Source organism: Arcticibacter pallidicorallinus (assembly GCF_003002875.1).
In the GTDB taxonomy this organism is placed as follows: Bacteria; Bacteroidota; Bacteroidia; order Sphingobacteriales; family Sphingobacteriaceae; genus Arcticibacter; species Arcticibacter pallidicorallinus.
Genome location: NZ_PVTH01000003.1, coordinates 346,029 through 403,699 on the forward strand (window position 1 = coordinate 346,029; position 57,671 = coordinate 403,699).

A 57,671-nucleotide genomic window follows, 5' to 3' on the forward strand; every position below is an offset into this window, starting at 1 on the left:
GCATCAGTCGGCACAAAACTTAATGAAGCAGCAGGATAAAAATAGGAGTTGTTCTTAGATGGTAAAGTAGATGATTGATCCACACGACCAGAAAGTTCGAAGAACAAGTATGAGTTGTAATCCATAGACAACTGTCCGTAATAACCTAGCAACCGTCTTGTTGTATTGCTTTCATAGGATTGATTAAATACGGAACCATTACTTACATTGTCAAATCCTGGAATTGTCAGCGACTCTGCTAACACGCCCGATTGTTGAAACTTTCTCTGGTTGATATTTTGACCCAATAATACTGTCGCGTTTAATCCTGAAGTGAAAATATCACTCTTTTTCGCTGTTACTAAAAGGTCACCGTTCAGTTCTGCCCTGAATCTTAGATCTTCATCTAATTGACCCTGAGGAGCTCTTGCTGCGCCGATTCGTTGAATCTGCTTACGTCTGTCTGTATACGTATCTGCAGTAATACGATAACTAACATTTAACCAATCAGCAAAATCGTACCCGATACTCAAATTACCGAAAGCTCTATCTACATTGCTAGTAAGGAATTCATTTTCTAAACTCCACAATGGATGATTCTGACCGCTGGTTGAATAAAAAATGCTCCTTCCTAACTCATCTTTGTAAGGCATTCCCATCAAGTCATAGCTTCTCGGGATTCTGTTAATCTGCCCGAAAGCACTACCGCCGTTACCCGTTGTCGAGTTTCTTTGAGAAGTCTTCACATAGGTAATAGTACCACCTAGTTTGATCCCGTTATTAAGTTTGGAATTTCCACCAATCTGAACGTTATGTCTGTTAAAATCACTCTCTTTAACAATACCGTTATGCAACGTGCTTGACAAAGCCACCGTGAAATTACGGTCTTGATCACCCGATGCGAGGTTTAAAGAGTTTTGGTACATTTTACCTGTCTGGAAAAAATCTTTCAGGTTATTTGGATATGCCTGATATGGAACACTTTCCCCCCACGATGTCGTTACATTCTCGTATCCCGGAGTTCCAAACGCAGGTCCCCAAGAGTTTGTCGAATTGTTAACAAAGTTATTATTCGCTCCCTGTCCATAGCTGTTTTGTAGCTTCGGTAAGTAGCTAACGTTCTGAAGATTTACTGAAGAACTAAATGTTACTTCTGTTTTCCCTCCAAGTGCCTTACCTGACTTTGTTGTAATGACAATAACACCAGCTGAAGCTCTCGATCCGTACAGAACAGATGCTGCCGGGCCCTTCAAAATATTTATTGATTCTATGCTTTCCGGATTGATATCGTTCAACCTGTTTGAAGGAGTTGAACCAAATAGCGTCGTCTGGCTGTTATCAGTGTCATTACTGAAAATAATCCCGTCGACCACTATCAACGGCTGATTGCTACCATTGAAAGACGTTATACCTCTAATGTTAATATTAGTAGAGGCTCCTGGCGCACCAGAAGAACTTCCGATGTTCACACCTGAAACTTTTCCCTGAAGCGTATTTAATACGTTTGATTCAGCACGCTGAGATATTTCGTCACCTTTAACGGTCTGAACAGCATATCCCAAAGATCTTGAATCCCGCTCAATACCGAGGGCAGTAACAACTACCTCGTTTAATTGATTATCGTCTAGGGCCAAAGAAACAATAAGATTGGATTTGTTTCCCACTACGATTTCTTGAGAAGCATAACCAATGTAAGTAAACACCAATACGGAATTGTTCGCAGGCACCTTTAGGGAAAACTGCCCATTGGCTCCCGTTTGAGTTCCTACTGTAGTTCCCTTAACTCGAACACTAACTCCCGGTAGGGGAAAGCCATCGTCCTTTCCATTGACTGTACCCGTAACGGTACGTTCCTGCGCCATTACACTAGTGCATAAGAGCAACAAGACGAACAATTTTGATAGAATTTTCTTCATATACTTTCTTTAACTAATGATTGAAACATAAAAATGGTGAGTTTATTTCACTTTTCAAACTTATTTGCTCAAAACTTTAATGCTTTAATAAAAGATTAAAGGAAAGCTATAATTATTTCATTTGAAAAGTGCCCTTATAGCTGGATCCGCCAACAATTTATTCCCTAAAACTAAAAAAGGGCCGCCTTTCGGCGACCCTTTTTTTATTGATTGAAGTTTGGATACTCTTCGATCTTATTGGATTTTATTAACGAGTTCCTCCAGCCCACCAGACCGCTTCAGTATATACATACTGTCCGTTGCCAAATAACGCTTGGATGTTCGGATTTGTGGTTGTGTCATCGTTACCATAGGTAAATCTCAATGGAAACTCTTTGGTGTTCTTTAAAACAATCAGGTTTTCTCCCAGACCCTTTAATCTTCTAATATCGTTGTATGCTTCTACAGACTCTCCTGACGCTCCGAAGAACGCAAGATACTTCTGATTCATTATTTCCTTCAATGGATTTGCAGTCAACAATGGCGCTACGCTCGTATCAAAATAACTTCCTGCCTCTGTAGGAGTTATCGCTTCGGTAGTCTCCTCTAAACCGCCATAAGTAGCAACAGTTGGCGCTTTAAACGCAGCTGCTACAGACACCTCTGTATTAGCAATTGCCGCTACAACCGCATCCTTAACAACAGGCGCGACTACCGAAGTTGCTGCACCTTGTCTTGCCAGAGCTTCTGCCTTCAAAAACAAGATCTCATGATAACTAAGCAACAAAGTCGGTGCTGTCTGAGAGAACATGAACGCGGAGGTATGATAATAATACTGCTGCTCCTCATTTGCACCATTAGGCGCCATTAGCTCGTAATCTTCAGTACCCGGTTTTACGTCCGCTAACTGTACCCAATCAGCACCTACAAATGAACGACGAAGTCTTGGATCGTTGCGCTCAATGAACTTATCAACCAAACTACGGCTAGCCGCTAAACCGTCACGGCTCCACTGGAAGTCAAACGTTGGGTTTAAATTGTTAGCGTCGTATATTCCAAACGCTGCCTGATCTCCCGCAGATGCAAAAGATAGATTCGCGTTATCAATTACACTCTGCAGATCAGCCTGAGCATTTGTTGAACGTTTAAGCAAACGCATAGTATAACGAGCCTTTAATCCGTAAGCGAACTTAAGCCATTTCGCTTTGTTACCCCCGTATAAAAGGTCATACTGAGCAGGACCGCCTGAGGCATGACTGTCTGTTTTCTGCAAATCAACAATCGCGTTATCCAGATACGACATGATCGCCTGATAAATAACCTCTTGTTTATCTACTTTTGGAGAGAAGCTGATTCTGTAGTCGCCAGCCTCAGTCCACGGTGCATCACCATACAGATCCGTGATCAATGCCAAATTATACGCCGCCAGAACTTCTCCCATTCCTTTTGTAACATAATTTCCAGCTTGTGGACCGCCTTCCGAACACTTTTCAATAATGAGTTTCGCATCCTTCAGAGAAGTATAAAGAGAACCCCATGTATTGTTATATGTGGACGCCGAGCTAGGTTGAGCTGTACGCATCTCAGCATAAAATAACTGGTTGTGAGTTCCAACCTCATGCTCCACATATGCAGACGCATATGTATTTCCTTCGCCACCCTGGTTTGAAAATGCCGTTCTTGTAATAACGTCGGCAAGGATAAATTTCGCCTGTGCATCAACCGAGTGATTAACATCTTTGTTGATGTCGTCCATGATATCCTCTGAACAACTACTGAATACCAATGGCACGGTAGCCATCAGAATCCATGAATATTTTTTTAAGTCTTGAATAACTTTCATGTGATTATTTTAAAATCTAACGTTTATACCTAAACCGTAACTAGATGTTCCAGGAAGTGAAAAGCGTTCAAATGCACCTGTCATATTCGTATTTCCCTGAGATGCTTCCGGATCAAGTCCAGGAAGTTTAGACCATACCAATATATTTCTTGCAAACGCATTTAAATTGACATTCAATCCTTTTCTTGCCAGTACCGGATAACCAAGTGAAATTTCTCTAAGCTTAACAAACGAAGCATCGTAAATCATAGATTCAGAGATGTTATTAAGATTCAGGAAGTAGGCCTGAGCGTCCTCGCCCTTGATCATAATATCGTTTGGAGCATACGTCGGGTTTCCTTGCGCATCAGTTCCGGTAACCTTTACAGCATCTTCCGGGAACATAAACGTAGTACCTGGCTTACGAAGATCAGCAGAATACTGGCTCACACCATACATATCCATCAAACCAGCAGTACCGCTATACATTTGTCCACCGTTCTTCCAGTCTAATACAGCACCAATTCTAAATTTGTATAGTTCGAAAGAGGTATTGAAGCCTAATTGGAAGTCAGGAGCAACGCGACCGATAACAGTCTCCTCGCCTACCTGAGGCATACCTTTCGCATCAACAACAATCTGACCTGCGTCATTTCTTAAGTAGCTGATACCGTATATCGTCGGGAATTTCTCTCCAATACTTGCACGTACCTGTGGCTCAACAAAACCACCAAGGAAAATACTGCTTACTCCAGTAGCTAGTTCATCTACGTAGTTGTCGATCTTAGTGAAGTTGAAACCGAAATCCCACTTGAAGTTTTCTCTATCAATCGGCTTAACTCCAACTGTTAACTCGTGCGCGTTGGTATGGATAGATCCACCGTTGGTAACAATCGCTGATGAGCCAGTCGATCCAGCCAAAGGAACAGAGAATATCTGATCCTTCACATTCTGTCTCGAGAAGGTATATCCTAAAGTAACCTTTCCATTCAAAAATCCAAGGTCTGTACCAATTTCGTATGACTGTGTATTCTGTGGCTTCAGGTTAGGATCATATACTGTAGCATTAGGAGTATATGCGACAACACTTCCTATCGGATACAAGATTGGCGTTCCAGAAGAGAAACCTCCACCATATACCGGTGTAGAGAAGTAAGAATCAAAATAATCTCCAGCCTGACCTACTTCAGCATAAGAAACACGTACCTTACCATAGGTCAGGAAGTTGTTTTTAAGTGGATTAAGCTCGGTGAATATCCATCCCAATGAAGCAGAAGGATAGAAGAATGACCTGTTGTTTCTTGGCATCGAAGATACTACGTCGTTTCTTCCGGTAAGATTCAGATATAACATATCCTTAAATCCTAAAGACACGTTTGCGAATGTACCAACAGTACGTTTCTTTCTGTACTCTTCCTGTGCGTTATAGTTCGATGCGTTATCCATATGGTTCCAACCTGAAAAGTTGAAGTTTGCACCATAAGCATAATCGTACTTAGTTGCTCTGTCAATATATTCATTACCCACTAATGCATCAAAAACCAAGTCATCATTGATATTCCAGCTATACATGGCTGTAGCCAATGAGTTGAATTCATTAACATTATAACTATACTGGTAGATTTCGCCCAGAGCGTTTGCATGACCATAACCCCATACATCAGAGTAATTGGTCGTATAAGAGTCTACACCCAGTTGGTATTTAAAAGTAAGTTTCTGATTGTCAGTACCTAGATCTGTAAAGTATTGCAAATAGGTATTACCAAAAAACCGGTTGTTTCGCTCTGTAAATTTATTATTGTCAACAGCCCAGTAAGCTGCATCAAATCCACTTGTTCCGCGATAAGTATTCTGCGTGTATGGATCGCCTGCAATGTGCGAAGGAATACCCTTCAGGTCATAACTTGGCGATGCTCCGTAAACTGTAGCTAAAACCCCATTATTCGCAGAAGACTGCTTTCTGATTTTTGACGAAACGAAATTTCCGGAGAATCCTGTTGTCCAGTTATCATGAAGCTTTGCTTCTCCGGCCAACTTAGCGTTGTAACGATTAAGTCCGGTTGAAGGAATAATACCACTTGAATTCGTATTACCTAAAGTGAAAGCATAGTTCCCTTTATCAAAAGCGTTTGCCACGTTTACTGCGTTACTGAAAGTAGCACCGGTTTTAAGAAAATCTTTGGTGTTATTATACGCTTGTGGTGTCGCCCATGGATCCAATCCAGCCAAAGCTCGTTGTCTTACATAATACTGACCTTTATAGGCATCACTACCATTAGTGTACGCGTTGTTTGTATTACCACCATACGTTGGGTCATTAGCTAGTTCATCGATCAGCGGTCCCCATGATAATGACTGAGTTGGATTATAGCCACCATTCGTACCCTGAGCATATTCCTTTTGGAAATCAGGTATAACGGTTACTTCATCAAACGATGTCGTTGAATTAACAGATATTTGAGGTTTTCCTGTTGCCCCTTTTCCTTTTTTGGTTGTGATAACGATTACACCATTTGACGCACGCATACCGTACAGAGCAGAAGCTGCCTGTCCTTTTAATATATTTATGCTCTCGATGTCATTCGGATCAATATCTACTCCCCGGTTGGCAAAGTCAGTACCTGTAACTGAATTTTCAGTGCTCATATCAATTGCCGAGCTGATTGGCATACCGTCCACTACATAAAGCGGAGTATTATTACCTGTAAAAGAACGGGATCCTCTAATGGTTATCTTGGAAGATGCACCCGGCATTCCTGATGATGGGGCGATTTCAACTCCCGAAACCTTTCCCTGCATGGCAGTTGCCAGGTTAGTTCCAGCTCCTTGTGTCAGCGACTCACCGCTTACATTTTGAGTTGCATAACCTAAAGCCTTTTTTTCTCTTGAAATACCAAGAGCTGTAACAACGACTTCTCCTAACTGCGTAGCATCAGAAGACATGCTGATATTTACAACTGATCTTGATCCGACAGAAACTTCCTGTGTAGAATAACCAATGTAAGTTAATACCAACACCGCATTGTTTCCCGGAACCTGAATGGAAAATTGGCCGCTAGCTCCTGATTGAGTTCCGATAGTCGTGCCTTTTACTCTGACACTAACTCCCGGAAGGGGCAGCCCATCATCCTTTCCTTTAATAGTACCTGTTACGGTACGATCTTGCGCAATTACGCTAGTGCATAACAGCAACAAGATGAACAAACTTGATAGAATTTGCTTCATTGTTCTCTTTAAATTAATGATTAAGTCATAAAAATCGTTAGTTTTTTCCACTAATCAAATTTTTAATGATTTAATTTTCAATTTATCACGCGTTTAAGCAAAATTTTTAATAATTCCTCAATTTCATGGGCGTTCTGAGCTAGAAATTTTCCGCCCGGGCTTTAGAAACCATTAACCGGATATGATAGCGAAATAAAAATATTTAAAAAAATATACTACTATGTATTGCATAGTAGTATATAAAACATATATCTTTGTGATATGATAGTAGAGAATACGCAAACCCAGATGAGGAAAGGTATCTTAGAGTACTGCATCCTCTCTATTATATCAAGGGGTGAGATCTACGCCTCCGATATAATAAATGAGCTTAAGCAAGCGAAAATGCTGGTCGTAGAAGGAACTCTTTATCCACTGCTAACCCGATTGAAAAACAACGGGCTCCTGAGCTATAACTGGATCGAGTCGACTTCCGGACCACCCAGAAAATACTATCAGCTTACCGAAGCTGGCCGGGATGTTTTAAGCAAGCTGGATCTAACGTGGGAAGAACTACGATATGCAGTAAACGTGTCCATGCAGGGCCGACCAAATCAAAATAACGAAACCTCAAACGCCTAATCCCATGAATAAGACCATTATCATTAATATAAACGGTATCGTTTTCCATATAGAGGAAGACGCTTACGAAATCCTCCGGTCATATATGACCGAGGTAAAACGCCACTTTGCTTACTCAACCGACAACGAAGAAATTGTTCAGGATATAGAAAATCGCCTGGCCGAAATGTTCACTGAACGCCTTACAGAACAAAGTAAACAAGTGATTGTGCAACAGGATGTTGTCGATATCACTGCGAGAATGGGCAATGTGAACGATTTCGATGTTGAGTTTGACGATCAACCCTTCAATGAAATGCGTACTGCACACCGCTCTCTTTTCCGGGATCCGGAAGATCGCATGATTGGGGGGGTATGTTCCGGACTGGGGCATTACTTTGATATCGAGGCAAAATGGGTAAGACTTATCGCAGTTCTTGCTACCATCTTATGGGGAACAGGACTGATTGTCTATCTCATTCTATGGATGGTTACACCAAGAGCTAAAACCAGAGCCGACAGGATGGCTATGAAGGGGGAACCCATCAACTTGCAAAATTTTAAACGGAATTTGGATGAAGAAATTGATGCGCTTCAGCAAAACCTAAACCAGGCTGGAACTCAGCTAAGACCCGGATTGAATGCTACTGAAGATTTTCTAAGGGAAGCTGGCGACAGAACAGGAACCTTCCTTACAAAGGTTCTTGGAATCATTTTTAAAATTGTCGGTGCTTTTGTAATATTCGTCTGCTGCAGTTTGTTATTCAGCTCATTGTTGGGATTACTTTTCATCATGGGATTCTTCGACGGACATGAGCTGGACACCTTCCCCTTTAATGTCATTAATCCCGATTATCAGTCGCCCATCTATTTTAGTGCCGCGATATTAATCGTCATTCCGCTAATCGCACTTATCTTGTTTGCTCTCCGGGTACTGTTTAACAGGAAAATAACCGGAAAGACGACATCGTTTGCGCTGCTGATCATCTGGATTACTGGCTTGGGTATAGCAGTCTTCTATGGTGCTAAGGTCGGGTCTGAGTTCAAGTCAGAAGCCAGGTACGAACAACAATCGCTTATGAAAGCCTATCCCGTCTACCATATTAAACTCAATAAACAGCGGTTCTTCTCGAAGAATGATAGCCTCAACTACAACGTTACGTTTAACGGCAGAAATGGAAAGGTAAAGATGGCCAGCGATATTGGTGAAATTAAACTGTATGTCGAAAGAAGCGATGATAGTACAGCATTCATTGTCAGGGATTTCTCGGCTCGTGGTCGCGATTTCGAGTCTGCGCTTAGAAACGCTCAGAAGAGTGGCTACGAATTCGTTCAAGCCGATTCTATCCTTACACTCGACAAATACCTCCACTTTCCACCTCAACAAGCTTACCGGGATCAGGAAGTAAAGGTTACTTTGAAAGTTCCTTTAAATACCCGGCTAATCTTTGATGGGGAAATAAACTCGATCATACGAGACATAAATCTTCGTGATTGCCTGCCCGAAGACAGTGAGTGGGAAACACCTTCGGAATGGATTATGACGACTACGGGCCTCAAGTGCGTCAATGACTCATCTAACGAAGGGATTCGATAGAATAAGCGCACTCCAACTGGTCTACGGATAGTCGTCCAGTCAAGACCGCGCTTATATACAGCCGTTAATAGCCACTCATTTTGCCGTGATAAGTCCGACCTGGGAATAGTAAGGTCGGACTTATCCCTGGCTTTCATCCGTACATATAGCTCTTCATATAAAGAAGTACTAAGCTCAGCCTAAGCGAGGCTTGACTGCTTTTGAGGTACGGAATTTTAAAAAATCCATAAAATTTTGTCGATTTTGGCGAAAAAATCGTCACAGGTTTTCTGCCGCGGTACCTTGTTCTCCAAATCAAACAAGGTTATGGCAAAAGTAGACAAGAAAGGAATCGTTCGCGGCAAGGCAGGTTCCGTTGTATATCGCGGGTACCGCGAAATGAACATCATCCAGGGGAAACCCCGCAAATTCGAACAGACCAGTGCCAGCATCCAGGCCTCCACGGAGTTTGGTCTCTCCAGTACGACGGCGGCAGTGATCAGGCAGGCCTTCGAGCCGGCCTACGTGCACCGGGACGGCGAGGCGGTGAGCCGCAGCACGCAGCTGGTGTACCGGGGTCTTCGGGATAGCCTCACAGGAAGCGTTGGTCAGCGTGACCTGCATGATGCGGACCTGGAGAGCCTCATCGGGATGGACTTTAATATCAAAAGCCGGATGAGCGAAGTATTGCAGGTTAGCCAGCGGGTGGAGCGGGATGAGGAAGGTCGCCTAAGCGTTTTCATGGGGGCCTTAAACGCCAAAACCGACCTGAAGGTACCGCTAAGCATCAGTAAACCAGTGAGCAAGTACCGCCTCCGTTTCAGTCTGATCGGCTTCAACTTCCGGAAGGAGTACTATGAATATCTGGAAGTGAAAGATGTGGAGTTTCGCTGGCAGGGAAAGCTGGAAGCCCAGGAAATCCGCTTTGAAACCCGGCCGGAAGCCGATCAGCTGCTGATGCTCAGCGTATCGCTTTTGGCTTATAGTGAAACCCGGATGGAAGAAGGCTATGTATTGCTCAACAGCAAGGAGTTCAGTCCCTGTTCGATCATCGCTGCTTTCCACGCGGAAGAACCGGGAGAATATCCTGCGGGTCCTGTGAATATGGAGCTCAACGAGGCGCAGCAAGTAAGAGGAGCATCCATTAATAACATGTGTTATGAAGGTAACCGGCTGCTGCGGGAGCAGGAACGAAGGAACGAGAAAATGACAACGACGGCGATAATAACCACGAAGAAACGACCGAAAGAAGAGGAAAGCAAGGTGCATTTCCAAGCGGGGAAGCGGGTGTCGTTTTCTTCTAAACCGCAGATTATTTCTTCAAGAGGGCATAAACAACAAGAGGCTATATCCTTAGCAGATACAGCCCCTTGTTTATTAAGTGATAACTATTAGTCAACAGTTGTTACACGGATCATGTTGGTTTTACCCTTTTTCTCGATCGGCATTGCAGCTGTATTGATGATCACATCACCTGGCATAATCATTTTTTCTTCTTTCAAGATACGATTCACATCACTGATAGACTGATCAGTAGACTCTGATTTATCGTAATAAAATCCTCTTACACCCCATAGCAAGCTGAGAGTACCTAAAAGTCCTTTGTTGTTAGTAAAAATATAGGTCCCTGCTTTCGGGCGGTGACTTGATATTTCAAAAGCGGTATAGCCTGAAGAAGTCATGGCTACGATACCTCTTGCATTGGTCTTCGCAGATAGATAAACGGCAGAACCGCAAACTGCATTAGACATATAACGAGGAGAACTTTCGTCTAATTTCTTAGGTGTCTGGTACGGATAAGCTGTTTCTTCAATATTCTTGATGATCTTACTCATGGTCTCAATAACGATGATTGGGAATTCACCCACTGAAGTTTCACCGCTTAGCATCACTGCGTCAGCTCCGTCAAGCACAGAGTTCGCTACGTCATTTACCTCTGCACGGGTAGGGCGAGGTGTAGTGATCATACTTTCTAACATCTGTGTCGCTACGATAACCGGCTTAGAGGCCTGCAGACACTTTGCTGCGATCATCTTTTGAAGAACCGGGACCTGCTCCATTGGCATCTCAACACCCAGGTCACCACGGGCAACCATTACTCCATCGGTAGCAGCAATAATCGCATCGATATTTTCGATAGCCTCTGGCTTCTCGATCTTCGCAATAACCCTTGCAGTTTTTCCGCTCCTGTTGATGATGCGCTTCAGGTCGATGATGTCTTCGCCAGTACGAACGAAAGATAAACCGATCCACTCTACGTCATTCTTAAGCGCGAATTCCAGGTTATGCAAGTCATCTTCTGTTAAACTTGGAATAGATATTTTAGTATTAGGCAGGTTTACACCTTTACGAGATGTAAGAATTCCGCCATGTACAACTTCGCAAATAACTTTGTCTTTATTATTGGTATCGATTACGCGCATTTGCAGCTTTCCGTCATCCAGAAGGATGATTTCGCCGGCACGTACATCTCTTGGAAAGCTGGAGTAGGTAATGTAGATCTGCTGATCGTTGCCAACCATTTCTTCCGTTGTAATTTCAATCTGGCTGCCGTTTACGAGCTTAATACCGCCATCCTGAACCATTCCAATCCGGATCTTCGGGCCTTGTAAGTCGGCCAGGATTCCCACGTGCAGTTTGTACTGATGGTTGATCTCGCGGATAACATCAATCACCTTCTGGTGATCTTCCTGACTTCCGTGAGAAAAATTCAAACGGCATACGTTTACTCCTGCCTTGATCATGGCCAGCAAAGTCTCTTTGCTGGAGGAAGCCGGCCCGAGGGTGGCAACTATCTTTGTCCTTTTGTGAACTTGTCTCATTTTAACCTAAACTATTATGTTTGTAAAGGTGTACATTATACACCATTAATTATTTACTAAAATATCAGATTTTCTTTAGATTTTAATTTCCCTGGATCAACTTCTGCCGCCACGACCACTTCGGGTATGCGATTAATCCCTCCGAGCATATGATCCAGGTCTTCCTGGTCAATAAAATTCCTGACTAAAATAAAGTAATCTACGTTTTTCATTTCGGGTATCAAATAACCCTCCGTACCTTTGTTTGCCAGCAAAAAGAGATCCGTCTCAGATTCAGGTAGTTGATAAAAATACCTGGAGAAGAAGGAGTGACCTGAGCTGGCATTGGGAACAGATAAATCTTCCATACGAGCAAAATCATGTGATATTTGCCGATTGATCTTGAAGGCGAGCGTATAATCTTTTAGTGAAGATGTTATCGCGACTAAAACAAAATCGAGATCTAATTCGTATTTTAGAGTAAATCTGTTCAAAATGATTGCTGAAACCGCCACGAAGGTACAAAACAATAGCCATTGGGTATGTGATGTTGATCATTTTTAACCAAAAACAAAAAGGTTTGATATTTATCAGATTTTATTTTTCTTTGCAGATAATTAATAACCATATAAAAAATAGAAACTATGTCTGATATCGCTTCAAGAGTAAAAGCAATTATCGTGGAAAAATTAGGAGTGGATGAGAGTGAGGTGAATCCTGAAGCATCATTTACAAACGATTTAGGAGCTGACTCACTAGACACCGTTGAGCTGATCATGGAGTTCGAAAAAGAGTTCAATGTAGCTATTCCTGATGACCAGGCTGAAACAATCGGTACTGTAGGTCAGGCTATTGCCTACTTAGAAAAAAACGTAAAGTAATCACGCTGCCAAAACATAAATGGAGCTAAAAAGAGTTGTAGTAACAGGACTTGGTGCACTTACCCCAATTGGAAATACCGTTCCCGAATATTGGAATGGTCTGATCAATGGGGTGAGTGGCGCTGCTCCGATTACGAGGTTTGACGCAAGTTTATTTAAAACTAAATTTGCCTGCGAGGTTAAAAACTTCAAACCTGAAGATTTTCTTGATCGTAAAGAAGCAAGAAAGTTAGACCCATTTGTACAGTATGCACTTGTTTCTACTGATGAAGCCGTTGCAGACGCCGGCCTGGATTTTGAGAACCTTGACACCCACCGCATCGGAGTAATCTGGGGCTCGGGCATTGGAGGTTTGAAGACGTTTCAGGACGAAGTAACGAGCTTTGCACTTGGTGACGGAACTCCGCGATTTAATCCTTTCTTCATCCCCAAGATGATTCTGGATATCGCGCCGGGTCATATTTCTATTAAATATGGTTTAAGAGGTCCTAACTTTTCTACTGTTTCTGCTTGTGCCTCATCAACCAATGCGTTGATTGATGCTTTTAACTACATCCGCCTGGGAATGGCTGATGTAATCATCTCCGGTGGTTCTGAGTCCATCATTAATGAAGCGGGAATGGGTGGCTTCAATGCCATGCATGCACTCTCTACAAGGAATGATGATCCTGCTACCGCTTCTCGTCCGTTCGATAAGGACAGAGACGGTTTCGTTGCGGGAGAAGGATCAGGAACCATTATATTGGAAGAACTTGACCATGCAATTGCCCGCGGCGCTAAGATCTACGCTGAGATTATCGGTGGGGGTATGAGTGCTGATGCCAATCACATCACAGCGCCACATCCGGAAGGATTAGGTGCTAAGCTGGTTATGTCTAATGCGTTGAAAGATGCGCGACTGACTACTGCCGACGTAGATTACATCAATGTTCATGGTACTTCGACCGGATTGGGTGATAAGAGCGAGTCTAAAGCCATTGTAGCCCTTTATGGTGAAGATGCTTACCGCTTGAATATCAGTTCGACCAAGTCGATGACAGGGCACTTACTCGGAGCCGCCGGCGCCGTGGAAAGTATTGCTGCCATCCTTGCTGTTAAAAATGACATTATACCTCCAACAATCAACCACTTTACTGATGATCCGGAGATTGACCCACGCCTGAACTTAACTTTCAATACAGCTCAGAAGAGGCTCGTACGTGCTGCTCAAAGCAACACTTTCGGCTTCGGTGGTCACAACGCTTCCGTAATCTTTAGAAAGTACGAAGATTAAACTGGATTTATTAATTGCCATAAGGCCCGGGTCTGTCTGATCTGCATTTGAGATAAATTTATCATGGAAGATGGATTTATTTTAAATGCCTTAATTACCGACTTCGGGCTTTTGTCATTTAATAAATGGATCAAACACACGAATGCCAATATCCTCAATTTATAAGCTTTATTTTTCTCCTCAACGCAAGTACATTTCCTTGATGAGGAACCTTCTTGGCTTTGTGCCCGGAAATATTAAGCTTTACCGGATGGCTTTCAGGCACCGTTCTGTTGCCATCATCCTGAAGAACGGTACGAAAAACAGTAACGAGAGGCTGGAGTTTTTGGGTGATGCAGTGCTGGGAGCTGTCATTGCTGACGAGCTATTCAAACGCTATCCTTACAAAACAGAAGGTTTTCTGACTGAAATGCGCTCGAAGATTGTGAGTCGCGTTAACCTTAATCAGCTCGCTAAAAAGCTCGGTCTTGATGAGCTCATTGAGTACGATAATCGCATCGTCAACTTCCCTACAAAGCAAAGCTCCCTTTTAGGTGACGCTTTTGAAGCATTGATTGGGGCGATCTATCTGGACAAAGGATACGAGTTCACGCATAATTTCCTTTTGATGCGTATAATCAAGCCGCATATTGACATCCTTACGCTTGAGAATACGGAGACAAATTTCAAAAGTAAGCTTATTGAGTGGTGCCAGCGCCAGGGAAAGGATATTCTCTTTGAAATCGTTCCTAACGGTGAAGGTGAGAGCATGAAACTGTTTACGGTGAATGCGCTGGTTGACGGTGAAACCAGAGGCGTGGGACGCGATTACAATAAAAAGAATGCCGAGAAGCTGGCAGCTGAAAAAGCCTGCGAGGATCTCGGAATTTAAATGGCACGGGTTTTCTGCCCGCACCATCCTTTATTTACTTCATCTTTTCTTCTTCTTTAGCCTTCTTGCGGAAGAATCCGCGAAGCAAAAAGTTATGTTGTAAAGCCTCCAAATTCTCATCTAGCTTCTGGGAGCTGGTTTCCAGATTCGTCAAGGTCTTTTTAAGGCTCGCTGCCGATTCCTGATCGTTTAATAATACACCTATCGCGTTGTTCTTGTCATTCAGCTTCTGCCCTGCTGTGCTCAGATCTTCAGATAGGGAAGCAGCGGCAACGGAGAGCTTCCGGATGTTTCCGACAGATCCTTCAAGCTGAGAGAAGACTCCCGTATCGGTGAGCAGCTCATCTACCAGACCGCCCTTAGTATTTAGCTTATTTGAAAAAGCGCTAAGTGATACAGCGGTGCGGTTAATATTCTGAGACGCACTGTTCAAGCCAGCCATAGTATTCTTCAGATTTCCGGCCATAAGCGAATCAGTGAGCAACGCTCCGATAGCGCCTTCGCCATTTGCCATCTTACCGCTAATAACCTTTAAATTTCCTGTTATTTCAATCAGATTTCTGTTGTTTGCCTGCAAGTCTTCCAGCATGGCGTCCGTGCTCAGCGCTTTCTTAACATGAAGACGGTCTCCTGATTCGACCACGGGTAAATTGATGTTTCCACCCTCTATTACGATGATCCTGTTTCCGATGAACCCTTCAGAACTGATCTGGGCAGTAGCATTTTTATGTATATACTTCTGAGCTTCTTGCTCTACGTTCATTTTGATTTTGACCTGAGAGGTACCGTAAAAGTCGATCTTCTTCACAGTGCCTATCTTTACCCCGGAAAACCACACGTTATTTCCGACTTTAAGACCCGCTACGTTATCAAAAATTGCATTCAGCTCAATACTCTTCACAAAGCGTTTTTGTTGTCCTGCAAGCGTAAAAATACCGGCTACGAACAGGACAATACCCAGGAACACAAAAATGCCAACTATTACTGAGCGTTTATTTTCTGAAGTTTCCATCAAGATGTAAAATTATAGTTATAAAAAGTTTGAATGCGTTCATCCTCTGTATTAAACACTTCTTCAAATGTGCCCGTCTTCTCGAACCGGCCATCGAGTAGCATCATGATACGGTCGCCGGTTGATTTAGCACAAGTCAGGTCGTGAGTGATGATTATGGATGATGTATTATATCGTTCCTGAACCTCATTTATGAGGTTGTTTATATCTATGCAGGTGATTGGATCGAGCCCTGCAGTAGGTTCGTCATAGAGCATGATCTCCGGCCGCATGATCAACGTTCGGGCGATACCGATACGTTTACGCTGTCCGCCCGATAATTCAGACGGCATCTGGTTTAAGGCCTGTGACAGTCCAACTCCTTCGAGTACTTCCTCGATCGCGTGGTCGATCTCCTTTCTTGTGACATGCGGAGCGTTCCGAACCAGCGGAAATTCAAGATTTTCTTTAACCGTCATACTATCATATAACGCGCTATTCTGAAACGAGAACCCAATCTTTAAACGTAGTTGTTGCAGTTCTTTTGTCGTCAACTTGTCGACTTCCTGCCCGAGTACGTTCACCGTACCGGCGTCCTGCTTAAGCAATCCGGATACGATTTTGATTAATACCGACTTTCCTGTCCCTGAGCGCCCCAGCACTACCAGGTTTTCGCCCTTATAAAGTTCCAGATCGATATCGCGCAAAACATGAAGATCACCAAAAGATTTCCTCAATCCTTTGATGGAAATAGGATGTTCGCTCATATCGACGGGTGCAATAGGTTTTTCCATCAGCGTATTGCGTTAACTACCTGAACTACTAAAATCTCTTCAATAAAGATGAGGAACATGGATACCACAACAGCAGAATTCGCCGCTTTACCTACGCCTTCCGTGCCTTTTGAAGAGTTATATCCCTGATAGCATCCCACAGCTCCAATAGTGAAGCCAAATAGCGTCGCTTTTATAACAGATGAAAACAGGTCGAGAAAGGATATGTTTTGCAGGGAGCTTTCGACGAAGGAAGAAAAACTGGTCTGCTCATTCTGTGTAACATTGATAAATGAGCCTGCAAGTGCCACCACCCCGGTATAGATAGCCAGTATGGGTATCATAAAGGTCGTTGCTATCATGCGGGTTACGACCAGGAATTTGAAAGGATTGGTGCCGGATACTTCCATCGCATCGATTTGTTCAGTCACCTTCATGGAACCCAGTTCTGCCCCAATCTGCGATCCAACCTTTCCTGCCGCGATAAGTGCTGTCACGAGTGGCGCCAGGGCCCTGATAATTGCAATGGATACCAGACTTGGAAGCCATGAGGCGGCACCGAACTCTGCCAAAGAAGGCCGCGACTGTTTAGTGAACACTAATCCTGTTATAAAGCCTGTCAGTGTGATCAGGGGTAACGATTTATATCCGATATCGTAACACTGCTTCACCAGTTCCTTAAACTCATAGGGCGGAAAAAGCACTTCTTTGAAGAATCTTAATAAGAATCGGTAGACATCATATAAGGTTGTGAAAACCCCGTCTATCTTTTTGGAAATAATGTATTTACCTGATTTCTTCATAGATGAATGTGTGAGGTACTGCTCTGAGCTCCTGACTTTTTTTGTCTTTTGTTCAAAAAATTCATGCGTGCCGCAAACTTACTTGAAAATATATTATCTAACATATGATTATTCTCATATTAATGTAATTGCTTGTAATAAGATATAAATTCAAGCCTATTTGTTTCAGATAAAATAAATACGTGATAAAATAAGGTTGGGTATTACTAATATTTTTAGTATTTTTAACTATGCCTTATGAAAACAATAACGAATACTTTAAGGGTAGGGGAGCCCAAATAAATACACATAGCAAATTCTCAAGCATCCGGTACGTAAAAGAGCATATTGAAGGGATAGATGAAGAGCTATACGAACATACTGCTACGCAGCTCATTGATACTTATCCGAAAAGTATCGTCAGCAAATCAGAAAGTCCGGACCTTCGGTTTATGTACTCTGTGAACCCTTATCAGGGATGTGAACACGGTTGTCTCTATTGCTATGCACGAAATTCGCATGAATATTGGGGATATAGCGCCGGATTGGATTTCGAACGTAAGATCATCGTGAAGCGAAACGCACCAGAACTGCTTGAAGCATTTTTCAATAAACGGGGATACTCACCTCATCCCATCATGCTGTCTGGAAACACCGACTGCTATCAGCCCATCGAACGGAAGCTGGGTATTACCAGGGAGCTACTAAAACTTTTCTTAAAATATAAGCATCCTGTGAGCATCATCAGTAAAAACAATCTTATTGTGCGGGATCTGGATATTCTGGAGCCTTTGGCCAGGCTCAACCTTGTTCATGTATCAATAACCATCAATTCGCTGAATGAAAGTTTGAGACAGAAGATGGAACCGAGAACAGTGACAGCGAACAGCCGCTTGAAGGTTATCCAAGCGTTAAGCAAGGCGGGCATACCGGTACACCTCATGATTGCTCCTATAGTCCCCGGACTAAACAGTGATGAAATACCCGCATTGGTGAGAGCAGCAGCGAACGAAGGCGCGAAGGCAGCGTCGTTTACCCTCGTGAGGCTAAACGGAGTGATTTCGGAAGTTTTTACTGACTGGCTTCACAAGGCCTATCCTGATCGGGCCAATAAGGTGCTGAATATGATCGCATCATGTCACGAAGGCAAGCTAAACGACTCCAGATGGGGAACGCGTATGAAGGGCGATGGTAAAATAGCGGAGAGTATCCACTCGTTATTTGCTATCGCTCTGAAGAAGTATATGCCGGATAACCAGCTTCCGGACTTTGATTTAAGTCACTTCCTTCCCGCCAGCGGCAGGCAGACTTCGCTGTTTTGATATAAAACAAGAGAGGCTATACCGTTTAAACAGTATAGCCTCTCTCGTTTTATATATAGACGAAACGGATAGAAATCCGTTATTCTTTATTTAGAAAACACCTTCTTCGGTGTGCTCACCGCTTAACGCTTCATCAACAAGTATTCTTCCGCAATGCTCGCATACGATGATCTTCTTATGCTGACGGATGTCTAACTGACGCTGAGGAGGAATCTGATTGAAACATCCTGCGCATGAATCACGCTGAATAGTTACCACAGCTAATCCATTTTTAGCATTTCCACGCAGACGGTTGTAGGCAGTAAGAAGTCTTTCGTCAATGTTTACCTCCGCTTCAGCAGCCTTAGCAGAAAGCTCCTGCTCCTCTTTCTGAGTTTCAGAAGTGATATTCTCCAATTCGGACTTCTTCAGTTCAAGATCTTTCTTACGTTCTTCAAGATCAAGAAGAGCTCTTTCGTATACTTGAGTCTTATTAACGATTTCGAAGTTAAATTCCTTAATCTTCTTCTCGCTTACCTGAACATCAAGACCCTGAATTTCGATCTCCTTAGAGATAGCATCGTACTCACGGTTATTCTTTACTTCGTTAAGCTGTGTTTCGTATCTCTTTGTATTAGCAAGAGCATCCTTAATCATGTTTTTCCGGGTAACGATTGAGTCCTCCAGATCATCAAGATCAGCTTTTATTTTTTGTATACGAGTTTCAAGACCGGCAACTTCATCTTCAAGATCGGAAACCTCCATTGGAAGTTCACCTCTTACCTGTCTGATCTTATCAACTTTGGTGTGAATTGTTTGCAGTTCGTATAAAGCCTTAAGCTTCTGTTCTACGGTTTGTTCCATTAAATTAAGTAATTTATGGGGTTTGTATCTATTGCTGTTAAATGGATTGCAAAGTTAGGAAATTTTTTCTTAATAATATCAAATAACAGCTCCTGCGTAAATTGCTCAGTTTCAAAATGTCCCATGTCTGAAATGACGATTTTTCCCTCCGCGTCGAAAAACTCATGATACTTAAAATCTGCCGTGATAAATACGTCCGCTCCGGCCGAAATTGCTGCTTGCAGGAGAAAGCTTCCTGAGCCTCCGCAGACGGCTACACGTCTGACCGGGTTCCCTCTGAGCGCGGTGTGTCTGATGACCCTGGCACCAAGGGCTGACTTCGCGAATTGAAGAAACTCCATTTCGTCTGTCGCTGTCTGCAGAGTTCCGACCATGCCTGCTCCTGCCTGATAAAATGAGTTAGACAGTGGGTAGAGATCGTAAGCTACTTCCTCGTAAGGATGGGCTTCAAGTAATGCTACCAATACTTTGCGCTCCAGATAATCGGGATAAATGGTTTCGACTCTCACTTCCTCTTCGTGATGCAGTTCGTTTACCTTTCCTGCGAAAGGACCCGCATTCTCACCTGCTTTAAACGTACCGGTTCCGGTAACATTAAAACTGCAGTCTGAATAGTTTCCGATATGTCCAGCGCCAACTTGGAAAACGGCGTTTCTTACCCGTTCCACGTGGCACAGGGGCACGAATGTGACCAGCTTCTTCAGTAGATTTTTCTTGGGTGACAAGATCTGCATGTTTTGTAAGCCCAGCTTTTCACAGATCTTAGCATTGACCCCACCGCTTACATGGTCGAGATTGGTATGGATGGCATAAAGAGCAATATCATGCTTAATAGCCTTCATCACTGCTCGTTCAACGTAATTCTTCTTATTGAACCTTTTCAAGCCTTTAAATACTATCGGATGGTGGGAAATAACCAAGTTGCAGCCTTTGCTGATCGCTTCGTCTATAACAGCCTCGGTACAGTCCAGACTAATCAGCGCAGCAGTAACCAGGGTATGAGGTTCTCCCACTATGAGGCCAGAGTTATCGTAGTCTTCCTGTAAAGAAAGAGGAGCAATGCCTTCCAGATATTGGGTTATATCACTTATCTTCATATTCCTTCTGCTCGTCTTTCTCAAGGACATTCTTGTACCAGCTTATCTTAGACCAATAGGTCAGAAAAAGGATGATCTGCAGGATGCCGATAATTTCAATAGCAATGGCTACGTTATCCGGAATGCCTTTAGTGGCGTTGATCATCTCTTCGGGAGTTTTAGCAGACAGTCTGATCATCACAGAAGGGACAACGGATATAAGGGATATTGCTGCATAAAGCATCCCCTGCATAAATGTGGGTCTTTCGGTTACATCAAAGTCGCGTGCCGTCAACTCCTTCTTTAACGATGAACTTAGCTTGGTAGCAACCACAAAATTCCAGATCCAGTTAAAGCCGGGAATGAGAAGCAGCCATATAAGTTTAGGTTTTATATCCTGATTTTCGGGCGCGACATGAGAGAGTGTTTTCGTGATGCTAAAGCAAAAAAAGCCTGTCATTAAGAGGCTGATGAAAGCGGCTATAAATAGTGGAGCCATAGTTCTGTATTAATATTTGTCTTGAGCAGACAAAAGTACACATTTAGCCAGGAATGCTGACAGGTGTGATCTCTAGCGGTTATAAACCATCTTTATCATCTGAGCGCTCTCGACAGCCACCGTTTGATTAAAGTCGTTGGCTATGCTTCTGTAATTGATCAGGTCGACAATTGTACCGATAAAGCAGAGACCGGCAGTGAAGAAATACAAAATGCCCATACCGATCTGACGGGTCGCAAATCGCTGCACACCAGCAACACCAATAAAGCCCAAAAGCGTGAAAAGTAGCACAGTGTCCGTGCTGAATCGTTTGCCCGAGTAAAGCATAACAAAGCGCTGTGCTTGTTCATCGGTCATTCCGGTAGTTAACTGACTAAGAAATTGAAATTCTTCCGGTGTGATTCCTCTAATACCATAGAGAAGATTATGCAGATTCATATAACTGATTTAGACAGGAAAGTTACTTTTATTTTCATCGATAGAGAAACTATTCGATGAAATAAAATGAGCATCCCGGGAAGACCAAACCAATGATAATCTAACGATCTGATGAAATTACCATGAAGAATAGCGATCAGGGATCTGCCAAAGCCACATCCCGGGCACCAGTGCCAACCGGAATTAGCTAGCGGACACAGTGAAAGATGGGGAGTTGAATCCAGATCGGCAAAGGCCAGAAGACACAGTGCCGTTACCCAAAAAGCAAGCTCGATTAGCAGACCACTTATTTTCAACTTATAGATTTCGCTGTTTATTCATTAAAAGTAAGGAAATAGATAATGTAAACAACACCCCAACGAATCCGGCTGCTCCTACGCGACCCATAATATCGGCCCCCAGTTCATTATTAACGAACTGTACGTATACAACTACAAAAAATGCTGCTATTATACCTCCTACAAGCATGATCTTAAAGCCTTCAAAGATTCCCTCAAAGAATTCCATACGTCCCCCGTTAAAGTTATTTCTGAAGCTTTTGATTCCCAGATAGAGTCCTATAAGAGGTATGAAGACGGAAACATATTCCAGCCAGGAAGCTTTGTCTATCTTCGGGTACTGCTCTTCGTAGACACCCATCAGATGCAGGAAGAATATCCATACACCACTTAAAAGACCTATTATCACTCCGTATTTGACTGCGTTTTTCATATTTTAAGATGTTTAGTAAATGTATTGTTATGCTTAACATCCGGTTATCAGGAATTGTTCCTTACACTTAACATATTTTCCCTACCAATCGCGTTTATAGTTATGCAAGGGCAATTTTCCATTCATCATAAGCAGTCTTGGAGTATCCCTGCATGAAAATGTATATTTGTGAAGATTTAGACACGTGAATATAAGGAACATATTAGATCAGTATAAAAAAGACGCAAGAGTTGAAAGTCTCGCTTCGGTATTAAATTCGTCTAAGAGCCCACGGGTGCATTTAAAGGGACTGGTAGGTTCTAGTGATGCGATGGTTGCTACTGCAACCTACTTCATCCAGCACACCAATATGCTTTTTGTATTGCCAGACAGAGATGAAGCGGCCTATTTTCAAAGCGACCTGGAAAGTCTATTAGAGAAAGAGGTATTGATCTTTCCGTCGTCTTACCGCAAACCCTTCGAATTTACGCAGCCTGATAGTGGCAATGTACTGCTTCGTGCCGAAGTTCTGAATGAGCTTATTCATTCTACAGAATACGGCAAGGTGATCGTGACTTATCCTGAAGCTTTAGCTGAGAGGGTCATCAATCGCGATTCTCTGGAGAAAAACACCCTGGAGATAGCGGTATCCAACAAGCTCAGCATTGAATTCATCAACGAGTTTCTCATCGAATACGACTTTGAGCGTGTAGATTTCGTGTATGAGCCAGGTCAGTTCTCCATCCGGGGTGGCATCGTTGACATATTTTCGTTTTCTCATGACCTCCCGTATAGAATCGAGTTCTTTGGCGACTTCATTGAGAGCATCAGGACGTTTAAAATTGAGGATCAGCTTTCTGAGGAGCATGTCAAGAGCATTACGATTGTGCCGAATGTGCAGTCGAAATTTCTGACTGAACATAATATATCTCTCCTGGAATACATCGATCCGAATACCTCAATCTGGTTTAAGGATGTACAGTTTACGCTTGATATCCTGAAAACGGGATATAAGAAGGCTGCCGAACTATGGAAAGGCCTCAGCGTAGCGGATAAGCAACAGAACCAGGAGTGGATAGACCCTAAGTTCAACTTTACCGAAGACAAGCTTCTGGCAGACCAGCTTAGGGATTTCGCAATAGTCGAGTTTGGAAAGCAGTTCTTCTATTCACCGGGAAAAGTAATCGAATTTGATACAAAACCACAGCCCTCTTTCAATAAGGACTTCAATCTGTTGATTCATAACATCAAGCAGAATGAGGCTCAGAAGTTAACCAACTATATTTTTACTGATTCCTCAAAACAAGTTGAACGTTTATATACTATTTTCAGCGATATAGATCGTACGATAACATTCACACCGATTCATATATCGATCAGGGAAGGATTTCTGGATTATGAGCAGAAAATTGCCTGCTACACAGACCATCAGATATTTGACAGATACTACAAATACAAGCTTAAAAAAGGATACACCAAGTCGCAGGCTATCACTCTTAAGGAGCTTAAAGACCTTAAATCTGGAGACTATATTACCCATATTGACCATGGTATAGGAAAGTATGCTGGACTGGAAAAAGTGGAAGTCAATGGAAAGACTCAGGAGATGATTCGATTGGTGTATGCAGACAATGACCTCTTGTATGTGAATATCAACTCCCTGAACAGGATATCCAAATATTCAGGAAAAGAGGGTACGCAGCCCCGGATGAATAAGTTAGGTACCGATACCTGGGAGAAGCTCAAGAAAACTACTAAAAAAAAAGTTAAAGACATTGCCCGGGACCTGATCAAGCTGTACGCGCTGCGGAAGGCTCAAAACGGGACGGCCTTCCCGCCGGATACTTATCTTCAGACAGAACTGGAAGCTTCGTTTATCTATGAGGATACTCCCGATCAGGAAAAGGCTACAGCAGACGTAAAAAGGGACATGGAATCTCCACATCCAATGGATCGCCTGATATGCGGGGATGTCGGATTTGGCAAGACAGAGATTGCTGTACGAGCGGCTTTTAAAGCTGTTGCGGATAGTAAGCAGGTGGCTATTTTGGTTCCAACGACCATCCTCGCCCATCAGCATTACAAAACATTTAAAGCCCGTCTTGACGATTTCCCTTGCAATATCGATTATATCAACCGGTTTAAAACCAGCAAACAGGTAAAGGAATCTTTGCAGAAGGTTGCGGAAGGTAAGATTGATATCCTGATAGGTACTCACAGGCTGGTAAGTAAAGATGTGAAATTTAAAGACCTGGGCTTACTGATCATCGATGAAGAGCAAAAGTTCGGTGTCGGGGTTAAAGAGAAGCTTAAGCAGCTCAGGGCGAACGTCGATACGTTGACGCTAACCGCAACCCCCATTCCTCGAACACTTCACTTTTCGCTCATGGGAGCGAGGGACCTCTCTATCATAGCTACCCCTCCACCTAACAGACAGCCGGTGGTTACTGAACTGCATATCTTCAACGATACGCTGATCAAGGAAGCCGTGGAGTTTGAACTGGAGCGGAACGGACAGGTTTTCTTTATCCATAACCGGGTAAACGATCTGCCGCAACTGGGAGGTCTGATTAAGAAGCTGGTTCCGAATGCGCGCATTGGAATAGCCCACGGCCAGCTGGAAGGGGATGCTCTCGAAGATGTGATGCTTAAGTTTATCAACGGGGACTATGATGTTCTGGTTGCTACTACCATTATCGAAGCGGGACTGGATATTCCGAATGCCAATACGATTTTAATCAATCATGCCCACATGTTTGGATTAAGTGACCTGCACCAGATGCGGGGTAGAGTTGGCCGATCTAATAAAAAAGCGTTCTGCTATTTACTTAGTCCGCCTCTTTCAACTCTTACTTCTGAAGCCAGGAAGCGTCTAAGCGCGATTGAGGAGTTCTCTGACCTCGGCAGCGGATTCAATGTCGCGATGCGTGACCTAGACATCAGAGGCAGCGGGAATTTACTGGGTGCTGAACAGAGCGGCTTTATCGCTGAGATTGGTTTCGATATGTATCACAAGATCCTCGATGAAGCTATTATAGAATTGAAAGATGAGGAGTTCAAAGACCTTTTTAAAGATGAAAAGCCAAGACCGCTTATATCATTCACACAGATAGACACGGATCTGGAAGTCCTTATTCCTGATAGTTACGTAACGAATATTACCGAGCGATATAATCTTTATACGGAAATATCCAAACTAGAGACCGACGAGCAGCTTTCGGCATTTGAAAAGCAGCTGGCAGACAGGTTTGGTCCCGTCCCTCTGCAGGTTAAGGAGTTGCTTAAGACTCTTAAACTTCAGTGGCTGGGAAAAGAAATAGGATTTGAAAAGGTTTCTTTAAAGAAAAATACGCTCAAAGGCTACTTCATATCGAATCAGCAGTCTCCTTATTTTGAGAGCACGCAGTTCGGTAATGTTCTTCAGTTTGTTAAAGCAAACGGTCGGAGGTGTAACCTTCGGGAAGTTAAAAAAACCCTGAGGTTAGCGGTGGAGGAAGTTCGCAACCTCGACGATGCAATAGAAGTACTTGAGCAAATCTACTTTGGATAATGGCGCTTTTAACCATTATCCAAAGTATTATAATTTAAATTTTTCTTATTGCAGCTGAAAGGTTAAAGGCAAAATACAGTAGGTTCTTACGGAAGCACCCTTGATTGATCCCGGCTTCCATGCGGGAGAACCCTGCAAAATACGAACAGCCTCTTCATCGCAGCCGCTTCCTATTCCCTGACGAACCTTTACATCTGCAATAGAGCCATCTTTTTCGACAATGAAGCTAAGATAAACCTTGCCCTGAACATTATTCTGACGGGCAGCTGCCGGATACTTCAGGCTTGATGCAATATACTTTGACAATTCTCTCTGTCCCCCGTTGAATTCTGGTTCTACTTCAACCTGAGCCATATCATAGATCTTATTTTCCGCAGGGGCTTCTACCGCAATATCCGGTGTAAACTCTTCGTCTGGAGGAGTTGATATCGTATCAGGTGCAAGCTGCACAACAGATTCGTTTCGGGTTTCTATCACAGTCAGAGATTCTATTTTACCCTCTTCATTGATCCGCATTTCATACTTCAGGTCGGCAGAATACTGTTGTCTCACTGATGGTCGAAAATAGCGTTCCTTAGCCCAATAAGTAGCCGTTATCTTGGAATTTGCGCGTGAGAATTCCAGCGACGAAACTACCCAGGTTCTGCTGAAACTGCTTACTTGAGACATACGCTTCCAATAGATATCCTTTAGGCGGGTATAATCAAGATTATGGTAGTTGTAGAAGGTCTCTGTTAAAGGCGCGAAATAACTGGGCGGATCGAAATATCCCCTGCGCTGATCATGATAGAAAGCTTCTATAAACTTCACAAGCGACGACCGTACCTGTTCATCATTCATCGAGGCGTTCTGATCGAGTAAGGAATTATCGTCAATTACCGTTACCGGCGTTTTATCATTTGAAAATATACTCCATGGATCATCCACAAACAGCGTAAGATAGCCCATTACAAGAATTAGCAGTCCGAGGCCAATCGCCATATACCATAGCGATCGATCAGATCTTACCGGATCCTTTTCATTCTCTTCGTTGTTGTTTTCGGGTGTGAGGTCCATGTAGCTATGTTGTAAAAATTACCAAATATACGTAAACCAGCGGTGCCGCTATAAATAATCCATCAAAGCGATCGAGGACGCCGCCATGCCCGGGAAGTAAACTTCCGGAGTCCTTCACATCGAAGCTGCGCTTGAGCATTGACTCACAGAGGTCACCGAGCGTACCTCCGACCACAATAATGAGCGATATTATCGCCCAGTGGATATAGGATATGCCGGTAAATTGTGTGCTGAGTATGAACGCTGCCAGCAAACTCACGATCATGCCTCCGAAGAAACCTTCCCATGTTTTTTTTGGCGAATGCCTCTTAAAAAGTTTGTTTTTACCGAGGCTTCTGCCAAACAGATAGGCACCGGTATCACTGGACCACAACAATATTAGGAATCCAAGAGAATAGTGAAAATTGTAAATGCCTTCTATAAAACCGATTCCTGCATAAAAGCAAAAAGGAATGACGGTAAAAATGACACCCGTAAAGGTAAAGGCAAGGTTCTGGAAAGGATTGTTAGTCTTCCGGTAAAGTTCAAAAATGAAGACGGCTACAGCGATCGGTACTATCAGCAGGAGGTAACGAGTTTCGCCATTCATCAATTGGTACAATACAGATGAAAAAACGCTCAGGCCAAGGAGCGCGCCTGTTATGCGTTGAGGCCTAAGCACATCTTTTTTAACCAATCTGTAAAACTCGTCCAGACACAGCATGCTTAAGATAAGGAAGAAGACAGCGAAGGTCTTTTCTCCTAAGAGAACTGACCCAAGCATAATTGAGACAAAGAAAAAGCCTGTTATTGCTCTGGTTTTCATAATTCGTTACTAATAATGATCTCGATAGCCTTTTGAAAATTAGCCTCGTGTATGTAAACTTCCACATCTCCTAATTTGTACGGGAAGCCTTGTTTATCTAAGATTACAGCATCTATCTCGTGGTCTATCAGCACTTGTCTAACAATTTCAGACTTGAAGAAGTCAGATGAACTATAAATTTTAACCCAGCCTTTAGTCATTCAGTACTTCCTTTTTCTGTTTAGATATTTTAAAAATTGTATAGCATATAAGTAAGGCGAAAGACAGACTTACCGATGCTTCCAGCAGTGATGTTGAAGTATTATCCATACTGTCGAGCGACTTACCCTTTAATTGCATGACGTAAGCACTGATTACAGCGGTAGCGTTATTGACGAAGTGCGCCAGCACCGCGGGCCAGATACTTCCACTCCACACGAAGATATAACCGAATAGGGCCCCAAGAAACATTCTTGGGAAAAACCCAAGGAACTGTATATGTATCGCGCTGAAGATCGCAGCTGCAAGCCATATCCCAAGATGTTGATTTCGCGTTATCCTGGTGATGATCGTCTGGAAACATCCCCTAAATAGAAATTCTTCACCTATTGCCGGTATGACAGCTACCACGACGAGGTTTATCATCAAATCTGCAGGTGATTTCATCGTCAGGAGATGCTTCGTTAATTCAGCAAGCTCTCTTTCTTTTTCTCGCATCCAGCGTTCCAAACCTTCCATAAAAGCCGGAAGATCCATCATTTGATTAATCTTGACAGTCCAGTCGATATAGGGTGCAATGCTGAACATCAGTATAACGGTTAGGATGATTACTCTGCCTGAGATTTTACCCCCAAATTTAAGGTATTCTGAACCTGACCTCTTTTCAAATTGATGTAAGGCCAGGGGAGGTGCAATGAATGAACCTATCGAAACAATGGACTGCATAAGCAATAGTGATCCTTTAGAACTCATATTGGCTGGTGAGGCCATCGATCCCCCATTTATCATAAAAAGAACTGCTATAGCAAGCATGGAAGATAACGCATACCCTAGGATTATAAAGATTACCAGATAAAAGAGTGACATTAAAGGATGACGTTGAACTGACCCATATTCAGGCATGATACGATAATTTTGTACTTTTGTAATTGATAATCATCGACAAAGATAATTGTATTGAGCAAAGCTGATGCCTGTTAAGATTGGAAATATAGATTTAGGTGCATTCCCCCTGTTGTTAGCACCGATGGAAGATGTGAGCGATCCGCCTTTTCGTTATGTTTGTAAGCAGAATGGTGCTGATTTGATGTATACGGAATTTATTTCATCTGAAGGGTTGATCAGAGACGCCGCAAAGAGTGTACAAAAGCTGGATATCTTCGAATACGAACGACCTATCGGTATTCAGATATTCGGAAGTAATATTCAGTCAATGAGAGAGGCAACTATCATTGCTTCGAAAGCCGGTCCTGATCTCATTGACATCAATTACGGATGTCCTGTAAAGAACGTTGCATGCCGGGGTGCCGGTGCAAGTCTATTGCAGGATATTGATCGTATGGTTGAAATGACCAGGGCAGTAGTAGAGTCGACCCACCTTCCTGTCACAGTAAAAACCAGGCTGGGATGGGATGATAATACTAAAAACGTTTACGAAGTAGCAGAGCGTCTACAAGAAGTAGGTATTAAGGCCTTAACTATCCATGGACGTACGAGAGCTCAGATGTATAAAGGGCAGGCCGACTGGTCAATGATCCGGGATATCAAACGAAATCCGAATATCGAGATTCCTATTTTCGGAAACGGTGATGTTGACTCGGTGGAGAAGGCTGCTAATTGGCGCATGGAATATGAAGTGGATGGTATAATGATCGGTCGCGCAGCTATCGGTTATCCCTGGATCTTTAGAGAAATAAAGCATTTTTTCAATACAGGAGAAATTTTGCCAGGTCCCACTATTGCTGAAAGGGTAGAGAATTGCTTCACTCATCTTCAAAAATCAATAGAGTGGAAAGGTGGGAAAACAGGCATTTTTGAGATGCGAAGGCACTATTCGAATTATTTTAAAGGTATTCCAGACTTTAAAGAGTTTAGAATGAAACTGGTAACCCTTGAGTCTCAGGAGCGTATAACTGAGGTACTTGCAGAGATAAAGAACAGATATGAAGCAGAGATGGCTTGATATTTGAACTGAATTATCGACTTCTATCACTTTAATAAAATGCATATGGTGACTCAAATTACTCGTGGAATAAAAATATCAGTAGATACTTCTTATCAGCCGGAATTTTCCCATCCTGAAAACGATCATTTTATGTTTGCTTACAAGATTTCCATCGAAAATCTTACTGACTCAAGCATTCAACTCATGAGCCGTCAGTGGAATATATTTGATTCTAATGGTTCCCATCATCATGTTGAAGGCGAAGGTGTTGTTGGTCTTCAACCTGTTATCGAGCCTGGAACTTATCACCAATACGTTTCAGGATGTCACCTGAAAACTGATATCGGTTCTATGAAAGGCAGCTACTTTATGTATTCGCTAGCCGATGGGGAACGCTTCGAAGTGGAGATTCCGGTATTTCATCTAATAGCTCCCTATCGATTAAACTGATCTATATCATATACAAAACTGGCTGGGAATACATTGGTATTGCAATTTTAACACGAAATTCGCGACTTTAATTGTGTAGCCAATCCGACTTTAATGGAAAAATTCTTTGAATTAAAAAAAAATGGGACTTCAGTATCAACAGAAGTCATTGCCGGGATATCTTCTTTTTTAGCTACATCTTATATCATCGTTGTTAATCCCAGCGTATTAAGTCAGGCCGGACTACCTTTCCCCGCTGTTCTTACAGCAACTGTTCTGGTATGTTTCTTCAGTAGTTTGATGATGGGTTTCTATGCAAAGAATCCTATCCTTGTGGCCCCCGGAATGGGCCTAAATGCATTCTTTACTTATTCAGTAGTTATCGGAATGGATATACGCTATGAAGTAGCCCTGGGTGCTGTATTCTGGTCGGGTATTGTATTTTTCCTTCTTTCAGTTTTTAACATTCGAACTTATATCATTCAAGCTATACCGCGCCCTTTGAGATATGCTGTTTCTGCCGGTATTGGCCTTTTTATAACACTTATCGGTTTTTCCAACGCGAAGTTTGTCGTGTCAGATCCTGCTACCATCATCAGTGGAAATACTTTGGACGCTGCACTGGTAACGTTTATTATCGGACTGCTGGTTACAGCGGTTATGGTTGCTAAAAATGTCAAAGGTGCTATCTTATTTGGGATATTGTTTACCACATTGATCTCGTATCCTTTGGGAAGATGGTGGGGAATTACGGATGATGTAACACCACTTATCCATTTCAACGGGATTTTCGCCGCACCGGATTTCAGCCTCTTCTTTAAGCTAGATCTGATTAATTCACTAACACTGGCAGTAGTTCCCGTAGTTTTTGCGTTCGTATTCACCGATATGTTTGATAGCTTGTCTACGTTTGTTGGTATTGCAGAAGCTGCTAATCTCCTGGATGAAAACGGGGAACCAAAAAACATTAAGCGATCGCTCCTTACGGATGCGTTCGCTACAACGTTCGCGGGACTGGCAGGATCAAGTCCGGGAACCGCCTATGTAGAATCCGCGGTGGGGGTTGAAGCAGGCGGACGGACGGGATTAACCGCTGTAGTTGCTTCCCTTTTATTTCTCCCTTTTGTTTTCCTCTCTCCTTTACTCTCCGCAGTTCCGGCTATTGCAACTGCGCCGGCTTTAGTGCTTGTAGGGGTTTTTATGATACGTCCCGTCGTTAAAATAAACTGGGCGTCATTAGATGAGGCTATCCCTGCTTTTCTTGCTCTTGTGCTCATTCCTTTTACTCATTCTATAACACATGGGATTATCTGGGGATTTTTAAGCTGGACCGTCCTTAAATTTTGCGTTGGCAAACGGAAAGAAATTACTCCTTCTCTGTTGATCATTGACCTGTTTGTCATACTGGCACTCATCGTAGAGAAGTAATGTCTACGACATCAAAAGACCCTTTTCAATACTTGTATATAATAAAAAGCATCCTATAACGAAAAAGGGACTGCAGTTAATCTGCAGTCCCTTTTTTATATTATAAAGATCTTTGCTTTAGTCTCTTCGTCCACCAAACAACATCATTGCGAGGTAAAGAAGTTGTGCCAGAGAACCTAATGCTGCAACTACATAAGTCATAGCTGCCCACCATAGGGCATCTTTCGCTTGCGAATGTTCCACACTGCTTTGCATTACACCTCTATTGCTCTGTAACCATACCAATGCTCTCTTACTAGCATCAAACTCTACTGGAAGCGTCACTACACTAAACAGCGTTACTACTATCATAGCACCAAAAGCTATCAAAAGCAAGGTATAGCCGACTTGTGATGCATACATAATCAAACCAAGCATAAACACATACTGCAGCAGGTTTGATGATATGTTAACGATAGGCACCATTGCCGAACGAGCCTGCAACCATGAGTAGGCTTTAGCGTGTTGAACCGCGTGGCCACACTCGTGAGCAGCAACAGCAGCAGCAGCGATACTCCGCCCGCTATATACCTCAGGACTTAAGTTAACCGTGCGATCAGCAGGGTTATAGTGGTCAGACAAGGAGCCTTGAGCGGAAAGTATACGCACGTCAAATATCCCATTGTCGTGAAGCATCTTTTCAGCGATGTCACGACCAGTCATGCCCGTAGAGAGTGGTGTTTCCGAATACTTTTTAAACTTATTTTTAAATCGTGCCTGTACAATGAAACTGGCTATTGCTACGGCTACAAAAATTATTATTCCCATGGATATCAAATTTATTCTAAGCTAATAACAAAAAGCATTCCCTCCCTTTATTATCACTTCTTTTTTACATAGTAGCCCTTTCGTAACATATAGCAATCGTTTTGACATGACAGAAGTTCATATATTTTATTAATTTCGTGATAATTTTATTAGCATTATGGATAGCACAACTCTTGTCATACTACTTTTATTATCATTATTAACCAATGCTTATCTTTGGTATAAGCAACGCTCCGAAGACTCCTTGACGGCAGATTTGAAGGTTAAAGCCGATCAGCTAACCAACGAATTAATCCGATATGAGGAACGATATAACGCTGCAAAGACAGAAAAGGAAAATTTGACATCTATACTCAGACAAGAACAGGAGCGCTTATTTGATGAGCTGCAGGCAGAGCGACAAAAGTTAACGGAACTGTCTCAACTTTATGAAGGTAATAAAGCTTACTTGAGAGCACAACAGGAAAAGATAGCCGAGCAGAAAGAAGAAGTGGCATTGCTCCAGATTAAGTTTAATAAAGATTTTGAGCTCATAGCCAATAAAATACTGGAGGAAAAGTCGCTTAAATTCACAGAAGTAAATCGTTTTAATATCGATGCCCTGCTGAGTCCGCTTAAAGAAAATATCAAGCTATTTGAACAAAAGGTCGATCGTGTCTACAAGTCTGAATCAGATGAAAGAAACGTTTTAAAGGGCGAAATTTCCAAGTTAATGGAACTTAACAAACAAATTAGTGAGGAAGCCAGCAATCTGACCAGAGCTCTCAAAGCGGATACTAAGAAACAAGGGAACTGGGGTGAAGTGATCCTGGACAGGATTCTGGAAGCTTCAGGCCTTATCCTGGGTGAGAGCTACATAAAGCAAACCAGCTTTACCGACGAAGATGGAAACAGACTGCAGCCCGACGTGGTGGTTACCCTTCCGGATAATAAACACATGATTATAGATTCCAAGGTTTCGCTGATTGCTTATGACCGACTGGTAAACTGTGAAACGGATGCCGATAAATTAAATTTTTTAAACGACCATATCACTTCTATAAAAGCCCATATCAAGAATCTTTGCGGCAAAAACTATTGTGATTTATATGGAATTAATTCCCCGGACTTTGTTTTGCTCTTCGTTCCGATTGAATCTTCCTTTGCTGTTGCGGTTAAGCATGATCTAGAGTTGTTCGAATATGCCTGGAGCAGGAGGGTGGTAATCGTAACACCATCTACATTATTGGCTACACTTAAGACTATTTCTTCCGTTTGGAAGCAGGAACAACAGACCAGGAATGCGATTGACATAGCAACTAAAGCTGGTGCACTCTATGATAAGTTCGTAGGCTTCACCAATGACCTTAGAAAAATCGGAGATAAACTGGATGATGCTAAAAGCTCCTATGCTGATGCATTCGGTAAGCTATCATCAGGAAGCGGTAATCTCGTTGGCCGCGTCGAAACCTTGAAAAAGCTGGGAGCAAAGGCCTCAAAGAGGATTGATCCAAAGTTTATGCTGGAAGAAGAATAGACTTTCTTCCAGCATAAATTATTTAAATGCATTCCAACCTTGTGCCTTTAAAGCATGAACGTTGCCTGATCGTGATATCAAGTTCATTCCTGCTTCCGGCTCCGTGATATGTCCGATAACGGTAATGTCTGGATTAGCCTTAATTTTATCATAATCACCTTGCTTTATCGTAAAAAGCAACTCATAATCTTCGCCTCCGCTCAGGGCACACACTGCTGGGTCGAGATTGAAAGACCTGGCTGTATCGTAGGTCATCGGATCCAAAGGAATTTTCTCTTCGTACAAATTGCAACCTTTATTTGATTTGGTACATATATGTATCAACTCTGAAGATAGACCGTCAGACACGTCGATCATAGAGGTTGGCTTTATAGCCAATTCTTTCAATAAGAAAATAATGTCTTGCCTGGCTTCAGGCTTTAGCTGTCTTTCAATGATATAATCTTTTCCTTCCAGATCAGGCTGGATTTGAGGGTTTTCAAGGAAGATCTGCTTTTCTCTTTCGAGTAATTGTAAACCAACATATGCAGCTCCAAGATCTCCGGAAACGCAAATGAGGTCTCCCTCTTGCGCAGTATGCCGATAGGTAATATCTTTTTCAGCAGCATAACCGATACTGGTTACGCTGATCACAAGTCCTTGTTTGGATGCGGAGGTATCTCCCCCCACAATGTCAACATTATATTGTTTACAGGCTAAAAGCATGCCCTCGTAAAGCTCCTCGACAGCCTCAATAGGAAACTTACTGGAGAGTCCAAGAGACACAGTAACTTGACTTGCTGTCCCATTCATCGCATATATATCACTCAAGTTGACCTGTATGGCCTTAAACCCTAAATGCTTTAGCGGAGTATAGGCGAGGTCAAAGTGAATCCCTTCCAATAGAAGATCGGTTGAGATAAGCGTTTTCTTGTCTGAGAAATCCAGAACGGCTGCATCATCACCAACACCCTTAGTGGTTGTAGGTTGCGTTAGCTGTATATTTTTAGTTAGATGGTCTATAAGACCAAATTCGCCTAAATTATCAATATCACTTCTTTCTTTATTTTCAAACATACTTATCTAATTAAAGTCCCAGACTTGCCGATATATCGAGCATTCTTTCAATGGGAAGCCTGGCCCTTTCAATAATATTCGCAGGAATAGTTACCTCAGGCATTTCATTCTTTAAACAAAGATAGAGCTTTTCTAGGGTATTGCGTTTCATATGCGGACAGTCATTACAAGCGCAGCTGTTATCAGGAGGTGCCGGAATGAAAGTTTTTTGTGGATTTTCTTTTTGCATCTGATGCAGTATCCCGCTTTCCGTCGCAACGATAAACTCAGTTGCCGGGCTGTTCATCGTATATTTTAACAATCCTGTCGTTGATCCTGCGTAATCTGCCATCTGCAATATGGCATCTTCACATTCAGGATGCGCTATAAACTTGGCGTTTGGATGTCTTTCTTTTAATTTGATGATACGCTGCATAGAAAAGATCTCATGTACCATACAGGCTCCATTCCAAAGCACCATATCTCTCCCCGTTTTTTTGGATACGTATTTTCCGAGATTCTTATCAGGTCCGAAAATGATCTTTTGGTCTTTCGGAAGGCTATCTACAATCTGAACAGCGTTTGAAGAAGTACAAACAATGTCGCTTAAGGCTTTAAGCTCAGCAGAACAGTTCACATAAGTAATAACAATATGATCTGGGTACTTTTCTTTAAACTTAGCGAAAAGGACGGGCGGACAGCTGTCCGATAGTGAACAACCGGCTTTAAGATCCGGAAGCAAAACCTTTTTTTCAGGTGACAAGATCTTGGCGGTTTCAGCCATGAAATGAACGCCGGCAAAAACAATCATAGATGCGTCTGTTTTTGCTGCCTGCTGAGAGAGTCCCAGGCTGTCGCCGATATAATCCGCTATATCCTGTATATCCGGCTCCTGATAATAGTGTGCAAGAATAACAGCATTTTTTTTCTTTTTTAATACTTCGATCTCATGATACAAATCCAGAGTCGGATCAACGGGCTCATCTATGAACCCTTTCATATTTAATTCTTCAAGGACATCTATCTCAAACATCGCAATTCATATAATTTTTTAATAAAGCGCAGATTAAATCCTTTCTATCTGCAATTTTTTCCAAGTCTCACCACAAACGGAGCAGAAGCAAAAAGAGGTATCTTTTTTTGCACATATTCCGATGCGGGTAAAAACCGACGTTAAGTTACATAATAAACTGGTAAACAATCACTTATAAATAAAATATACTATCAACCGCCCTGTAAAAATAACACAGGAGCATTATCGGTCACCAATCTACCGAAAGTAGTTGTTCTTCAAATCAAAGTTTCGATTTGGTTTCCCAAAAGTAGCCATTTCCAACATCTCAATAATTACAATTAATTACTTAAGTAAAGAATCTTATAGGTTATTAGTGTGTTAGTAATGTTTATAAAGTATCCATATTTAGGTTGTAGTTTGAGTTTATTGATGTTTTACTAACATTTTATTAACACAAAAGAATGTGTAATAGCTTAAAATGGAGAACTCTAGAGAATGCAAATTTTTAGATGAAATGTTTTCCTGTTCATTTCTTTGTATGTGGAAAACGTTGATAAGTCTGCTGGTTTCGACTCATAACTTTATTAAAAATTAAAAATTTTCCCGCTGATTTCGCTTTCCGCGTTAGTTATTAAAAATTATTAGCCTTGTTAGCCTCAAAATTAACATCTTTACGTAGGTTATCCACATAACCAGTAGAGGATTTTAATTTTTAGAATAGTTATCCATGAGAGATGTTGATTTCTTAGTTGTTGGTTCTGGGATCGCCGGATTAAGTTTTGCCTTAAAGGCTGCAAAACATGGTAGAGTACTGATAGTTACGAAGGCGAATGAGGACGAATCTAACACTAAGTATGCCCAGGGGGGAGTAGCGGTCGTTGTGGATAAACAAGATTCTTTCGACAAACACGTCGAAGATACCTTAATTGCAGGTGACGGACTTTGTAATAAAGAAATTGTTGATATAGTAGTGAATGAGGGCCCTGAGCGTATTCAGGAGATAATTGACTATGGTACTCGCTTTGATAAGAATACCCAGGGGATCTATGATCTTGCTAAAGAAGGTGGCCATTCAGAGCACAGAGTACTTCATTATAAAGATGTTACCGGTTTTGAAATTGAACGAGCCCTTCTGGAACAGGTCCATAGCAACCCAAATATTGAGATGCTTACCCATTTTATCGCGGTTGAGCTGATAACTCAACATCATTGTGGAAAACTCGTGGATAAGCGTTCTGATGACATTGAATGCTATGGAATTTACGCGTTAGACAGTACAACAGGACGTGTAGTGAAGTTTCTGTCCCGTGTAACGGTTATGGCTGCCGGAGGTGCTGGACATATTTATTCAAACACCACGAATCCTACTATTGCTACGGGTGACGGGATTGCTATGGTATATCGCGCAAAAGGTAAGGTTAGAAACATGGAGTTTATTCAATTTCATCCAACCGCGCTTTATAACCCTGGGGAATACCCTTCCTTTCTGATCTCAGAAGCCGTTCGCGGTTTTGGCGGTGTACTTCGCACCAAGCAGGGTGAAGAATTTATGCACCTTTATGACGAACGTCTTTCTCTTGCATCCAGAGATATCGTTGCACGTGCTATAGATTCTGAGATGAAAAAGTCGGGTGATGAGTTCGTTTATCTGGATATAACCCACCGTTCTAAAGAGGATATTCTTCGTCATTTTCCCAATATTTACGCCAAATGCCTCAGTATTGGTATTGATATGTGCCGCGATTTTATTCCGGTAACCCCTGCCTGTCACTATATGTGCGGGGGAATCATGGTAGATGAATATGGAAGATCTTCTATACACCGGCTCTACGCCTGCGGCGAATGTGCTTCGACAGGACTTCATGGTGCTAACAGACTGGCCTCCAATTCCTTACTTGAGGCTACTGTATTCGCACATAGAATATATCTGGATGCATTGAAACAATATGAGTCCAACATTATTCCCGATCAAATACCGGAGTGGGATGAAACCAATACTGTTTTGTCAAACGAAGACATATTGGTAACCCATAATTTGAGAGAAACTCAGAAAATTATGAGTGATTATGTTGGGATCGTTCGTTCTGATTTCCGTTTGGAACGAGCCCTGCGTCGCTTAGGGCTTTTGCATTCTGAGACTGAAGAATTCTATAAGATGACGAAGCTTTCAGTGAAACTGTGTGAGCTTCGTAACGTTATTCAATGTGCTTACCTTGTCATTAAGTCCGCACTGAGAAGAAAAGAAAGTCGCGGGTTACACTACACGACAGATTATCCTACTCACCGGGAAGCTCCGGAAGACACCATTTTATAAAAAATAATATGCCATTAATATTACCTGTTAAAGGAGTGGAACCAACATTTGGGGCCGACTGCTTTTTAGCTCCTAATAGTACTATTGTAGGAGACGTAACTTTGGGAGACAACTGCTCCGTTTGGTTCAACGCCGTCATTCGCGGTGACGTCAACACCATCCGCATCGGAAATAATGTAAACATTCAGGATGGTGCTGTTATCCATTGTACTTATTTACGGGCGGGAACCAGTATAGCTGATAACGTATCCATAGGACATAATGCACTTGTTCATGGTTGTTCTCTTCAGAACAATGTGCTTGTCGGAATGGGTGCAATTATAATGGATAACGTTATTGTAGAGCCATTTACAATAATTGCCGCTGGCGCGGTGGTATTGGAAAACACGCGCTGCGAGTCAGGTTATATCTATGCAGGAACGCCTGCAAAGCGCGTAAAAGAGATTTCGCAGGCTCAACGGGAGCTCCTTGTGCAGTTACCTAAAAATTATATCATGTACTCAGAGTGGTTTAGGTCTCCGGAGGAATAGCCAGTTTTTCCTCCAGCTCCCAATTCGCCCTTAATGTTATTTCCACGTTAGCATTCCATACGTTTTCAGGTTGCTTTTTGAGGTACACATCGCCTGTATCCCATTGGCCATTCCTGTTGGAATCATATATAACCCTGAAGCGGTATTTGCCAACAGAATACATATTGTACTGTATTACGGTGTTTTTGCTGATTGGATTTTCTCTCAAAAGTTCGTCTCTTTCATTAAGGAGCTGAACAATGTACTGTCTGCTAGTGTCCGGAACAGAAACATTCAAAGCTAAATTACCGTAGTTCAGTTCTTCATCTCGTGAGAAAACTTTCTCAAAAGGTTTATTTGAGCCTCCGAAGCGTCCTGTAAAAGCGTTCTCATCCAGCTTAAGGATATAACTCCGATCTATTTTCCAGGGATATTTGAAAACGTATTTTCTTGTTGAACTTGTATCCCTGAATATACGAAGGCCACCTACAGATACCGAGTCCTGGAGGAAGGTTACCTTTGAGGGATCGATCTTGTCACCGACAGGGGCAGAGAAGGTCAATACCAGATCTGTCCCCGGCTTAATTCTGGAACTGGGAGTATTGTCGGATATTTTAAGCTCACGGTTGTACTCATCCCGCTTACTTCGTCGTATTACTGAAGTATCAATATCTTTTCCTTCGTTTAGAATAGCCACCTGTATGGAATCGAAATCCATTTTTTCAGTCCACATAGACAATGTGTCGTTGGTTCGGCTAAATTCTACAATCTTTGATTCATTGAGTTCCTGTGGGTGTAGTATTCTGATTCCTGGTTTACTAAGTTTCTGATTGAACATGTAAACAATCTTTCCATCCTTCTCAATCTTTCTGTCAACTATTCTGAATCTTCCGGCTTCTTGTCTGAAGAGCTCGAGTTTGATTCCTGTGGTATCTTTGGTAAATACCAAAGGTGCGCTAAGAAAAGCAATTTCTTCGTTTGGCGAATTATAAACCCGATCGCCTCCCTCTTCCTTTAATGCATAGACACGATACGTGTCAGGCCTTAAATATTTCAAACTAAAGTTTCCCGAAGAGTCGGTTGTGGTAAAGATATTAGCCCGTCTCTTTCCGAAGATGGAATCCTGGCTAATCGGAATAATAAAGACAGTAGCGTCCAGTACTGGTTTTTTACTTAGCGTATTAGTAACGGTTCCTGTAATAGTCAAGGAGTCAATTTTGTCGCCCGTGGAAAAAACATACATGTAATTTTTTAAGACATTCCCCTCGTTGTAGTCTACAAGGCCTCTGCCAAAATTTATGGTGTAGGTGGTGTTAGGAGCAAGGGTGTCCTGTAGCTGGATATTCAGAACTTTTTTCCTAACCTTGAAAAATGGATTTTTATCCATGGCCGGTGAAACGCTAAATTCTTTTGACTCATTGCTAATCTTGAAATATTCATCAAGCTGAATATTTATTTCCTCCGCGCGAAAGTTCGTTGTAAAATTTGCCGGAGTCTCTTTTAATACCGTCGGCGCTACGCTATCTCTAGGTCCGCCAGTTGGGGTTTGTATACTAGCACATCCCGGAAAGAAGAATCCTACTACAATGAATAAGAAAATGGCAAAAAAAACAGAGAACTGTGTATTACGCATTTATAAGCTGTTTAACGATATTTAAGTCAATTTGGATGTTTATGTTGTGCCCGACTTTTTAAGTGCCTTAGGTCGCATAAAAATACGTCTAATTATTTTACTGTCAAAGACCTGTAATTCAGTTACTTATGTGTTTATCACTTTAAATGGACCATCATTACAGAAATGTCAGAGGGGGAGACGCCTGATATTCGCGAAGCCTGCCCTAAAGTCCTTGGACGAATTTTCTTTAGCTTTTCTCTTGCCTCCTTTGATAAGGAACCCATACTCGAATAATCAAAATCCGGATTGATTTCCTGATCTTCCATTCGCTTCATCCTCCCCACAATTTCCAGTTCCTTTTCGAAGTAGCTTTCATACTTTACTTTAATCTCTGCTTGTTCAACGGTTTCTTTATCGAAACTGGATAGGAGATCCTGAAGCGGACCGCTTACCTTCCTCAGATCAGAGATAGCGACTTGTGGGCGGGTCAGGAGCTGAAACAATTTGAAGTTTTGGGGAATAGGAGCGGTGCCCAGTTCCTCCAGCATGCCATTCACCTGGCCCGGCTCGATAGAAGTGGCTTTTAAATATTTGACGATTTGATCAGAATTGCTGATTTTATCTTCTACCTTTTTTAAACGTTCATCACTAACCAGACCCAGTTGATGACCTATAGGGCTTAACCTAATATCCGCATTGTCCTGGCGAAGAAGCAAACGATGCTCGGCCCGGGATGTAAACATTCGATAGGGCTCTTCCGTTCCCTTAGTAACCAGGTCGTCGATGAGTACACCAATGTAAGATTCGGATCTTTTCATAATCAGTTCATGCAAATCATTGATTTTTTGATGTGCGTTAATTCCTGCTATGAATCCCTGACTTGCCGCTTCCTCGTATCCCGTAGTTCCGTTAATCTGTCCCGCGAAAAAAAGATTGTTAATCAGCTTAGTCTCCAGAGTCAGGCTTAACTGGGTAGGAGGGAAGAAGTCATACTCAATCGCATAGCCTGGTCTGAACATTCTAACGTTTTCAAATCCCGGTATCTTCGTGAGTGCCTTGTACTGTATATCTTCGGGTAAGGATGTTGAAAAACCGTTAACGTAAATCTCAACGGTATTCATGCCTTCAGGTTCCACAAAGATCTGATGTCTGTCTCGCTCGGCGAATCTGTTAATTTTATCTTCTATAGAAGGGCAGTAGCGGGGGCCCAGACCCTTAATACGGCCTGTAAACATAGGAGACTTTTCAAATCCCTCTTTTAATGTTTCGTGAACTGAAGAATTCGTATACGTTATCCAGCAACAGCGCTGCTCTTTGGGAACTTCTACATCCGTATAAGAAAAACGTCCGCCATTTGGATCTCCCCACTGTTCCTCCATCAAGGAATAATTCAAACTTCGTCCGTCTACTCGAGGTGGGGTTCCGGTCTTCATTCTGCCGGACTCAAAACCTAACTCTACCAGTTGTTCGGTTAAGCCCGTAGCTGATTTCTCCGCTGTCCTGCCTCCTCCGAATCTTTTCTCTCCAATATGAATAATTCCATTTAAGAATGTCCCATTGGTTAGCACCACCGCATCGCTATGTATGTCAATACCCAGTGAGGTTTTAACGCCGGTTACTTTATCGCCCTTAACTAGTATTTCCTTAACTGTATCCTGCCAAAAGTCTACATTCGGTGTTTGCTCCAGCATAAGTCTCCATTCTTCGGCAAAACGCATTCGGTCATTTTGAGTTCTAGGGCTCCACATAGCAGGCCCTTTTGACAGATTGAGCATTCTAAACTGGATAGTCGACTTATCAGAGATGATTCCGGAGTATCCCCCCATTGCATCTATCTCACGGACTATTTGTCCTTTTGCTACTCCCCCCATGGCCGGATTGCAACTCATTTGGGCAATCGTCCCCATGTTCATCGTGATCAGTAAAACCGATGAACCTAAATTAGCAGCGGCTGCAGCAGCCTCACAGCCTGCATGTCCTGCCCCTACAACAATTATATCGTATTTTTTAAACATTTTGTGTCTGTTCCACGTGGAACGTTTAAATCGCCTTAAATGGTTCCACGTGGAACCAGTCCAATTTATGCCTCTTTAATCTCCATTAATTCCAGCCATTTTGCGCTCATTTGATCCAGTTTACTTTTAAGATCCTGGATTTGCAATGATAGCCTCGACAGCTCTTCGTGATCCGTTAGCCCTTCATTAAGGCGGGTAGTAAGCTCCGATATTTCTTTCTCGATTTCAGGAATGGCGTTATCAATATCTTCTAACTCGCGTTCTTCTTTATATGAAAGCTTGTTCTTTTTCGTATTGTCACCAACTGTCTTAGCCGGCGTTTTTACATCCTCTTTTACTTTTGACTCATTGTCTTTTTCCAGTCTGTAATCCGTATAGTTCCCAGAATAAACCCGTACTTTCTGATTGCCTTCCAGGATGAATAGCTGTTCTGTTAGCCTGTCCATCAAATAACGGTCATGCGACACGAGTAATAGCACACCAGAATAACGCTCAAGAAACTCTTCAAGTATGTTTAGTGTATCTATGTCCAGATCATTTGTTGGCTCATCCAAAATGAGTACGTTGGGATTCTTCATCAGAACCCGCATCAATTGTAAGCGCTTCTTTTCTCCACCACTAAGTTTGCTAACCATGTTATGCTGCTTAGCAGGAGGGAAGAGAAAGTGGGTCAGTAGCTGTGAAGCAGTAAGTGTTTTACCGTCTGCCATTAAGATATATTCGGCTACATTCTTCACCACGTCAATTACGCGCTCGTCGTTATTGAGCTCTAAACCCGACTGTTTGTAATAACCGAAAACCGTCGTTTCTCCAATGGAGATTGTTCCGGAGTCTGGTTGGCTTACGCCTGTCAGTAAGTTAAGGAGAGTGGATTTTCCTGTTCCGTTTCTCCCCGCAATCCCTATCTTGTCGCCCTTCTTAAACGTATAGCTAAAGTCTTCGATAAGGACTTTATCCTTGAAGCCCTTCTTCACCTTATGTATCTCAATGATTTTATTGCCTTGACGGGAAACGGAGGTACTGAGTTCCACCTTCTGTTGCTGTGTGGTCTTAGTCTTCGCTTCCAGATCGTAGAAGGCATCAATACGCGCTTTCGACTTTGTGGCTCTCGCCTGAGGCATCCTTCTCATCCACTCTAGTTCCTTCTTTAAAAGGTTCCTGTTCTTTTGCAACGAAGATGCATCTTCAGCCTCGCGTTCCGATTTTTTCTCCAGATAATAACTGTATTTACCATTGTAGTTGAAAAGCTTCTGCTTATCCAGCTCAATGATCTGGTTGCATACATTGTCGAGAAAATACCTATCATGCGTTACCATCAGTACGGTCTTATGTCCCGTTGTCAGGAAGCTCTCAAGCCATTCGATCATTTCGATGTCAAGATGATTCGTCGGCTCATCCAAAATATATACATCCGGATTATCAATCAGTAGCTTTGCCAGCGCAAGTCGTTTCCGCTGACCTCCCGAAAGGCTTTTTATTTCCTGCTCGTGATCCTCAATCGACAAGCGCTGTAAGATAGTCTTGATCTGATGTTCGTATTCCCAGGCGTCAAGTTCACTAAGCTGATCAATTAAACGTTCAAGTTCCTTTGGATCCGGATGTTCGTCTTCAATAAGCTTTTCATATTGTCGGATCACCTGCTGCTGAACGTTGTCTAAACTGTAGATATAATCTGATATTGTATTTTGCCCCGTGAAGTCAGGATCTTGCTCCAGATAACCAATATGCAATCCCCGTTCTTTTACTACCTTTCCTTCTTTAGGCGCGATTTTTTCTGCCAAAATCTTCAATAGGGTAGACTTACCTGATCCGTTGATACCGACCAATGATACTCTTTGCCCTTTTGCGATACCGAACGTAAGGTCCTTAAATAACCATGTATCATTAAATACATGGCTTAACTGTTCTCCTGATAAAATGCTCATATTATTTCTTTGATCTTGTCTGAAGTATACACATGTACTCCATTAAGATTCTTATGTGTGTTAGTTACCATAGCTTGCGCCACGGTACCAGCTCGAATGCTTCTGTATTTTTTCAAAGGTCCGATGAGTAGCGGATTCAAGCCCCGCATTACCCATATCCCTATCTTTTCGGCTGGTCTCGATTCCTCTCGGCTGCCATCCAGTAAAGAGGGCTGATAGATGCACAGGCAGCTGAATCCCAATGTCTTCACAGCATCATCCAACTGACCTTTTAATTTATTATAAGGGATAACAGACTGACTGTCAGCGCCTAATGCCGAAACTAAGTGAAATTGATGTACTCCCTGAGCCTGCGCCGTGCGGGCAAAATGAAGAGGATAGTCTAAGTCGACCCGTTTGTAAGCTTCCGGGTCGGGTGTTTTAGCCTTGGTGGTCCCCAGGCAGCAGTATAAGACGTCCCCCGCCAGATGCTTCGAATAAGTCTCTTCCTCATCGAAGTCAACAAGCTGTTGGCTAAGCTTTTTATGCTCTATAGCAAGAGGCTTGCGTAGCAATGCAACCACCTCTCCGAAACCGTTGTCCGACAACAGTACACGGATCAGATTTGACCCTATCAGGCCACTCGCTCCTATAACAATAGCTTTTTTCAAAGTTGACGCTTAATTTGCAAAAATAAGCAAATAAAACAGGCTTTTCTATAACAGAAAGGTCAGTAAATGAAAGGATTTAGAAGGTTCGCGCCTGGAGATATTGATTCTCTTTAGCCGTCATGGTCGCCTTATGCTCTTTACCCTTGTCTTTGTACCCCAAAAGGTGGAGGATACCATGGATAATAACGCGATGAAGCTCATCCCGTTCGGAAGTCTTAAAGCTGGCCGCGTTGTCTCTGATGCGATCAATGCTGATGAAGATATCACCCTCTATCAATCCTTCCTCCTCACTATTGTCGAAAGTAATGATATCGGTAAGTGTATCATGATTCAGATACTGAATATTCATATCGAGGAGATAGTCGTCACTACAGAAAATAAACGACAAATCCCCACAACGCTGGTTTTCGTTAGCGATAGTGGCTGTAATCCACTTACGGATCTCGCCTTTTTGTTTAAGTACAAAGGGAATTCCCTCTGAATGAAAAAGGATACTCTCTTTGGCCATCAGATCTTGAAATGTAATTCTATTTGATTTCCCGTCATATTAAAAATGCACTGGTCAGCCAGATGCTTGACGATGAAGATACCCCGGCCGGAGAGATTTTCGAGGTTATCAGGAGCGGTTGGATCCGGCAGATTATTATAGTCAAACCCTTCCCCTTCATCCGCAATAGTGAATTGGAAATCTCTTTTACCGATAATTTCAAGATTGATATATACTTTTTTTGTCTCGTCCTGTTTGTTGCCGTGGATAATGGAGTTGATTACCACTTCATTTAAGCAAGTAAGCATATTCGCATATACGTTTTCAGGTATGCTGTTCTGCTCGTGAAGGGTGTCAATAAAGTTCTCGAGAGTAGTTATACTTTCCAACTTTGAAGGCAACTGCAAAGTATAAAGAACGGAATTATCCGAATTATCTACCCGATTAGTTGTCATATTCACTGTTTTGATGTTAAAGATCTATAATAATCACCAACTTTCAATTGATAAAAAGAATTAAGGCCAGGCGGAACAGTCCTAAGATAATCTATTTCTCTCGCTTTAATCATTTCCAATTGCTGTAGTAAAGGAACAGCGCCCGGTAAAACGTCCATACCTTGCCTGCTTTCACGTTTATCATCCAGCTCGCGCTCTCTTTCAGAATGTTCAGCCTGCAACAGTCGAGCCAAAATATCCCTTTGCCGGTTCATCGTCTCCAGCTCAATCTTCTTGTTTACGAGAGCCCTCTCGCTTTGTTCCATATCTTTTGCTAATTTCTGCAGATTTCCCAATTCTCGCACTCCTTCAGTCATTAAATTTCTGGTAAAGTCCTCCAATGCTCGTTTTATTAAGTTCTGTTCACGAGCCATCTTGGCCATATTTTCAGACGAGGCGTGTTCTCCCTTGTCTCTACCATCTGGCTGGCCGTTTTGTTTGAGCTGTTCTCTGGCTTTTTGCATATTCTTATTTAGCTCATCCTGTTGCTGTATCAATTGAGAAAGGCTTTTCTGCTGACCCTGACCCTGGCCAGATGAATTTTTCATAGCCCGATCCAGTTGCGCTCTGACCTCATCAATAAGCAGTGTCAGGTCGTTCATGGATGTCATAGCCCGTTGTTGAAACTTCACAGCTTCGCTCGGGACGCGCTCTGCCAGGCTCTCTATCGATGAATTAATATCATGGGTAATGTTTTGAACTTCCATGTTCACTGCCGACTCTATTTGAGGCAGGATGCGACTCAAAGCGTAGAGGCTGTCGCCTATTGTTTTCATATTATCCTTAATCCGCATCTGAGTTTGGGTGTATGATGACACTGAAGTTCCCTCAGCCTGACTGCCATTTACAGCCTTAAGCAGTTTTTCCTGATCAAACGATGACTTCAGCAGATTGTCAAGTATTTGGTTGAGAGTTCGCATTTTCACTCTGTTACCTGCGGTCTGGCTGTTGTCCCTTGCCTTTTCAAGCCCCGAAGAAAGCGCTTCCATTTCTTCCCCGGCAGACTCCATTTCCTTTTTCGCGCGCGCGACATTGGCAGCACTAATAGATTTTTCACTCTGACTCTGTGCTTTAACGATTGCAGCTTGTTTTTCAACAGACTGGTCGAAAGTCCCTCCACGCTCCAGTATTCTGCTTTTTTCCTCCAGTGACGCCAGATCTTTACTGATAGATTTGAATTTTTGGGATAGCCCCTGCTGCTGCCGAAGCGTTTCTCCTCTTTTTGGCGCTTCGCTGGATATATTTTTGGCTAAGTGCTTTTGGTCAGCAGCCATAGTTTTCAGCTCATCAAGAGTATGTGCGAGCTTCTGTTCAAACTCTAGGTGCTTATAAAGCTCCAGGATACGGTCCAGCTCCTTTTGAACCTCCCTGCTTCCCGCTTGCATCTTGCTGATCTCTTGCTGAGTCCCTGCCTTATGATTTTCCTGAAGCATTTTCTCGATATCTTTCAATAGCTCACGGGTTTTCTCATCCAGCACCTGATCCAGAAGTTTCTCCAGTTGTCGCTGTTGTTCCGTAATAGCGTCGGCATCCGCGTACAGATCCTTTTGGTTCATACGGCTTTTCTCGCTTTCTTCCTTCGTTTCTTTAATAAGCTGCTCCAGTTCTTTTTGCTTCTGCAGCAGGTCTGCCACCTGTTTTTTCTGCGAATAAGAGAGCTCCCTTTCATCGATCAGGTCCCTGTTCAAACGCTTGGCTGTCGATTCAATAACGGAAGCCTCCGTGATTGCCTGCTTAAGCTTAGCTTCAGTAATCCGTTGCGACTGCTCCACCTGTTTCACTGTCTCCTTAACAGAGGGTCTGGCTATTCTCATGACCTCTGTGCTGGAACGCTTGTAACCTCCGGTAGCGTCGTTGTCGCGAACCTCGAAGTAGAATTCCAGATCCTGTCCAGGCTGTAGTTTGAAATCGGCAGCAGAAACGCTTCGAAAAAAGGACTGCTGAACTCCCAGTCTATCCAGAATGATAGCCTTCGATCGCAGGGGTGATAATGTTGAACCCTCACGCATCCGGTACATCAGGCGTAAATCTTTGAAGCCGTGATCGTCGTTAACCTGGCCTAAGAAAAATGCCATCTGTTTATCCAGGGAGTCTTTTCGTTCAACAATCTGGATGGAGGGGGCTTCGTCAGGAACAACATTTACCCTGAAATTAACAAGCCCTGCATCCTGCGTATCCCTACCTTTTGCAGAAAATTGGATACCCAAAGATTTTGTCGCAGTTAAGGAATAATGATAAGCAGAGTTATCTTTTTTCTCCAGATCCTGCTGTATCCCATCTTCCCTGACTACCCTTAAGCCTGGAGTATGATCAGCAACAATCCTGTACGCGATGCGGGTACCGGAAGGTACGGTCAGGTCACTTAAGCTGTTCTTCCTCTCATTCTTCCTGTTCAGATATCCCGGGTAGATCAGATCAACCCGGGCAGCGGCTATTGACGGACGCTCTTGTACCTCTATAACGAAAGGCTCCGAGAAAAAGTCGCCTCCTTTAAAGCGGATGGTCTTTGTCTTCTGGAGGTTTTTAAAGGTATGCTTAAAGTTTACGGTGTTTACTTTTTCGATCTTAAAAGTATTGGGGCCGTCTTCCAGATAGACTGCGTCCGGAACCTCATTTCCTACCAATTTGAGCTGTACAATAAAGTCCTCACCCTGCAAGGCCGTCCGCTCTTCATTAAGCAGAACGAAGCGAAAAGGAGCCTTCTTTTCATATGTCTTTTTGTAATGAATTACTCTTTCTGTTCCTTCGCTAAGGATATACGGTGCCGTTAAAGCTACTAGAATAATGACGAAGAGGGGGGGCAGCGCGTAGCGGAGATACTTGCGGTTTTCCCCAATGCGTATAGCCGACTGAAACGGGACCGGCTTAAGTTCGGCAATCTTTTGATTGATAGCCGATTCTATCAGGGAACTAGCTTCAGGAGACTTTCCTGATAGTTCCTTCAGCTGGATAGCGTTCAGAAGCTTATCCTGCACATGGGGGAAGTGTTTGCCAATGATGAGCGAGGCCTGGTTATGGTCGATCCGTTTTCCCAGACTGAAATACCCCATCAAGGGTATCAGAAGAAAGCGCAGGAAAACGCCAACTTGCAGGAGGATAAAGCTATAAAAGAAAACAGCCCGTATAGCCGGGCTGAAATTTCCAAAATATGCTGAAATAGTAACGAAGATATAGCCGGTCATCAGAGCGGCTGCCAGATACAGCGATCCACGCACTATTTGATTCAAATAGTATTTCCGTATAAACTCATCGATTTTGGCAATAAGTCCCGCGTAATTAGCATCCGAAGCACCCATATTATCCGTCTATGTAAATCTAACGAATAAAAAGATACTTAAGGTGCCTACTGAAGCATACAGCCAGCAACTGTAGTATGAGCTGTTTCGTCGATAAGGATCGCGCCACCGTTCGCCCGGAGCGTGTTATAGCTATCATAAGCGATAGGAGAGGCCGTTTTGATCGTTACGTTGACAACATCATTTAAGCCTACCTGGTCAAAATCCTCATGTCTCTCGAGGGTATTCACGTCAATCTTATAATTGATCTCCTTAATGACACATCTTACCCGCTTGCTCTGAACCTGCAGCAGGTATTTATTTCCCTTTACCAGTGGCCGGTTATCCATCCAGCAAATGGTTGCCTGTACATCCTGAGATATTTTGATAATATCCGACTGCTTGACGATTAAATCACCCCGGTTGATATCAATATCATCCTTCAGCCTGATAACAGCACTTTGCGGAGCGAATGCCTCTTCAACTTCCAACCCATGAACCTCCACAGCTTCAACAACCGATTCGATGCCATCAGGAAGGACCGTCACGCGGTCGCCTTTTTTATAAGTCCCGCTCAATACCTTTCCTGCGTAGCCGCGATAGTCGTGCAGATCATCCGACTGCGGACGGATCACATACTGTACAGGAAACCTTGACTCGTCGTAGTTGATATCCTGAGCCACATTCACGTTCTCCAATAAGTGAAGCAGTGTCTCGCCCTTAAACCAGGGCATATTAGCCGATGGATTCACAATATTGTCACCATTCAGCGCACTGATCGGAATGAACTTCACATCCTTGATTTTCAACGATTCAGCCATTTTTGAATATTCTGCCACGATAGAATCGTACACTTCCTGAGAGAAGTCCACCATATCCATTTTGTTGATGGTCACCACCACATGCGGAAGCTGCAGGAGAGAGGCAAGAATGGTATGCCGGCGAGTCTGTTCTATCACACCAAGGCGTGCGTCAACCAGTATAATGATGAGATCAGAGTTAGAAGCCCCTGTGACCATATTACGGGTGTACTGGATATGACCAGGCGCATCCGCGATAATGAACTTTCTTTTTTCCGTATTGAAATACTTGTATGCTACATCGATAGTGATGCCCTGCTCTCTTTCGGCGCGTAAGCCGTCTGTGAAAAGAGCCAGGTCTATTTCACCTTCAGACTTGTTCTTACTTTGTTTCTGAATTGTTTCAAGCTGATCAACCTTTATCGAATCCGTATCATATAAAAGTCGCCCGATCAGAGTACTTTTTCCGTCATCAACGCTACCAGCTGTTATAAATCGCAGTAAATCCATTTAATTTCTATTCTTTCTTAAGCGGTAAGCGCCAGGCATTTACCGTATCGTGATTGTTATGCTCCTCTAAAGGGCCATTCGTTTCAGAACGATCTAGAAGTAGCCGTTCTTTTTGCGATCTTCCATCGCTGCTTCAGACACCTGATCATCGATCCGCGTTTCACCCCGCTCACTGATATTGGTGAGATGGATCTCAGCGATGATATCATCTATCGTAGACGCCGTTGATTCAACAGCCGCTGTACAGGTCATATCTCCAACCGTTCGGTATCTGACGTTCTTCTTTACAATCACGTCGCCTTCATCTACACGGATAAAATCAGACATCGCAACCAAATGCTCGTTATGTACGATCACTTCCCGCTCATGCGTAAAGTAGATAGATGGCAGCTCAATTCCTTCCCGCTTGATGTAGTTCCAAACGTCAAGCTCCACCCAGTTACTGATCGGAAATACTCGTACATTTTCTCCAAGTGCTATCTTACCATTGTACAGATTCCATAGCTCAGGACGCTGTTTCTTGGGGTCCCACTGGCCGAATTCGTCTCTTACCGAGAAGATACGCTCTTTAGCCCTGGCCTTTTCTTCGTCCCGGCGCGCTCCGCCAATACAAGCATCAAAGCCAAACTCTTCAATGGTATCCAGGAGGGTGTACGACTGCAATGCATTACGGGATGCGAACTTACCTGAAGGCTCCTTCAGACCTCTGGCTTTGATCGTATCTTCCACTTTTCTTACAATCAGCTTAGCGCCATATTGTTCCGCAATCTTGTCACGGTATTCCAATGCTTCCGGAAAGTTATGACCCGTGTCAATGTGCACCAATGGAAAAGGGATCTTCCCCGGCTTAAAAGCCTTAAGAGCCAGTTGAACAAGGGTAATAGAATCTTTACCACCAGAAAATAAGAGCGCAGGGCGTTCAAACTGACCCGCTACCTCGCGCATAATGTGTATAGACTCCGCTTCCAGCAGGTCAAGATAATCCAATGTATGTTGCGGCATAAAAACTATATTTTTATATTATGAATGGGCATGAAGTCCGCATTCTTTATTCGTTCTGTCTTCCCACCACCATCTGCCGGCTCTGAAGTCGTCTCCAGGCTGTATAGCCCGGGTACATGGAGCACATCCAATGCTGACAAAACCTTTGTCATGAAGAGTATTGTAGGGAATCCCGTGCTGATTAATGAAAGCACGAACTTCATCTGTTGTCCAGTGAAGCAAAGGATGGTATTTGATGATCTTGTTGGTCTCATCCCACTCAATTTCCGGCAGGTCACCACGGTCGGGCGAATGCTCGGCTCTCAGGCCGGTTATCCATAGCGAATTGCCCGCGAGAGCTCTCCGCAGGGGCTCTACCTTTCTGATAAAGCAGCATGATTTACGGTTCTCTACCGATTCATAAAATGAGTTCGGACCTTTCAGACTCACGAAAGTCTGAATATCCTCCTGGTTAGGGTAGTAGGCTTCGATTCTGGTATTGTACTGCTCATTGGTACGACTCCATACATAGTAAGTCTCATTGAACATCCGGCCCGTGTCCAGCGTGAAAATCTTTACAGGGAGCGACTGGCTCAGGATCATGTGAGCGATAGCCTGATCTTCCCAGCTGAAACTGGTAGAAAAAATAATGTTTCCCTCAAATTGTTTAGCTAGCAAAGCCAGGCCTTCCTGCGGCGACAATTTAGATGCGACCGCCGCTAGCTCTTGTACTTTATTTTCCAGAATCTCTGACATTTTCTATTCTATTTCCTCCTCATTTTACCAACAGTCGGTAAATCTATAGAAAAGGTAGGCAAAAATAGAAACATTTGCTTATTAAAGCACCATGAAATTTAAAATAAGGCACTTACATGACCGTCAGGGCACTGAAATGCCGGGGCCTGTTTATATAAAGCCGAGGAAGCGTATCTTTGCGTTTTAATTAGAAATTATGACGGATAACGTAAGGGTACGTTTTGCTCCCAGCCCGACAGGAGGTTTGCACCTCGGAGGTGTACGTACAGTTTTATTTAACTATCTTTTTGCAAAAAAGCATGGTGGAAAATTCATTCTGAGAATTGAGGATACCGACCAGAGCAGATATGTAGAGGGAGCTGAACAATACATTGCTGATTGTCTGGACTGGTGTGGGTTTCATGCAGATGAGAGCCCGCTGGCAGGCGGTCCTTATGGCCCTTATCGTCAAAGCGAACGCAAGCCCCTGTATCGCCAATACGCAGAAAGATTGGTTCAGGAAGGCTATGCTTATTATGCATTTGATACTTCCGCCGAACTGGAGGCCAAACGAAAAGAAATACCTAATTTCCAGTATGGTCATGCACACCGCATGGAGATGAAAAACTCCATTTCTCTGCCACAGGAAGAAGTTCAGCAATTGCTGGATAGCGGTGCTCCCTACGTAATCCGCATTAGGATACCCGAGGGAGAAACCATTTCTTTCATTGACCTCATCAGGGGCGACGTTACCTTCGATGCCGGCCTTTCCGATGACAAAGTGCTCTTAAAAGCCGACGGGATGCCTACCTACCATCTTGCTGTAGTGGTCGATGATTACCTGATGAAGATAACCCATGCGTTCCGGGGCGAAGAATGGCTGCCGTCGGCACCCGTTCATCTGCTTTTATGGAAATACCTGGGATGGGAAGATGACATGCCGAAATGGGCTCACCTGCCGCTAATTCTAAAGCCCGATGGCAACGGTAAGCTCAGCAAGCGCGATGGAGCGAGGCTGGGTTTCCCTGTCTACGCCATGAACTGGACTGATCCGGCGACGGCAGAAATAACACCCGGTTTCCGGGAGATCGGCTTTATGCCGGAAGCTTTTATCAATATGCTGGCTATGCTGGGCTGGAATGATGGCACCGAACAGGAGCTGTTCAGTCTGGAGGAATTGATTGAAAAATTTAGTCTCGAGCACGTCAGCAAAGCGGGAGCGAAGTTTAACTATGAGAAGGCAAAATGGTTTAGTGCTGAATGGATTAAAAAGACCTCTGCAGATAAACTCTATCCTGAAGTTGCGAAGCTTTTTGCTCAGGAAGGTATCGAAGCAACTGAGGATAAAGCGCTCTCCGTAATCGACCTGGTTAAGGATCGTTGCACATTTATTGCTGACTTCGTTCAACAGGCGGGATATTTCTTCCGTACTCCTGCAGAGTATGATCTTAATTCGGTTCAGCCGAAGTGGTCAGAGCAAAAGGAAGAGTTCTTCCATTCATTCTCTGCCTTACTGTCGTCGGGCCCGGATCTTTCTTCGGCAGAGCTGGAAGCGGAGTTTAAGCAGCTCGCGCAGGAAAAGGGACTGAAGGTGGGTGATGTGATGCTTCCTTACCGCATTATGCTCGTTGGAGGCAAGTTCGGGCCTGCAGTTTTTGATATCACCAAAATGATAGGAGAGGAAGAGGCTATTTCGCGGATATCTAAGGCTCTTGTCGCCTTTAAAGGATAATCACAGAGGTTTTTAGAACCTGCATATAACCGATTTTTAGTAAAAGGGGTGTTCATGAAAATGATCGCCCCTTTTCTTTTCCGCCTTTCCTGCGTTTCTATGCAACCCGTAACAAACCCTTATTATCTCGTGATGAGTCCGACGTTAGGCTCCTCAGGTCGGACTTACCACAGGTTTATGTCGAGGGAAATTCGCCTTAATATAAAGGCGGAAGGAGTTGAGTATAGGGTTGCCCCAACGTTTTATGAGGCGGTGATATGCTTCAAGCGGAAGGTCTTTAGGTTCAGTCTTTGCTATGCTTGACTGCTTTTGAGCTACGGAATTTTAAAAAATCCATAAAATTTTGTCGATTTTGACTAAAAAATCGTCGCGCGTTTTCTGCCGCGCTACCTTGTTCTCTAAATCAAACAAGGTTATGGCAAAAGTAGACAAGAAAGGAATCGTGCGCGGGACAGCAGGTTCCGTTGTATATCGCGGCTACCGCGAAATGAACATCATCCAGGGGAAACCCCGCAAATTCGAACAGACTAGTGCCAGCATCCAGGCCTCCACGGAGTTTGGGCTTTCCAGTACCACGGCGGCAGTGATCAGGCAGGCCTTTGAGCCGGCTTATGTGCACCGGGACGGCGAGGCGGTGAGCCGCAGCACACAGCTGGTGTACCGGGGTCTTCGCAATAGCTTACGCGGAAGCGTTGGTCAGCGCGACTTGCATGACGCGGACCTGGAAAGCCTCATCGGGATGGACTTCAATATGAAGAGCCGGCTGAGCGAAGTACTACAGGTCAGTCAGCGGGTGGAGCGGGATGAAGAGGGTCGCCTAAGCGTGTTCATGGGAGCTTTGAACGCCAAAACCGACCTGAAGGTACCGCTAAGCATCAGCAAAGCCGTCAGCAAGTACCGCCTCCGTTTCACTCTGATCGGCTTTAACTTCCGCAGGGAGTATTATGAATATCTGGAAGTGAAAGATGTGGAGTTTCGTTGGCAGGGAAAGCTGGAGGCCCGGGAGATCCGCTTTGAAACCCTGCCGGAAGCCGATCAGCTGCTGATGCTCAGCGTATCGCTTTTGGCTTATAGCGAAACCCGGATGGAAGAAGGCTATGTATTGCTCAACAGCAAGGAGTTCAGTCCCTGTTCGATTATCGCTGCTTTCCATGCGGAAGAACCGGGAGAATACCCAGCGGGTCCTGTAAATATGAACCTCGACGCGGCGCAGCAAGTAAGAGGCGCATCCATTAATAACATGTGTTACGAGGGTAACCGGCTGCTGCGGGACCAGGAACGAAGGAAAGGAAGATTGCCGGCGAAGACGAGTGCCCAAACAAAGGGTTATAAAAAAGAGGAGCTAAATACCCAGGCGGCAATATTAAAGAAGCGGGTGTCGTTTTCATCCAGGTCCTAAAACATGCTGCCAAAAAAAAGACCCGGCCGGTACGTGCCAGGCTCAGGTCTCTCTTCTTAGTAAAATTTAGTGCTTGATATCAAAAACAGGCAATGGATTGACTGACTGCCCAACTTTGCTGACCTTCCAGTTTGATTATACCTTCCTTGTTTTCCAGGTTCTGATCGTGATCAATGCTGTCAGGAATGCCACACCATGGTTCAATACAAACGAACGGAGCGTCTTTAGCCGCCCATATTCCCATGTATGGGAAGCCTTCAAATGTATATGTTAAGCCATGCTCATTCTTGTTGTTAACAATAGAAATAGCTGTAGATTTAAGGTCTTTGAAGATGACTGCGTCATTGTAAAATAGCTCATGCTTAAGCTCGAGCTTCTGCTGGTTATCCAGATACCTGGATGGCGTAGTCAGATAGTTGCCGTTTAATCCCCATGAGTCAGCATTTTCAACCTCGCTGAAAACGAGTGCATGGTCTTCGTATCCTCCTTCTGTTAGCGGCACCTTAAAAGCAGGGTGAGAGCCGATGGAGAAATACATTGGCGACTGGGCAGGGTTGCTCACATGATATTCCAGGTGAACTGTGTTCGCTTCGAGAGTATATTTTAGCCTCAATTCAAAAGCGAACGGATAGCTTTTCAGCGTCTCTTCGTTGCTTTTCAATAAGAAAGTCGCTGTAGTAGCGGTACTGCTCTCCACTTCAAAGTCGGTGTCGCGGGCAAAACCATGCTTCTCCAGGTGATAGGTCTCACCGTTGTACGTGAATGAATCGTCAATTAGTCCGCCAACTATAGGGAACAGAACGGGGGCATGTCTCGGCCAGAAAGCGGCATCGCCGTTCCAGAGGTATTCGATCTGCGTTTTTTTAGAAAAAACGCTTTGCAGCTCTGCTCCATGCGGATGAATATCCGCTTTGATATCATCGTTCTCGAGTGTTATCATGATATATAGTTATGTGAATATTTTATGTGTCCGGTAAAAATAGCGTATTTAGTATTTTAATCTGTGAAATGAAGAAATATATCTTACCTGCGTTCCTGCTGTTTGCTGTTATCTACGCCGGCTGCTCATCCCACCCCTACTCCGCGACCAACCGGATTTATAAGAAGCAGGCGAAAGACCTGGCGAAATCACTTGAAGCGCTGCCACCCGTTGCAAATTACGGAGGAAAGGTTCCTGCCTATCAGGTCGGTACCGTTAACCTGAACCTGCGCAAGCCAAACTATGTGATTATCCATCATACAGCCCAAAAATCCTGTGAGCAGACGCTTAAAACGTTTACTTTGGAGAGAACTCAGGTTAGTGCCCATTACGTGATATGCAAAGATGGAACCGTTCATCATATGCTGAACGATTACTTCAGAGCCTGGCATGCCGGCAACGGTAAATGGGGAAACAACACAGATATCAATTCCTCTTCGATCGGGATCGAATTGGATAATAACGGATTTGAGGCATTTTCCGACAGCCAGATCGAGAGCTTACTCCAGTTGCTGGCCGTGTTGAAGAAGAATTATAATATTCCGGTAGCAAATTTTATCGGGCACTCAGACATCGCTCCGGGAAGAAAAGTGGACCCTAATGCTAACTTTCCATGGCAGAGACTTTCTGAAGGAGGGTTCGGGCATTGGCCTGATGCTGTGCTTGATACAGTTCCTTCGCCCTTCAACAGTGTCCATGCACTGAGAATGATAGGTTACAATGTCAAGGATTCGATAGCTGCTATAAAAGCCTTTAAGTTACATTTTATCCAGACAGACACCAGTCCGGTAATTACTCCGAAAGACAAAGCTGTCTTACAGAATCTCCTGAAGAAAATGGATTTATAGACATATAGATTTTGTCTATATCACATTGATATTAACTATCGCGAATTGCGGAATTTTCATTGCTTTCGTAAAAAATCACCCTTATATTTGCAATGTAAATAAATCTAAGGAAAAAAAATTATGATTACAATAGGCCAAAAGTTTCCCTCTTTCGAGAAAAAAGCAGTAGTTAGCATTGAAAAAGGAAAGGAATTTGATACCATTACATCTGAATATCTTACAAATGACGATAACGTTTGGACTGTAATGTTCTGGTGGCCAAAGGATTTTACCTTTGTTTGT

Annotated in this window: 50 protein-coding genes (2 of these 50 cut by a window edge); 18 read left to right on the forward strand and 32 right to left on the reverse strand. The window is 43.2% G+C overall.

The features are described from left to right. The 3 genes from B0I27_RS06475 to B0I27_RS06485 form a co-directional block, all read right to left on the reverse strand. A protein-coding gene (locus B0I27_RS06475) for a SusC/RagA family TonB-linked outer membrane protein (protein WP_106292403.1) crosses the window boundary here: on the reverse strand, positions 1-1,895 show its 5' portion. Its footprint begins 1,216 nt before the window's first position; only the first 1,895 of its 3,111 coding nucleotides appear in the window; it begins with the start codon at positions 1,893-1,895; its stop codon lies off the left edge, out of view. Positions 1,896-2,142: 247 nt separating this feature from the next. Beyond that, the gene (locus B0I27_RS06480) at positions 2,143-3,717 is read right to left on the reverse strand and encodes a SusD/RagB family nutrient-binding outer membrane lipoprotein (protein ID WP_106292404.1); all 1,575 of its coding nucleotides are present in this window, start codon (positions 3,715-3,717) and stop codon (positions 2,143-2,145) included. A 9-nt stretch (positions 3,718-3,726) separates the two neighbouring features. Continuing rightward, complete coding sequence (locus B0I27_RS06485; RefSeq protein ID WP_106292582.1) at positions 3,727-6,921, reverse strand: SusC/RagA family TonB-linked outer membrane protein; 3,195 nt, start codon at positions 6,919-6,921, stop codon at positions 3,727-3,729. A 261-nt stretch (positions 6,922-7,182) separates the two neighbouring features. Here B0I27_RS06485 and B0I27_RS06490 point away from each other — a divergent pair, with 261 nt between their 5' ends. The 3 genes from B0I27_RS06490 (at position 7,183) to B0I27_RS06500 (ending at position 10,492) form a co-directional block, all read left to right on the forward strand. After that, on the forward strand, positions 7,183-7,542 hold the full coding sequence (locus B0I27_RS06490; protein WP_106292405.1) for a PadR family transcriptional regulator: 360 nt from the start codon (positions 7,183-7,185) through the stop codon (positions 7,540-7,542). A 4-nt stretch (positions 7,543-7,546) separates the two neighbouring features. Continuing rightward, a complete protein-coding gene (locus tag B0I27_RS06495) occupies positions 7,547-9,118 on the forward strand; it encodes a PspC domain-containing protein (protein ID WP_106292406.1) in 1,572 nt (523 codons plus the stop codon). A 306-nt stretch (positions 9,119-9,424) separates the two neighbouring features. Beyond that, a complete protein-coding gene (locus tag B0I27_RS06500) occupies positions 9,425-10,492 on the forward strand; it encodes a hypothetical protein (RefSeq protein ID WP_146133097.1) in 1,068 nt (355 codons plus the stop codon). Here the strand turns inward: B0I27_RS06500 and pyk are convergent. Beyond that, positions 10,489-11,919, reverse strand: coding sequence for a pyruvate kinase (gene pyk / locus B0I27_RS06505; RefSeq protein WP_106292408.1), 1,431 nt, complete (start codon positions 11,917-11,919; stop codon positions 10,489-10,491). The two genes, B0I27_RS06500 and pyk, sit on opposite strands and share 4 nt — an antisense overlap. 56 nt (positions 11,920-11,975) lie before the next feature. Further along, positions 11,976-12,413 carry an IPExxxVDY family protein gene (locus B0I27_RS06510; protein ID WP_245925447.1) on the reverse strand — a complete coding sequence of 146 codons (438 nt, stop codon included), beginning with the start codon at positions 12,411-12,413 and terminating at the stop codon, positions 11,976-11,978. Between the two features lie 129 nt (positions 12,414-12,542). Here B0I27_RS06510 and B0I27_RS06515 point away from each other — a divergent pair, with 129 nt between their 5' ends. The 3 genes from B0I27_RS06515 (at position 12,543) to rnc (ending at position 14,923) form a co-directional block, all read left to right on the forward strand. Continuing rightward, positions 12,543-12,779 (forward strand): acyl carrier protein, encoded by a 237-nt coding sequence (locus B0I27_RS06515; protein ID WP_016194153.1) that lies wholly within the window; start codon positions 12,543-12,545, stop codon positions 12,777-12,779. Between the two features lie 19 nt (positions 12,780-12,798). Then, complete coding sequence (fabF, locus tag B0I27_RS06520; RefSeq protein ID WP_106292409.1) at positions 12,799-14,052, forward strand: beta-ketoacyl-ACP synthase II; 1,254 nt, start codon at positions 12,799-12,801, stop codon at positions 14,050-14,052. 142 nt (positions 14,053-14,194) lie between these two features. Then, the gene (gene rnc / locus B0I27_RS06525; RefSeq protein ID WP_181276700.1) at positions 14,195-14,923 is read left to right on the forward strand and encodes a ribonuclease III; all 729 of its coding nucleotides are present in this window, start codon (positions 14,195-14,197) and stop codon (positions 14,921-14,923) included. A 34-nt stretch (positions 14,924-14,957) separates the two neighbouring features. Here rnc and B0I27_RS06530 read toward each other — a convergent pair whose 3' ends face one another. From B0I27_RS06530 to B0I27_RS06540, 3 genes are read right to left on the reverse strand one after another with little or no spacing between them, the layout of a single operon-like run. Continuing rightward, a complete protein-coding gene (locus B0I27_RS06530) occupies positions 14,958-15,935 on the reverse strand; it encodes an MlaD family protein (protein ID WP_106292410.1) in 978 nt (325 codons plus the stop codon). Then, positions 15,935-16,708 carry an ABC transporter ATP-binding protein gene (locus B0I27_RS06535; protein ID WP_106292411.1) on the reverse strand — a complete coding sequence of 258 codons (774 nt, stop codon included), beginning with the start codon at positions 16,706-16,708 and terminating at the stop codon, positions 15,935-15,937. The genes B0I27_RS06530 and B0I27_RS06535 overlap by 1 nt, the downstream gene beginning before the upstream one ends. Next, positions 16,708-17,490: an MlaE family ABC transporter permease gene (locus B0I27_RS06540; RefSeq protein WP_106292412.1), complete on the reverse strand. Its 783-nt coding sequence runs from the start codon at positions 17,488-17,490 to the stop codon at positions 16,708-16,710. The genes B0I27_RS06535 and B0I27_RS06540 overlap by 1 nt, the downstream gene beginning before the upstream one ends. Positions 17,491-17,720: 230 nt before the next feature. Between B0I27_RS06540 and B0I27_RS06545 the strand changes: the two genes are divergently transcribed. After that, positions 17,721-18,791: a PA0069 family radical SAM protein gene (locus B0I27_RS06545; protein WP_106292413.1), complete on the forward strand. Its 1,071-nt coding sequence runs from the start codon at positions 17,721-17,723 to the stop codon at positions 18,789-18,791. A 90-nt stretch (positions 18,792-18,881) separates the two neighbouring features. On the opposite strand, the gene B0I27_RS06550 is transcribed toward B0I27_RS06545, so the two are convergent. The 6 genes from B0I27_RS06550 to B0I27_RS06575 form a co-directional block, all read right to left on the reverse strand. Beyond that, complete coding sequence (locus B0I27_RS06550) at positions 18,882-19,634, reverse strand: zinc ribbon domain-containing protein (RefSeq protein WP_106292414.1); 753 nt, start codon at positions 19,632-19,634, stop codon at positions 18,882-18,884. Continuing rightward, positions 19,634-20,731: a Nif3-like dinuclear metal center hexameric protein gene (locus tag B0I27_RS06555; RefSeq protein ID WP_106292415.1), complete on the reverse strand. Its 1,098-nt coding sequence runs from the start codon at positions 20,729-20,731 to the stop codon at positions 19,634-19,636. Before B0I27_RS06555 ends, B0I27_RS06550 begins: the two co-directional genes overlap by 1 nt. Continuing rightward, complete coding sequence (locus tag B0I27_RS06560; protein ID WP_106292416.1) at positions 20,718-21,209, reverse strand: hypothetical protein; 492 nt, start codon at positions 21,207-21,209, stop codon at positions 20,718-20,720. The genes B0I27_RS06555 and B0I27_RS06560 overlap by 14 nt, the downstream gene beginning before the upstream one ends. Positions 21,210-21,281: 72 nt before the next feature. Next, complete coding sequence (locus B0I27_RS06565) at positions 21,282-21,647, reverse strand: TM2 domain-containing protein (protein ID WP_106292417.1); 366 nt, start codon at positions 21,645-21,647, stop codon at positions 21,282-21,284. After that, a complete protein-coding gene (locus tag B0I27_RS06570; protein ID WP_106292418.1) occupies positions 21,644-21,943 on the reverse strand; it encodes a DUF2752 domain-containing protein in 300 nt (99 codons plus the stop codon). Before B0I27_RS06570 ends, B0I27_RS06565 begins: the two co-directional genes overlap by 4 nt. A 1-nt stretch (position 21,944) precedes the next feature. Continuing rightward, positions 21,945-22,358, reverse strand: coding sequence for a DUF4199 domain-containing protein (locus B0I27_RS06575; protein WP_106292419.1), 414 nt, complete (start codon positions 22,356-22,358; stop codon positions 21,945-21,947). Positions 22,359-22,542: 184 nt separating this feature from the next. Here B0I27_RS06575 and mfd point away from each other — a divergent pair, with 184 nt between their 5' ends. Next, the gene (gene mfd, locus B0I27_RS06580) at positions 22,543-25,887 is read left to right on the forward strand and encodes a transcription-repair coupling factor (RefSeq protein ID WP_106292420.1); all 3,345 of its coding nucleotides are present in this window, start codon (positions 22,543-22,545) and stop codon (positions 25,885-25,887) included. Between the two features lie 45 nt (positions 25,888-25,932). Here the strand turns inward: mfd and B0I27_RS06585 are convergent, their stop codons facing one another. From B0I27_RS06585 to B0I27_RS06600, 4 genes are read right to left on the reverse strand one after another with little or no spacing between them, the layout of a single operon-like run. Beyond that, positions 25,933-26,943 carry an energy transducer TonB gene (locus B0I27_RS06585; protein WP_106292421.1) on the reverse strand — a complete coding sequence of 337 codons (1,011 nt, stop codon included), beginning with the start codon at positions 26,941-26,943 and terminating at the stop codon, positions 25,933-25,935. A 4-nt stretch (positions 26,944-26,947) separates the two neighbouring features. Continuing rightward, positions 26,948-27,748, reverse strand: coding sequence for a phosphatidate cytidylyltransferase (locus tag B0I27_RS06590; protein WP_106292422.1), 801 nt, complete (start codon positions 27,746-27,748; stop codon positions 26,948-26,950). Beyond that, complete coding sequence (locus B0I27_RS06595) at positions 27,745-27,948, reverse strand: putative signal transducing protein (RefSeq protein ID WP_106292423.1); 204 nt, start codon at positions 27,946-27,948, stop codon at positions 27,745-27,747. Before B0I27_RS06595 ends, B0I27_RS06590 begins: the two co-directional genes overlap by 4 nt. Beyond that, on the reverse strand, positions 27,941-28,699 hold the full coding sequence (locus tag B0I27_RS06600; RefSeq protein WP_181276701.1) for a CPBP family intramembrane glutamic endopeptidase: 759 nt from the start codon (positions 28,697-28,699) through the stop codon (positions 27,941-27,943). The genes B0I27_RS06595 and B0I27_RS06600 overlap by 8 nt, the downstream gene beginning before the upstream one ends. Positions 28,700-28,916: 217 nt before the next feature. Here B0I27_RS06600 and dusB point away from each other — a divergent pair, with 217 nt between their 5' ends. From dusB to B0I27_RS06615, 3 genes are all read left to right on the forward strand, one after another. Then, positions 28,917-29,909: a tRNA dihydrouridine synthase DusB gene (gene dusB, locus B0I27_RS06605; RefSeq protein WP_106292425.1), complete on the forward strand. Its 993-nt coding sequence runs from the start codon at positions 28,917-28,919 to the stop codon at positions 29,907-29,909. A gap of 45 nt (positions 29,910-29,954) precedes the next feature. Beyond that, a complete protein-coding gene (gene apaG, locus B0I27_RS06610; RefSeq protein WP_106292585.1) occupies positions 29,955-30,341 on the forward strand; it encodes a Co2+/Mg2+ efflux protein ApaG in 387 nt (128 codons plus the stop codon). A 93-nt stretch (positions 30,342-30,434) separates the two neighbouring features. Continuing rightward, the gene (locus tag B0I27_RS06615; protein WP_106292426.1) at positions 30,435-31,748 is read left to right on the forward strand and encodes an NCS2 family permease; all 1,314 of its coding nucleotides are present in this window, start codon (positions 30,435-30,437) and stop codon (positions 31,746-31,748) included. A gap of 117 nt (positions 31,749-31,865) precedes the next feature. On the opposite strand, the gene B0I27_RS06620 is transcribed toward B0I27_RS06615, so the two are convergent. Then, positions 31,866-32,555, reverse strand: a complete 690-nt coding sequence (locus B0I27_RS06620) for a zinc metallopeptidase (protein WP_106292427.1) — start codon at positions 32,553-32,555, stop codon at positions 31,866-31,868. Positions 32,556-32,712: 157 nt separating this feature from the next. Between B0I27_RS06620 and B0I27_RS06625 the strand changes: the two genes are divergently transcribed. Then, positions 32,713-34,071, forward strand: coding sequence for a DNA recombination protein RmuC (locus B0I27_RS06625; protein ID WP_106292428.1), 1,359 nt, complete (start codon positions 32,713-32,715; stop codon positions 34,069-34,071). An 18-nt stretch (positions 34,072-34,089) separates the two neighbouring features. Here B0I27_RS06625 and thiL read toward each other — a convergent pair whose 3' ends face one another. Beyond that, a complete protein-coding gene (gene thiL / locus B0I27_RS06630) occupies positions 34,090-35,127 on the reverse strand; it encodes a thiamine-phosphate kinase (RefSeq protein WP_106292429.1) in 1,038 nt (345 codons plus the stop codon). A gap of 10 nt (positions 35,128-35,137) precedes the next feature. Further along, positions 35,138-36,139, reverse strand: coding sequence for a quinolinate synthase NadA (nadA, locus tag B0I27_RS06635; RefSeq protein WP_106292430.1), 1,002 nt, complete (start codon positions 36,137-36,139; stop codon positions 35,138-35,140). Positions 36,140-36,848: 709 nt separating this feature from the next. On the opposite strand from nadA, the gene nadB reads away from it, so the two are divergent. Both nadB and B0I27_RS06645 read left to right on the forward strand, forming a co-directional pair. Beyond that, complete coding sequence (gene nadB, locus B0I27_RS06640) at positions 36,849-38,435, forward strand: L-aspartate oxidase (protein ID WP_106292431.1); 1,587 nt, start codon at positions 36,849-36,851, stop codon at positions 38,433-38,435. Positions 38,436-38,443: 8 nt separating this feature from the next. Beyond that, on the forward strand, positions 38,444-38,965 hold the full coding sequence (locus B0I27_RS06645) for a gamma carbonic anhydrase family protein (protein WP_106292432.1): 522 nt from the start codon (positions 38,444-38,446) through the stop codon (positions 38,963-38,965). On the opposite strand, the gene B0I27_RS06650 is transcribed toward B0I27_RS06645, so the two are convergent. The 10 genes from B0I27_RS06650 to B0I27_RS06695 all read right to left on the reverse strand — a co-directional run bounded on the left by B0I27_RS06650 (position 38,946) and on the right by B0I27_RS06695 (position 52,452). Continuing rightward, positions 38,946-40,577 carry an Ig-like domain-containing protein gene (locus tag B0I27_RS06650; protein ID WP_106292433.1) on the reverse strand — a complete coding sequence of 544 codons (1,632 nt, stop codon included), beginning with the start codon at positions 40,575-40,577 and terminating at the stop codon, positions 38,946-38,948. The genes B0I27_RS06645 and B0I27_RS06650 overlap by 20 nt on opposite strands. Before the next feature lie 137 nt (positions 40,578-40,714). Then, positions 40,715-42,574 carry a tRNA uridine-5-carboxymethylaminomethyl(34) synthesis enzyme MnmG gene (gene mnmG, locus B0I27_RS06655; protein WP_106292434.1) on the reverse strand — a complete coding sequence of 620 codons (1,860 nt, stop codon included), beginning with the start codon at positions 42,572-42,574 and terminating at the stop codon, positions 40,715-40,717. 65 nt (positions 42,575-42,639) lie between these two features. Further along, positions 42,640-44,499, reverse strand: a complete 1,860-nt coding sequence (locus B0I27_RS06660) for an ABC-F family ATP-binding cassette domain-containing protein (RefSeq protein ID WP_106292435.1) — start codon at positions 44,497-44,499, stop codon at positions 42,640-42,642. Continuing rightward, on the reverse strand, positions 44,496-45,149 hold the full coding sequence (locus B0I27_RS06665) for an oxidoreductase (RefSeq protein WP_106292436.1): 654 nt from the start codon (positions 45,147-45,149) through the stop codon (positions 44,496-44,498). Before B0I27_RS06665 ends, B0I27_RS06660 begins: the two co-directional genes overlap by 4 nt. A 76-nt stretch (positions 45,150-45,225) precedes the next feature. Then, entirely contained in the window at positions 45,226-45,657 is a 432-nt protein-coding gene (gene ybeY, locus B0I27_RS06670; RefSeq protein WP_106292437.1) for an rRNA maturation RNase YbeY, read from the reverse strand. Then, entirely contained in the window at positions 45,657-46,091 is a 435-nt protein-coding gene (locus B0I27_RS06675; protein ID WP_106292438.1) for an ATP-binding protein, read from the reverse strand. Before B0I27_RS06675 ends, ybeY begins: the two co-directional genes overlap by 1 nt. A gap of 2 nt (positions 46,092-46,093) precedes the next feature. Next, on the reverse strand, positions 46,094-49,426 hold the full coding sequence (locus tag B0I27_RS06680) for a DUF4175 family protein (RefSeq protein WP_106292439.1): 3,333 nt from the start codon (positions 49,424-49,426) through the stop codon (positions 46,094-46,096). Positions 49,427-49,473: 47 nt separating this feature from the next. Continuing rightward, entirely contained in the window at positions 49,474-50,715 is a 1,242-nt protein-coding gene (locus B0I27_RS06685) for a sulfate adenylyltransferase subunit 1 (protein ID WP_106292440.1), read from the reverse strand. Positions 50,716-50,808: 93 nt separating this feature from the next. Continuing rightward, positions 50,809-51,717, reverse strand: a complete 909-nt coding sequence (cysD, locus tag B0I27_RS06690; RefSeq protein WP_106292441.1) for a sulfate adenylyltransferase subunit CysD — start codon at positions 51,715-51,717, stop codon at positions 50,809-50,811. 18 nt (positions 51,718-51,735) lie between these two features. Then, complete coding sequence (locus B0I27_RS06695; protein WP_106292442.1) at positions 51,736-52,452, reverse strand: phosphoadenylyl-sulfate reductase; 717 nt, start codon at positions 52,450-52,452, stop codon at positions 51,736-51,738. A gap of 196 nt (positions 52,453-52,648) precedes the next feature. Here B0I27_RS06695 and gltX point away from each other — a divergent pair, with 196 nt between their 5' ends. Next, positions 52,649-54,163 carry a glutamate--tRNA ligase gene (gene gltX, locus B0I27_RS06700; RefSeq protein ID WP_106292443.1) on the forward strand — a complete coding sequence of 505 codons (1,515 nt, stop codon included), beginning with the start codon at positions 52,649-52,651 and terminating at the stop codon, positions 54,161-54,163. Positions 54,164-54,578: 415 nt separating this feature from the next. Next, complete coding sequence (locus tag B0I27_RS06705) at positions 54,579-55,562, forward strand: hypothetical protein (protein WP_106292444.1); 984 nt, start codon at positions 54,579-54,581, stop codon at positions 55,560-55,562. Between the two features lie 79 nt (positions 55,563-55,641). Here B0I27_RS06705 and B0I27_RS06710 read toward each other — a convergent pair whose 3' ends face one another. Next, positions 55,642-56,502, reverse strand: coding sequence for an aldose 1-epimerase family protein (locus B0I27_RS06710; RefSeq protein ID WP_106292445.1), 861 nt, complete (start codon positions 56,500-56,502; stop codon positions 55,642-55,644). 68 nt (positions 56,503-56,570) lie between these two features. Here B0I27_RS06710 and B0I27_RS06715 point away from each other — a divergent pair, with 68 nt between their 5' ends. Together B0I27_RS06715 and B0I27_RS06720 are read left to right on the forward strand one after the other, a co-directional pair. Further along, entirely contained in the window at positions 56,571-57,389 is an 819-nt protein-coding gene (locus tag B0I27_RS06715; RefSeq protein WP_106292446.1) for an N-acetylmuramoyl-L-alanine amidase, read from the forward strand. Between the two features lie 120 nt (positions 57,390-57,509). Beyond that, on the forward strand, positions 57,510-57,671 hold the start of the coding sequence (locus B0I27_RS06720) for a peroxiredoxin (protein ID WP_106292447.1). The gene runs 384 nt beyond the window's last position; 162 of the gene's 546 nt are visible here — the first part of the coding sequence; its start codon is at positions 57,510-57,512; its stop codon lies off the right edge, out of view.

What these genes read in the sequence shown, in the direction of transcription:
- B0I27_RS06480 (WP_106292404.1), bottom strand. Translation starts at nt 3,717, where the DNA reads ATGAAAGTTATTCAAGACTTAAAAAAATATTCATGGATTCTGATGGCT.
- B0I27_RS06485 (WP_106292582.1), bottom strand. Translation starts at nt 6,921, where the DNA reads ATGAAGCAAATTCTATCAAGTTTGTTCATCTTGTTGCTGTTATGCACT.
- B0I27_RS06490 (WP_106292405.1), top strand. Translation starts at nt 7,183, where the DNA reads ATGATAGTAGAGAATACGCAAACCCAGATGAGGAAAGGTATCTTAGAG.
- B0I27_RS06495 (WP_106292406.1), top strand. Translation starts at nt 7,547, where the DNA reads ATGAATAAGACCATTATCATTAATATAAACGGTATCGTTTTCCATATA.
- B0I27_RS06500 (WP_146133097.1), top strand. Translation starts at nt 9,425, where the DNA reads ATGGCAAAAGTAGACAAGAAAGGAATCGTTCGCGGCAAGGCAGGTTCC.
- pyk (WP_106292408.1), bottom strand. Translation starts at nt 11,919, where the DNA reads ATGAGACAAGTTCACAAAAGGACAAAGATAGTTGCCACCCTCGGGCCG.
- B0I27_RS06515 (WP_016194153.1), top strand. Translation starts at nt 12,543, where the DNA reads ATGTCTGATATCGCTTCAAGAGTAAAAGCAATTATCGTGGAAAAATTA.
- fabF (WP_106292409.1), top strand. Translation starts at nt 12,799, where the DNA reads ATGGAGCTAAAAAGAGTTGTAGTAACAGGACTTGGTGCACTTACCCCA.
- rnc (WP_181276700.1), top strand. Translation starts at nt 14,195, where the DNA reads ATGCCAATATCCTCAATTTATAAGCTTTATTTTTCTCCTCAACGCAAG.
- B0I27_RS06530 (WP_106292410.1), bottom strand. Translation starts at nt 15,935, where the DNA reads ATGGAAACTTCAGAAAATAAACGCTCAGTAATAGTTGGCATTTTTGTG.
- B0I27_RS06535 (WP_106292411.1), bottom strand. Translation starts at nt 16,708, where the DNA reads ATGGAAAAACCTATTGCACCCGTCGATATGAGCGAACATCCTATTTCC.
- B0I27_RS06540 (WP_106292412.1), bottom strand. Translation starts at nt 17,490, where the DNA reads ATGAAGAAATCAGGTAAATACATTATTTCCAAAAAGATAGACGGGGTT.
- B0I27_RS06545 (WP_106292413.1), top strand. Translation starts at nt 17,721, where the DNA reads ATGCCTTATGAAAACAATAACGAATACTTTAAGGGTAGGGGAGCCCAA.
- B0I27_RS06550 (WP_106292414.1), bottom strand. Translation starts at nt 19,634, where the DNA reads ATGGAACAAACCGTAGAACAGAAGCTTAAGGCTTTATACGAACTGCAA.
- B0I27_RS06555 (WP_106292415.1), bottom strand. Translation starts at nt 20,731, where the DNA reads ATGAAGATAAGTGATATAACCCAATATCTGGAAGGCATTGCTCCTCTT.
- B0I27_RS06560 (WP_106292416.1), bottom strand. Translation starts at nt 21,209, where the DNA reads ATGGCTCCACTATTTATAGCCGCTTTCATCAGCCTCTTAATGACAGGC.
- B0I27_RS06565 (WP_106292417.1), bottom strand. Translation starts at nt 21,647, where the DNA reads ATGAATCTGCATAATCTTCTCTATGGTATTAGAGGAATCACACCGGAA.
- B0I27_RS06575 (WP_106292419.1), bottom strand. Translation starts at nt 22,358, where the DNA reads ATGAAAAACGCAGTCAAATACGGAGTGATAATAGGTCTTTTAAGTGGT.
- B0I27_RS06585 (WP_106292421.1), bottom strand. Translation starts at nt 26,943, where the DNA reads ATGGACCTCACACCCGAAAACAACAACGAAGAGAATGAAAAGGATCCG.
- B0I27_RS06590 (WP_106292422.1), bottom strand. Translation starts at nt 27,748, where the DNA reads ATGAAAACCAGAGCAATAACAGGCTTTTTCTTTGTCTCAATTATGCTT.
- B0I27_RS06595 (WP_106292423.1), bottom strand. Translation starts at nt 27,948, where the DNA reads ATGACTAAAGGCTGGGTTAAAATTTATAGTTCATCTGACTTCTTCAAG.
- B0I27_RS06600 (WP_181276701.1), bottom strand. Translation starts at nt 28,699, where the DNA reads ATGAGTTCTAAAGGATCACTATTGCTTATGCAGTCCATTGTTTCGATA.
- dusB (WP_106292425.1), top strand. Translation starts at nt 28,917, where the DNA reads ATGCCTGTTAAGATTGGAAATATAGATTTAGGTGCATTCCCCCTGTTG.
- apaG (WP_106292585.1), top strand. Translation starts at nt 29,955, where the DNA reads ATGGTGACTCAAATTACTCGTGGAATAAAAATATCAGTAGATACTTCT.
- B0I27_RS06615 (WP_106292426.1), top strand. Translation starts at nt 30,435, where the DNA reads ATGGAAAAATTCTTTGAATTAAAAAAAAATGGGACTTCAGTATCAACA.
- B0I27_RS06620 (WP_106292427.1), bottom strand. Translation starts at nt 32,555, where the DNA reads ATGGGAATAATAATTTTTGTAGCCGTAGCAATAGCCAGTTTCATTGTA.
- B0I27_RS06625 (WP_106292428.1), top strand. Translation starts at nt 32,713, where the DNA reads ATGGATAGCACAACTCTTGTCATACTACTTTTATTATCATTATTAACC.
- thiL (WP_106292429.1), bottom strand. Translation starts at nt 35,127, where the DNA reads ATGTTTGAAAATAAAGAAAGAAGTGATATTGATAATTTAGGCGAATTT.
- nadA (WP_106292430.1), bottom strand. Translation starts at nt 36,139, where the DNA reads ATGTTTGAGATAGATGTCCTTGAAGAATTAAATATGAAAGGGTTCATA.
- nadB (WP_106292431.1), top strand. Translation starts at nt 36,849, where the DNA reads ATGAGAGATGTTGATTTCTTAGTTGTTGGTTCTGGGATCGCCGGATTA.
- B0I27_RS06645 (WP_106292432.1), top strand. Translation starts at nt 38,444, where the DNA reads ATGCCATTAATATTACCTGTTAAAGGAGTGGAACCAACATTTGGGGCC.
- B0I27_RS06650 (WP_106292433.1), bottom strand. Translation starts at nt 40,577, where the DNA reads ATGCGTAATACACAGTTCTCTGTTTTTTTTGCCATTTTCTTATTCATT.
- mnmG (WP_106292434.1), bottom strand. Translation starts at nt 42,574, where the DNA reads ATGTTTAAAAAATACGATATAATTGTTGTAGGGGCAGGACATGCAGGC.
- B0I27_RS06660 (WP_106292435.1), bottom strand. Translation starts at nt 44,499, where the DNA reads ATGAGCATTTTATCAGGAGAACAGTTAAGCCATGTATTTAATGATACA.
- ybeY (WP_106292437.1), bottom strand. Translation starts at nt 45,657, where the DNA reads ATGGCCAAAGAGAGTATCCTTTTTCATTCAGAGGGAATTCCCTTTGTA.
- B0I27_RS06675 (WP_106292438.1), bottom strand. Translation starts at nt 46,091, where the DNA reads ATGACAACTAATCGGGTAGATAATTCGGATAATTCCGTTCTTTATACT.
- B0I27_RS06680 (WP_106292439.1), bottom strand. Translation starts at nt 49,426, where the DNA reads ATGGGTGCTTCGGATGCTAATTACGCGGGACTTATTGCCAAAATCGAT.
- B0I27_RS06685 (WP_106292440.1), bottom strand. Translation starts at nt 50,715, where the DNA reads ATGGATTTACTGCGATTTATAACAGCTGGTAGCGTTGATGACGGAAAA.
- cysD (WP_106292441.1), bottom strand. Translation starts at nt 51,717, where the DNA reads ATGCCGCAACATACATTGGATTATCTTGACCTGCTGGAAGCGGAGTCT.
- B0I27_RS06695 (WP_106292442.1), bottom strand. Translation starts at nt 52,452, where the DNA reads ATGTCAGAGATTCTGGAAAATAAAGTACAAGAGCTAGCGGCGGTCGCA.
- gltX (WP_106292443.1), top strand. Translation starts at nt 52,649, where the DNA reads ATGACGGATAACGTAAGGGTACGTTTTGCTCCCAGCCCGACAGGAGGT.
- B0I27_RS06705 (WP_106292444.1), top strand. Translation starts at nt 54,579, where the DNA reads ATGGCAAAAGTAGACAAGAAAGGAATCGTGCGCGGGACAGCAGGTTCC.
- B0I27_RS06710 (WP_106292445.1), bottom strand. Translation starts at nt 56,502, where the DNA reads ATGATAACACTCGAGAACGATGATATCAAAGCGGATATTCATCCGCAT.
- B0I27_RS06715 (WP_106292446.1), top strand. Translation starts at nt 56,571, where the DNA reads ATGAAGAAATATATCTTACCTGCGTTCCTGCTGTTTGCTGTTATCTAC.